A 57,671-nucleotide genomic window follows, 5' to 3' on the forward strand; every position below is an offset into this window, starting at 1 on the left:
AATATTCATTTTTAATATATTTTCCTGAGAAAGTTTCCGGAACATCATTTCCTTTGATAAATTTCCCTTGAAGGTCAACCAACGGAACTAAATTATCGTTTTCGTCTTTTACCAACATTGGCGGAATTCCGTTTTCTTTGGCAACTCTCGCATCATCCGCGCCAAAAGTAGGAGCAATATGTACGATACCAGTACCGTCTTCCGTTGTTACAAAATCTCCGATGATCACTCTGAACGCTTTTTTTTCCCTTTGGTCAAGATACGCTCCGCTTGATTCAGGAGTTTCATCCGGCGTAAACCAAGGAATTAACTGTTCGTATTGAGTTTCAGCCAATTTTTCTCCGGTAAATTCTTTTAAAACTTTATATGGAATCGTTTTACTGTCTGAAGTATAGTTTGCCAAATCTTCATCAGTTCCTTCAATGAATTTTTTGCCGAAATTCTTTTCTAATAAAACTCTCGCCAAAACAACCGTTACGGGCTCAAAAGTATATTGGTTGAAAGTTTTAACGACAACATATTCAATATCTCTTCCTACCGCCAAAGCTGTGTTTGAAGGTAAAGTCCAAGGAGTTGTCGTCCAAGCTAAAATGTTTACATCTCCATCGATATCATTAAATAAGTCTGAAGAATCTTTTTTAACTTTAAACTGAGCAACAATGGTTGTATCGGTAACATCACGGTAAGTTCCAGGCTGATTCAACTCGTGAGAAGAAAGCCCTGTTCCTGCTTTCGGAGAATACGGCTGAATGGTGTAACCTTTATACAACAATTCTTTGCTGTACAATTGCTTCAACAACCACCAAACCGTCTCCATATATTTTGACTTGTACGTGATGTAAGGATCTTCAAGATCTACCCAATATCCGATCTTTTCGGTCAGGTGATTCCAAACATCAGTATAACGCATTACTGCTTCACGACAAGCTTTGTTGTAATCTTCAATCGAAATTTTTTTGCCAATATCTTCTTTTGTAATTCCGAGTTCTTTTTCAACTCCTAATTCTACGGGAAGTCCGTGCGTGTCCCAACCTGCTTTACGGAAAACCTGTTTCCCGTTCTGAGTCTGGTAACGGCAGAAAATATCTTTCAGCGCTCTTGCCATAACGTGGTGAATTCCAGGCATTCCGTTTGCTGAAGGCGGACCTTCGTAAAACACAAACTCAGGATTTCCCTGACGTGTTTCCACACTTTTTGCAAAAGTGTCGTTTGCTTTCCAGAACTCCGAAACATTCTCGGCTACGTCTATAAGATTGAGGTTTTTATATTCTTTAAATTGGCTCATTGTAATTTCTCAATTTCGTTGATTAATCAAGTTGGCAAATTTAGTGATTTTTGTCGGTTTATAATATATGTTTTATTTTGATTCGGTTTATTGAAAATTTTGAGAAGATCAAAGTGTTTTCAAAAGTGAATTGTTAATGCTGGAATGTGAATTTAAAAGTTTCTCAATAACAGAATCTGTAGTTTCTATCAATAGGAGTGGGCTTTAGCCCACTTTCAAATTCGACGAATGATATTGGCTTTTGCCAAAACCTATTTTCTCTCGCAGATTTTGCAGATAACACAGATTTATACAATTTAATTTTAAAAATAATCTGTGAAAATCTGTGCGATCCGTGGGAGAAAAAATGCTTCAAATTTTAATTTTAATTTAAATAAATTTGTCATCTAAATTTAAACTATTGGAACTCTTCCCACTCATCGAGAAATCAAGCATTCAGGACATCAAAAAATTTCAGGAAGAAAAACTTCATGAGCTTTTGAAATATTTGGAGGCACATTCACTTTTTTATCAAAAATTATTTAAAAAAAATAATATTAAGATTTCGGAGATCCAGACTTTAGAAGATTTGAAGAAAATCCCGACGACATCGAAGAACGACATTCAGCAGAACAACGATGGTTTTTTCTGTATCTCAAATGATAAAATTGTGGATTATAGCACTACTTCGGGTACGTTGGGAGATCCTGTTACGTTCGGTTTGTCAGATTCTGATTTGGAGAGATTAGCTTATAACGAAGCGATTTCTTTTGCCTGTGCAGGAATTCAGAAAGGTGATGTTGTGCAGATGATCACGACTATTGACAAGAGATTTATGGCGGGTTTGGCTTATTTTTTAGGTTTAAGAAAAATGGGTGCAAGTGTCGTAAGAATGGGACCTGGAATTCCCGAGCTTCAATGGGATTCTATTTTCAGATATAAACCGAAATATCTGATTACTGTTCCTTCATTTCTTCTAAAAATGATTGATTATGCCGAAAAGCATGGAATTGATTATAAAAATTCAAGCATTTACGGAGCAGTATGCATCGGCGAAAGCATCAAAAATCAGGATTTTACAGATAATATTCTTTCACAGAAAATAAAAGAAAAATGGGATATTAAATTATTCTCAACCTATGCTTCCACAGAAATGAGCACCGCTTTCACGGAATGCGAATTTCAGGTTGGAGGACATCAACACCCTGAATTGATTATCACAGAAATTCTTGATGATAATGAAAATCCGGTGAAGGAAGGAGAAAGCGGAGAACTGACGATTACGACTTTAGATGTTGAAGCACTTCCACTATTAAGATTTAAAACGGGAGATTTAGTTAAAGCACATTACGAACCTTGTCAATGTGGTAGAAACACGATGCGATTGGGTCCTGTTGTCGGAAGAAAACAGCAGATGATCAAATATAAAGGGACCACTTTGTATCCTCCAGCGATGAATGATATTCTGAATGATTTTGACGGTATTTTATGTTACCAGATTGTAATCCAGTCAAATGAAATTGGTTTAGATGAAATTATTATTAAAGTAAGCACAGAGAGCGAATCAGAAAGTTTTGTCAATGAAGTGAGAGATCATTTCAGAGCAAAATTAAGGGTGAGTCCGAAAATTGAGATTGTAACTTTTGATGTTTTGTCAAAAACCGTTCACAATCCAAACAGCAGAAAACCTATTAATTTTTTAGATTTAAGATAGTTTATTCAAATAAACAGGAAATATTATCATTTAATTAAATTAGAATTTCTCAAGGAATATTATATTTGCTGACTTTTAATTATTATATTAAACTATGAAAAAATTATTTCTAATGCTGTTCTTTGCTATTGCATCCACGGCTTTTTCACAAAACAAAATTAATGTCATTCAGGGAAATTATGATTTTCTTAAAGACCAAACCGAAGTAAATGTTCAATTGAAATTTGACAATGCGGCTTATCAGGAGAAGAATTTATCAGAAGCGCAATATATTGAAAGCAGAAAAGCCGATATTACAGCACGAAAAGGGGATAAGGTTTGGGATAACTGGACTTATCAATGGGAAAAATTTAAAACTTCAGAATATTTGGAATATTTCTATAAAGGGATAAATGCAAAATCAAAAAAGATAAAATTTAAGAATGATGTTAAAGCAAAATATACTTTAATCATAGATGCGAAATGGATCTACGCAGGTTGGTATGGTGGTATGATCGGTTCTCAGGAAGCCAAACTTACAGCAGATTTGCTATTTGTGGAAACAGACAATCCTTCAAATGTAATCATGAAATTACAGGCAGATAAAATTCAAGGCAAGAAAATGAACGACCAATTTTCTTGGGAATATGGAAGAATTGCTGCGGCGTATGAGATTACAGGAAAAAAACTTGGTACAGAAATCAAAAAGGTTTTAAAATAACAAAAGCGGTCTGAAATTTTCAGACCGCTTTTTTATGGTTGCTGTTTTTCTGTTTTAATGAAATTGGCGAGATTTACGATTGCAGTATCGTGTATTCTTACAAACGTATTTTTTTTGTCCCAGACATAACCTGCCAAAACTGCGCAGATTTTCCTTTTCACATCAGGGTTTTCTGGTTGATGGAAAAATAATTCCTGAAGATTTCCGGTGTACCATTCTTTCACATAGGTTGTAAAAACGTTGACTCCGTATAAAATATAGTCAGCAAATTCTGTCTGCCAATCAACTTTTTCGCCGTTTAATTGTCTTATTGCCAATTTTGCTGCCGTCATTCCGCCTTCTGTTGCGAATGCCATTCCAGATGAAAAAACGGGATCGAGAAATTCTGAGGCATTTCCCGTTAAAGCAAATCCGTCTCCAAATAAGCTTTTTACCGAACAGGAATAATCTTTCAAATGTCTCGGCTCAAACAAAAATTCAACATCACCAAAACGTTTTACATAATAATCTGAAAGTGAAATTGCTTTTCGTAAAGCTTCTGAAGTATCTCCGTTTTCAGACAATTTATCAATATATTCAGTCGGACCCACAATTCCCACACTTGTATTTCCATTTGAAAAAGGAATTACCCAAAGCCAAACCTCGGTTTCAATAATATCAAATGAAATCAAAGTTCCTTCTACGCCTTCTTCTCTGTTGACATCTTCAACATGAGCAAAAATCGCAGAGTGCGGAGAAAGTTTTGAAGGTTTTTCTAAATCTAAAAGTCTTGGCAAAACTCTTCCGTAACCACTAGAATCGATGACAAATTTTGCGTGGATTTCTTTTGTTTCGCCTTCTTTATTTTTTACAGTCGTAATAGAATCAGTTCCGTTAAATTCAATTCCGATTACTTCAGTTTCAAATTCTAAATCTACACCTTTATTGATGACTTCATTAGCTAGAGCCTGATCAAAATCAGCTCTCGGAACCTGCCAAGTCCAGTCCCATCCTTCTCCGAATTTATTACTAAAATCAAAAAGGCAAACTTCATCACCTCTCAAAAAACGTGCCCCCAATTTTTTCTCGAAGCCCATTTTATCCAAAGCAGGAAAAAGTCCGGCCTCCTCAAAATGATCCATTACTCTCGGGATCAGACTTTCGCCAACGACAAGTCTCGGAAATTTTGTTTTTTCAACAACTTTTACGTTGATATTATTCTTCTTTAGGTACGAAGAAGAGACGCATCCGGAAGGTCCAGCTCCGATTACGAGAACATCAACAAATTCTTTGATCATCTTTGATTTTTTATTTTAATAATAACTTATATCTTTGCCGCAAAATTAATGACAATTAATTATATTTTACAAAATTATATATTATTACTTTTAATTGATGAAAATAAATAACTTTTTAGAACTGAGGGATTTTCAGAAGATCATTATAGAAAATGAAATAATAGAACTCGATGAGGTACTTCTCAACCGTGTGAATGCAAGTTTTCAGTTTCTGAAAGAATTTTCAAAAAACAAAGTAATTTATGGAGTCAACACGGGCTTCGGACCAATGGCTCAGTTCAAGATCAGCGACGAAGATACCCATCAGCTTCAGTATAATCTGATCAGAAGTCATTCTTCAGGTATCGGAAATCCTTTGCCGGCAGATGAAGTGAAAGCATGTATGTTGGCGAGATTAAACACTTTATCATTAGGAAATTCAGGAGTTCATGAATCTGTTGTGAATTTACTTAAAGAATTAATTAACAGAGATGTTACACCGTTGATTTTCGAGCATGGCGGAGTGGGAGCGAGTGGAGATTTGGTGCAATTGGCACATTTGGCTTTAGTATTAATCGGTGAAGGCGAAGTTTTTTATAAAGGTGAAAAAAAATCGACCAAAGAAGTTTTTGACATCGAAGGTTTGGAGCCCATTAAAGTTGAAATCCGTGAAGGTCTTGCTTTGATGAACGGAACTTCTGTTATGTCTGGAATTGGAATTGTTAATGCTTACAAAGCAAATCAGTTAACTGATATTTCGATTAAATTATCTTGTGCGATTAATGAAATCGTTCAGGCATATGACGATCATTTATCAGAAGCTTTAAACGGAACAAAACTTCACGCAGGTCAGCAAAAAATTGCAGCCAAAATGCGCGAGCATTTATCCGATAGTAAATTGATCAGAAAAAGAGCTGATCATTTATACACTCATTTCGAAGAACAGGAAAAGGTTTTTAAAGAAAAAGTTCAGGAATATTATTCTTTAAGATGTGTTCCGCAGATTTTGGGGCCAGTTTTAGATACTTTAGAATATACAGAAAAAGTTCTTGAAAATGAGATCAATTCAGCAAATGATAATCCAATTATAGACGTTGAAAATCAGCACGTTTACCACGGCGGAAATTTCCATGGAGATTATATTTCTTTGGAAATGGATAAGCTGAAAATTGTTGTTACTAAACTGACAATGTTGGCTGAAAGACAATTAAATTATCTTTTAAACTCAAAAATCAACGAAATTTTGCCTCCTTTTGTTAATTTAGGTAAATTAGGCTTCAATTTTGGAATGCAGGGAGTTCAGTTCACGGCAACTTCTACAACGGCCGAAAGCCAGATGTTGTCAAACTCAATGTATGTTCACAGTATCCCTAATAATAATGATAATCAGGATATTGTAAGCATGGGAACGAATGCTGCGGTAATTTGCAGAAAGGTAATCGAAAATGCTTTTGAAGTATTGGCAATTGAAGCAATCACGATCATTCAGGCAATTGAATATCTTGACTTTAAAGATAAAGTTTCATCATCAACAAGAGAATTGTATGATGAAATTAGAAAAATCATTCCGGCTTTTTCAAATGATATGGTAATGTATCCGTATTTAGAAGAAGTGAAGAAATATTTAAAGACAATGTAATTATTTAGTTTGATTAATTGTCAATAAAACTAATACGAAACAATATTAACATTAATACATGAAATGTGCTATCATAACAGGCGGTTCCAGAGGTATCGGAAGAGCGATCTGTATAAAACTTGCTGAAGATAAAAATTATCATATTCTGATCAACTACACTTCAAATGAAGCTGCTGCAAGGGAAACTTTGGCTAAAGTTGAAGAATTGGGCTCTACAGGTGAGATCCTTAAATTTGATGTAGGAAATGCAGAAGAAACTTTAAAAGTTTTAAATGAATGGCAGGAAAATAATTCAAAATCAATTGTTGAAGTGATTATAAACAATGCCGGAATTACAAGAGACGGATTATTCATGTGGATGCCAAGTGAAGACTGGAACTCTGTGATCAACACGAGTTTAAATGGTTTTTATAATGTTACTAATTTCTTCATTCAGAAATTATTACGCAATAAATACGGAAGAATTATTAACATGGTTTCGGTTTCCGGAGTAAAAGGTACTGCGGGACAAACCAATTATTCTGCGGCTAAAGGAGCTTTGGTTGGAGCTACAAAAGCTTTGGCTCAGGAAGTTGCAAAAAGAAATATTACTGTGAATGCAGTTGCACCGGGTTTCATCAAAACAGATATGACTCAGGATTTTAATGAAGATGAATTAAAAGCAATGATTCCTGTCAACAGATTTGGTGAAGCAGAAGAGGTGGCAGATTTGGTTGCGTTTTTAGCTTCGAAAAAATCTTCTTACATTACAGGTGAAGTAATCAATATTAACGGAGGAATTTATTCATAAAATCAGATGGCAGATAATAGGTAGCAGTAATTACTGGAAACCTAAAAAACTGCAACCTAAAACCTAGAATTTAAATGGAAAATAGGGTAGTCATTACCGGAATGGGAATTTATTCTTGCATCGGAACTTCTTTGGAAGAAGTGAAAGAATCCCTGTATCAAGGTAAATCCGGAATAGTTTTAATTGATGAGAGAAAAGAGTTTGGTTTCAGATCTGGTTTATCCGGAGTTGTCCCGAAACCGGATCTCAAAAATCTTCTCAGCAGAAGACAGCGTGTAAGTATGGGTGAAGAAAGCGAATATGCTTACCTGGCTACACTTGATGCGCTTAAAAATGCCAGTATAGACCAAGACTTTTTAGATCAGAATGAAGTCGGAATTTTATATGGAAATGACAGTGTTTCTAAAGCGGTTGTAGAATCAATCGACATTGCAAGAGAGAAAAAAGATACAGCTTTAATGGGTTCCGGAGCGATTTTTAAATCGATGAACTCTACTGTGACAATGAATCTTTCCACAATTTTTAAATTAAGAGGAATCAATTTAACCATCAGTGCAGCTTGTGCGAGCGGTTCTCATTCTTTGGGATTGGCTTACATGATGATCAAAAATGGTTTTCAGGACATGATCGTTTGTGGCGGAGCTCAGGAAACCAATAAATATTCAATGGCAAGTTTTGATGGTTTAGGCGTTTTTTCGGTAAGAGAAAACGAGCCTACTAAAGCTTCAAGACCTTTTGATTCAGAGAGAGACGGTTTAATTCCAAGCGGAGGAGCTGCATCTTTGATTGTTGAAAGTCTGGAATCTGCTCAAAAAAGAGGAGCCAATATTTTAGCAGAAATTATTGGTTATGGTTTTTCATCCAATGGCGGACATATTTCAACACCGAATGTTGACGGTCCGGCTTTGGCAATGAACAGAGCTTTAAAACAATCAGGTTTAAAAGCTGAAAATATAGATTATATCAACGCTCATGCAACCTCTACACCGATTGGTGATACAAATGAGGCAAAAGCAATTTACGAAATCTTTGGAAGTGAAGTTCCGGTGAGTTCCACAAAATCGATGACCGGTCACGAATGTTGGATGGCAGGAGCGAGTGAAGTGATTTATTCGATTCTGATGATGCAGAATGATTTTGTGGCACCAAATATCAATCTGGAAAATCCTGATGATGAGGCGAAAAAGATAAATCTTATCGCTGAGACAAAAAATCAAAAAATTGACGTATTTTTGTCGAATTCTTTTGGATTTGGGGGAACCAATTCCGCATTAATTGTAAAAAAGTTTGAGTAAAAACATGGAAAGGGAAAAAATTGTTGCGATCGTTAATGATTTTTTGATCAACGAGTTTGAAGTTGATGGCGATGAAATCAACAACGGGGCAAATTTTAAGAGCACTTTAGGCTTAGACAGCTTAGATTATATCGATATGGTGGTTGTGATCGAATCTAATTTCGGAGTGAAATTGGGTGAGGCAGACTTCAAAAAAATAGTCACTTTTGATGACTTTTATTCTACTATTGAAAATAAAATCGCTGAAAAAAACGCATAATTATTGATTAAACTTTATTTTCTTGTAAATTTTATTGTAAAATTAATTCAAAGCCTTTGTTGGATGAAAATCCTCTGCGAACTTAAAACATTATTTTGTTTTAAAAACTTTGCAGTCTTTGCGTTAAAAAATAAAGTCTGAAACGAGATATGAACAAGTGGAAAGGTAAATCTAAAGGGACGATATCAGGATATAGAATATTCGTCTGGTGTATTAGAAATATTGGGATCAGGAGTTCTTATTTTGTGCTTTATTTTGTTGCTGCTTACTACTTTTTGTTCGAAAAAAAGAGCAATCAATACATTTCATATTATTTCAAAAAGCGACTCAATTATAACTTCTGGAGAACGATAATTTCCAGATATAAAAGTTACTTTACATTCGGAACCGTTTTGATTGATAAAACTGCTATTTCTGCAGGATTGAGGGATAAATTTACCTATGAATTTGATGGAGTTGAAAATCTTAAAAATCTTTTAACCGAAAAAAAAGGCGGTGTTTTAATCAGTGCTCACATCGGAAACTTCGAAATTGCGGAACATTTTTTTGCTGATATTGATTTTGACTGTCAGATTAATTTAGTGACAACAGATCAAGAAGTTACAGTTATTAAAGAATATCTCGACAGCGTTACCGTTAAAAAAAGCAATATTAAATTCATTTATGTGAAAGATGATATGTCGCATATTTTTGACATCAATGAGGCATTGTCCAAAAACGAATTGATTTGTTTCACGGGTGACCGTTATTTTGAAGGTTCAAAATTTCTTGAGGCAGACCTACTCGGAAAAAGTGCGAAATTTCCTGCAGGTCCTTTTCTCATTGCATCCAGATTGGGAGTTCCGGTCGTTTATGTTTATGTAATGAAAGAGAAAAACCTTCATTATCATTTGTACGCAAGAGTCGCTCAACAAGTGAAAAAACGCGATGCACAAGGGCTTTTAAACTCTTACGTTCAAAATTTGGAGTCAATGATCAAAAAATATCCGCTCCAGTGGTTCAATTATTTTGATTTTTGGGATGATGTAGATTAAATTTTTCTACATTTACCCATTGAAAAACTAAGTAAAACTCAAATCATTAACATCAATTATCGTTAAGTATTCTTTGTTCCTAATTATTCACAAAGCTTGTCATTCCTAAGGAATCTAAGCGACGCTGAGATGCTTTCAGCATGACAAAAGAACTGCTTAACTTTAAAAGAATATCTTTCTCCTTTGAAAAAAGAATACGACATATTGGTCATCGGCAGCGGATTGGGAGGTCTTGTTTCAGCTCTTATTTTGGCGAAAGAAGGCTTAAAGGTCTGTGTTCTGGAGAAAAACAATCAATACGGCGGAAATTTACAGACATTTTCAAGAGATAAATTAATTTTTGACACCGGAGTTCATTATCTTGGTGGACTGTCACAAGGTCAGAACCTGCATCAGTTTTTCTCTTATCTTGAAATCATAGACGATCTGCAAATCCGGAAAATGGATGAAGACGGTTATGATAGAATTACTTTCGGAGATGATAAAATTGAATATCCTCATGCTCAAGGTTACGAAAATTTTGTTGAGCAATTATCTAAACAATTTCCTGAGGAAAGAGAAAATGTAGAAAATTACTGTGAAGAAATTCAGAGAGTTTGCAATCATTTTCCGAGATACAATATTGTTGGGAAAGATCATTACAACGAAGAAATTCTTCATTTAAACACAAAAAGATTTATCGAATCGATCACTTCAGATCAAAAATTACAGGCTGTTTTATTGGGTTCAAATTTTCTGTATGCGGGAGATTCTGAGAACATTCCTTTTTACGTTCATGCCTTAACGGTAAATTCTTACATTCAAAGTGCTTATAAATGTGTAAAAGGCGGAAGTCAGATTTCAAAACTTTTAATCAGAAAACTAAGAGAATACGGAGCAAATGTTTATAAACATTCCGAAGTTTCTGAAATGATTTTTAATGAAAATAATGTCTTAAGCTCAGTAAGAACAGCCGAAGGTAAAGAATATTCCGCAAAACAGTTTATTTCAAATATTGAAATCCGTTCAGCTTTAAAGCTGATTGGTGAAAAAAGACTGAAAAAATCTTTTCTGAACAGAATTCTGAGTTGGGAACCTGTTTCATCTTGTTTCAGTGTTTATTTGGTTTTAAAGCCCGATTCTATTGTTAATTTCAATCATAATATTTATCATTTTTCATCTGAAGAAATGGTGTGGAATGCTTTTAAATATAAAAAAGAAAACTGGCCTGAAACGTACATGCTGTCGTCAACTCCTGCAAAACAATATCCGGAATTTGCAGAAAGTCTGACTGCAATTTCCTATATGGACTTTGATGAGGTTAAAGAATGGCAAAATACATTTAACACTATTGCGGACGAGCATGAACGCGGAAAGCAATACGAAAAATTTAAGCTTGAAAAAGCAGAAAAAATGATTGATGCCTTGGAAAAGAAAATTCCTGACCTGAGAGAATCTATCAAAAGCATTTATACTTCTTCTCCGCTGTCTTACCGTGATTATATCGGAAGTTTCGGCGGAAATATGTATGGTTATGTCAAAACCTCGGAAAACCCTTTAAAAACAATGGTTTCTCCACGCACCAAAATTGATAATTTATTTCTGACCGGGCAATCTGTCAACATGCACGGGATTTTAGGCTGCACAATCGGTGCTTTTAATACCTGTGCGGAAATTTTGGGTAAAGAACTGATCGATGATCGATTGACACAAATGATTAATAAAAATAAAAGTGAAGAAAAATAGTATGTGGAATGCTGTCATTAAGAATGGAACAAAGTGGAGTGAAGAATCCAGATTGACAGGCATAGATTTCTCCTTTCGTCAAAATGACATTGGAAAAATCATTTTTTTTATTGTTTTAATACTCAATTTCACAGCTTGTGGTGTCAGAAAATCTATCAAACACGTTCCGGATGTACAGCAATATTCTTTAGAAATTCCGAAGGTCAATACTATCAATGACTCAACTTTTAGTTTTAATCAAAATTATTTAACCAAAAACAAACAACAGCTTTGGGAATTGTACGTCAAGGGAAATCCTTTACAATTAGGTTATAACAATGGAGCTTTAACGCAACCTTTAATGCAGAAACAGGAAGATATTTTCTTTTCTAAAGTGGAAGGCTTTGTGCCTTCAAAATTTAAGCAGAATCTTTTAAGAGGTTTCCTGAAATGGTACAATCGCAAAATGTATCTTAATATCAAAGAAGAAGACCAGGTAGAATTGTACGGATTATCTCAATATTCATCGAATAAGTTTGATTTTATTGCTCCGAAATTTCTAAGAAGTATGTATTTGCACGGTGCTCACGATATTGGTCACGCAATGCAGGATTTGGCGATGGTTGGTTGTACTTCTCTTGCAGTTTGGAATGAAAATACAGAAGACGGAGATTTACTGATCGGCAGAAACTTCGATTTCTATGTCGGTGATGATTTTGCTAAAAATAAATTGGTAGAATTCGTAGAACCGGAAAGCGGAATTCCATATCTATCGGTAAGCTGGCCAGGAATGATTGGTGTGGTTTCCGGAATGAATAAAGAAGGGATTACCGTAACGATCAATGCAGGTAAATCAAAAATTCCGTTGACGGCAAAGACTCCGATTTCTTTGGTGACGAGGGAGATTTTACAGTATGCAAAAAATATTGACGAAGCGATAGCGATTGCAAAAAAGAGAAAAGTTTTTGTTTCCGAATCTATTTTGGTGGGTAGCGCAAATGATAAAAATGCTGTAATCATCGAAGTTTCTCCGGACAATTTTGGAGTCTACAGAGTTGAGAATTCGGGTAAAGTTTTTTGCACCAATCATTTTCAGTCAGAAGCATATAAAGATGATAAACGAAATCAAAAACATATTATAGAAAGCCATTCCGAATATCGTTATGAAAAACTTCAGGAACTTTTGCAGGAAAATAAAAAGCTGAACCCTGAAAAAATGGCTTTGATCTTAAGAGATAAATCAGGATTGAAAGATAAAAAAATTGGTTATGGAAACGAAAAGGCGATCAATCAGCTTTTGGCTCATCACGCTGTTATTTTTTCGCCTCAGAAAAAATTAGTTTGGGTTTCTTCAAATCCTTATCAATTGGGCGAATTTGTATGTTATGATCTGAATGAAATTTTTTCGGATAAAAGATTGAAAAGTGGAGAGTTTGCAAAATCAGAATTGAATATTGCAAAAGATCCTTTTGTAGATTCTCAGGAATTTAAAAATTACGAAGAATACAAAAGGCTGAGTTCTCAGTTTGAAGAAGATAAAATCATTTCCGAAGAACTTATTGACCATTATAAATCATTGAATCCCGATTTGTGGCTGGTTTATTATCAGGCTGGAAAATATTATTTCAATCAAAAAGATTATCAGAAAGCGAAAATTGAATTTGAAAAAGCTTTGACCAAGGAGATTACCACGGTTCCGGATAAAGAAAATGTTGAGAAATATTTAAAGAAGACTTTAAAAAAGTTGAAGTAATTTAAAAAAATTAGTTATTCTCAGGACTTACTTTATTTAAAAAAAGAAAAGCTGCAATTCCCGAAATAAAAGACATTGTAGTTGCTAAAATCAAACTTCCGATCACATATTGCAGAAGATGATTTTTTACCAGATCAAAATTCAGTTCCTGACTCATAATATTACTGTCACCGCTCACAAAAGGTGCTCCCAAAAACAAAGAAGCAGCAATAATAAATGGAATAAATGGTGGTAAACTGACATTTGATGCTACAAAAGCCAGAACTTTATTGAGTTTAAAAAGTACAGACAGAGAAATGACCAGCAATGTATGAAATCCCCAAAAAGGAGAAAGACCGATGAAAACCCCAAGTGAAATTGAAAATGCTTTGATTCGGTTGCTTCCATCACTTTCCAGAACGTCTTCTTTGATGAATCTCTTAAAGCTTTTTTTTTTGAAATTATTGATAAAATTTCTCGGAATAATATAGACTAAAGTGATGAAAACCAGAATGGTATTCAGAATACTGATTCTCGTGAAATCTTTAAATGGTCTGAAATGTGAAACTCTTTCCGCCGGATCGTACAGAACTTTTATAGGAACGTTTTTCACAGGAATATGCCGCCACGCGGTTCTTACGATAATCTCGATTTCAAACTCAAATTTTGGCGTAAAATATTTCTTTGGGATTTTATGTAAAGGATATAATCTGTAGCCGGATTGCGTGTCTTCCAGCTTAATTCCGGTCTCAAACCAAAACCAGAAATTAGAAAAACGGTTTCCGAAGCTGCTTTTTTTAGGAATTCCGTCTTGTGACATATTTCGGTTTCCAATCAATAGAACGTCTTCGTTTTCATTCAATAAAGCCTCCACAAAAACAGGAATGTCGTCGGGATAATGTTGTCCGTCAGAATCAATCGTGATTGCGTGATGGTAATCCAACTCTTTTGCCTTTCTGAAACCGATTTTCAAACCATTTCCTTTTCCTTTGTTTTGAGGTAAATTGATGGTGGAAATCTGAGAATAGGTCTTCAAAATTTGTGAAGTAGAATCTGTAGATCCATCGTTGATGACAATGATGTTTTTGGTGTACTCCAAAACACCGTCAATCACTCTTCTCAGTGTTTTTTCGTTGTTGTACGTTGGGATGAGGATGCAGATTTTCCTTTCGGAAATTGCATTTTGTACTTCAGAAAGTGTCATTTATTTTAATGAATTTTTTTCTGTTGCGGTCATCGTTTTAGACTGCATTGCAAATTTCCTGATGTAGGTTTTCAGTGAGGCGTTTTGTTTGCTGTAATTGCTGAGTAGAAAGGTTTTGTCTTCTTTCAGATTCTTATTATACCCAACAATTTTCGGGATGTTTTCCTGAACGCTCATTCTTATCACACGCAGTTCTGCATTATTTGGATTGTTTTTGATAATGCTTTCCAGACTTGTAGCTCCGGATTTTACAAAAGATTTTCTCTTATTCTTTTCAGTGGTTACTTTGGCTTCAAGTATATTTGCAGCGGCTTTATATGCTGAAATTACAGGGTCTGAAGATGATTTTTTATCAGCAATTCCGATAAAGTTTTTTGCACCTTCAACAGATAGATTGGCTTTTGAATAAGAATTTCTCAAAGCTTCTAAATCACCACTTTGAAAAAATAAAAATAAACCGGCTAGTAAAGAAAATAGGAGTTTCATATTTTAGTATAATTGACTGACATTTTTAATGCAATAGTCTCGCCAAAAGAAGTTGTATTTTTTACTTTAATTTCAGTTTCACCTTCGTTAATATCCAATTGCATCGTTAAATCAGGCGTTTCAAAAGGATTGATGATCGCCATAAACTTCACGTTTGAAGCAGATTTCAGAAACAATTTTTTTCCAACAAACTCTTCTGTCAGCTCTTTTACGATCTGCATCATACAAACTCCCGGCGTCACAGGATTTCCCGGAAAATGACCTTTAAAAATATCGTGATCTTTATTCAAAGAAATTTTCGCAGTATAACTTCCGTTTTCTGCTTTTTCGTAGTTTTCTAAAGTATAAAAATCTGTAAGTATGGTTTGCATTTTTATTTGTTTTCAGTGATTTGAAATAGTTTGATATTGATTTTAAAATCTTTGTGCTGAAGATTGATAACCTCTGCAAAAGTAGTTTTTTTTGCCTCAAAAGTAAAATCGATTTTCTCTTTATTATTCTGTGTGTAAATGATTTGATTTAACAAACCATTTTCTTTATCGAAAAACAGATAATATTGTTTTTTATCAAATTTCGAAAGATAAATTTTGGAATCGTCATTCTCAAAACTTTCTTTTACAGGAAATTTTTGCCTTAATAATTCCTGAAAGTCATTTTTCAGGAAATTAATGACCATTTTTTTATCTAAATCTGCCAAAACATAATTAAGTTTAAAATCATTTTCAGATATTTCAAAATCGATCATTTTATTACCGAAATCCGAAGTCATCACAACCCGGTGCGTGGTTTCGGAGATTTTTTTAATGATTAAAATTCCGCTGATGTGATTTTTATAAACATCCATCTGGCATTTATAAACATAATCTTCTTTGGATGAAAAATAGAGATTTTCGACCGTTTTTTCTGTATTAGAAACTGGTTTTGCATCTTTTAACTGATACGATTTACAGGAAATCATCAGCAAAAGAATTGAACTATAAACTAAACTCAGAAGCAGGAATCGGCGCATTGATTTTTGTGTTTTTGAAAACAATATTCGTTGTATCGCCCGAAGCTTCGGTCATATTTACCTGTGAAACTGTTGACTGATTCTTAGGAAAATGAAGTTCGATCTGTTTAATATATTTCAAAAGCTGAGCAGACTTCGGGGTGAATTTCGCAATATTAGAACTTGAATTTTTCAAATAAACTACAGAAAATTCTGGATCGCTGAACATTTTTCCGTTTGAACTTCCAACGATTAATTTATTAATTTTCTCAAAAGTTTTGCTCTTTGCATCGACAGATGATTTTTTCCCCTGATCATTGATGAAAATTTTATTTTCCTTAAAAACGATGCTGTATTGATAAGGTTTTGTGTATTTCCAACTCAACATATTCGGAGATTTCAGAGACATTCTTCCGTAAGTAACGATGCTTTTATCCAAAAAATCCATCTTTTTGGTTTGAGCGAAATCGCTTTGCAGAGTTTTTATTTCTTTTGTTTCGGAAGAAATTTTTGTCACAAATGCTTTTGCTTCTGCTCCGGTCATTGCCGTATTCTGAGCAAAAACGAAACCTGAAATTAATAAAAATGCTCCGAAAGCTATATTTTTAATCATTTTCTAAATTTTTATAATGGAATCAACTGTACAAGTCGAATACTTTTTGTCCTTCAAAAATAACAATAATTCGACCAAAACATTGTACGTTTTCTCCGAAGTGTCGTGAAGAAGGATGATGCTTCCTTTTTTTAAATTTTTGGTTACTTTTTTTAGAATTTTCTTCTCGTCATCTGTGATCGTATCAAACGAACGAACATTCCATCCGATACTTTTTTTGTGAGTTTTTTTGATGGCCTTTGCAATATTTGGATTGGTAACCCCAAACGGAGGACGGTATAAATTGGTTTTTATATTTCCGACTTTAGAAATAATCTCATCACATTTTTCAATTTCTTCAACCATTTTTGAAGTGGACAAAAAACCTGTATTGTTTGAATGGGAAAGCGTATGATTTCCAATCGTATGACCTTCTGAGATAATTCTTTGAAAAATTTCAGGGTATTTTTCAATCTGTTTTCCGATACAGAAAAAAGTAGCTTTCACCTGATTTTCTTTTAAAATATCTAAAAATTTCGGAGTAAATTCAGTCGGACCATCATCAAAAGTCAAAGCAACTTCTTTGATTTTTGTCCTTTTATGAGTAATGCTGTTTACGAAATATCCTAACGTAATATCAAAAGACCCCCAAATTACAACTGCAGAAAACATCAAAAAACAAAACAAATAAACCCAAAAACTTCCCTGAAACATATAAATAAAAATGTTGCAGAAAATATAAAATATGATAAATGGATAGTGTTTCATTTTTTATTGTTTTTGTATTAAAACTTTAACAATCTATTTGTCATTCCGTAGGAATCTCGACAGTGTCTTAAATTTGCTTAGATTCCACGCTCCACTTCGTTTCGCTCTGAATGACAAAGACTCTGATTATTTTCATACAAAATAATCTAATAAATTAAGCTTTCTCCAACAAAACCAAACTATGGTCATTTCCACCAAGATTATTATACAAAAGGACATTTTTAATTCCTTCTTTTTTCACAGAATTAATCATCATCACTTCCGGAATCTCCTGGTTTTTAAGAATATGACAAGCCATAAATGTTGAAAAACCACTCGCTGTATTGAATTCTCCACTCAAATGTTTGCAATAAAGTAATGAAGAATTTGGAAATAATTCTGAAGCTTTTTGATAATAAATATCAGATTCTGAATCTCCGCTGAAACCTGAAATTACAGCATCAATATCATTATTCATCAAATTATTTTTCGCCAAAAAATCCTCAATAAACTGTTGAGTTTCGTCTAATTCTAATTTATTAATGATTTGAATAGCTGTAAGTTGAGCGTAAGAACTTTCCGTTTTCTCTTTTCCTAAAACAAAAAAACTTGAACCTTCACCCCAAATAACACCTTCGGTTTTTGAATTTAAATAATCAACCGGAAGATTTTCTTCTTTTTTGATGGAATTATTTAGCTTGTACAATTCCATTGTTCGTTCGGTTTGTTCGTCTGTTGAACCAACCAAAACGTTTTCAGCTTCACCATCGAGAATCTGGAGTTTAGCATCTAACAGCGAAAATTCTAGTGAAGAAGATGTGTTTACGTACGTAAAATTATAGCCGTGACACTGCAATCCCAAAGCAATTTGCCCCGAAACCGTATTATGGGTGGATTGAATGAAGTAAGTCGGAGTCAAAAACTCTTCATTATTATCAATCACATTTTTCAGAAATTTTTCGGAATCCTGTGAGCAGCCCATTCCGGTTCCTACGATGATGGCATCCGGTTTTTCAATTCCTGCTTCCTGTAATGCTTTTGTTGAAACTACGGAACTCATTTTTACGGTTTTAGACATTCTCCTGATCATTGCAGGTGGAATGAATTCTTTGTAAACAGGTTCAATAGCTTTTAAAACCTGAAATGAGTTTTCGGGTTTCAGATTTTGGAAAAAATTTTCATTTAAAGTGTCCTGAACCGAGATGCAGGCTGCACTGTTGATGTAAACTGCACTCATTATTTAGAAAAAATTAAAGTTGAACAGTTTCCTCCAAATCCAAAAGAATTGGAAAGTACGTGGTTGATATTTTTCTCTTTCAATTCTGTAACAGGTATCAAATCAAATTCTTCCATCTTGGTTTTGAAATTCAAATTTGGGAAAATAACGTTGTGTCGCATTGCCAAGATCGAATAAACAGCTTCAATTCCTGCCGCTGCAGCCAAAGTATGACCCGTAAATGCCTTCGTAGAACTGAATTCCGGAACTTTATTTTCACCAAAGATTCTGATCATCGCAATTCCTTCTGATAAATCATTATTCGGTGTTGCCGTTCCGTGAACGTTGATATAATCGATGTTTTCTTTGTCTAATCCGGAAACTTTCAAAGCTTTTTCCATTGCTAAATAAGCACCTTGTCCGTTTTCCGAAGAAGCGGTCTGATGATGTGCATCGTTTGCATTTCCGTAACCGGAAAGGTAAGCGAGGACTTTTTTATTTTCTTTTTTCACAACTTCATCAGATTCCAGAACAATAAAAGCAGCAGCTTCACCTAAGTTCAGACCTTTTCTGTCGTTGTCAAAAGGGGTGTTGTAGGAATCCGTGAGAATCATTAATGTATTAAATCCATTCAAAGTAAACTTCGAAAGTGAATCAGTTCCGCCAACAATTACGCGGTCGAGAACACCATTTTTAATGAGTTTTGCGCCCATCATAATGGCATTTGCAGCAGATGAACAGGCTGTACTGATGGTAGAAACCATACCTTTTAAATCCAAAAAATCTGCAATTGCCAAAGACGAATTTCCCGCATCGTGGGAGTCGATATATTTTTGCTTTTCAGGAAAATCTTCGTAAGTGTAGAAATATTTTTCGGTAATATCCATTCCGCCAACGCTTGTTGAGGAAATCAACCCGGTTTTATATTCGTTAATATCTGAAATTCCGGCACTTTTTACAGCTTCTTTTGCTGCAACCATTCCTAACAAAGTGGTTCTTGTTGCGTTGTTATCTTCATTCAACTGAAGTTTATGCACTAATTCTTCATTAGATAATTTTATTTCGCCGGTTTTAATATTTCCTTTGTGACGGGTTTCAAATAATTGAATGTCTGAAATTCCGTGTTTTCCGGTTGTCAACGAAATAAAATTTTCCTCAACATTGTTACCAATGGAGGAAATAATGCCCATTCCTGTAATGGCAATTTTTTGACCCATTTTTTAATAAATGTACAATGTATCAATTTAACCGTGTAACAATATTGGTAAACTGTTAGATTGATACATTGCTAGATTGAATTATTTCGTTCTGTTTTCTTCAATGAATTTCGCCATTGTATCAATCGACGCAAAAATTTCTTTTCCTTTTTTCGGGTCGGCTAATTTTATTCCGTATTCTTTATCAAGAAGAACGATTAATTCAAGAGCGTCGATAGAATCTAATCCAAGACCACCTCCAAATAAAGGATCTGTATCTTTGATTTCTTCTATTGCAACATCTTCAAGGTTAAGGACTTCAATGATTTTGTGCTTTAATTCTTCTCTTAAGTTTTCCATAAATAAATTTCATTTATAATGTAGCAATGTATCAGTTTAGCAATGTAACAATAGTTATTAGTATCATTTAAAAATTGGTAAACTGGTACATTTTTATATTGTTAGATTATGTAGTCAGCAAATATACAAAAGCATTATAACTTTCCTGATATAGTTCTACCCAGCCACATAATACCTTATCAGCCTTTCCTGACTGTAAAATCTGTTCTGAGTAATCATTTAAAAATTTTTCATCAAATTCATCTAAAACGAAAAAAGCATTCTCTGTCTGTATTTTGTGTTTGATACTTATTTCACCCACGCAAATGTTCGATAAGGTGTACACAAAAACCGCAGGACTCGGAAAATAATTTTCCTGAGAATTAATGCTTTCCTGATATTTAAAATCAGTGTCTAAACTTGATGATTTATTGGCGAAAACCAATGCTGTTTTACCGTGGTCTTCATCTTGTAAAATCATTTCAGAGGCTAGAAAAGCTAATTTACTTAAATTATCCATTTTATGAAATTTAGGATAATTCACTTCTAAACTTTTATAAGCTTCTTTTGCAAAATCTGAAAAGTTTTCAGTTGTAGTTTCAAAAATAATTTCGCTATTGAGAATGATTTTTGAGTTTTCTATGGTGCAAATGTTTATCTTCTTCATCGTTTTCATTTTAACATTTTTCTAAAACAATTGCAGCATTACACCCGCCAAAACCTGAAGCTGTTTTCAAAATATATTTGATTTCCGCAGGTTGGTTTTCTTTTATAATGTTCAAAAACTGGGAAGTTCCCATCTCTTTAAAGTTTTTAGATGGAATTAATATATTCTTCAATGCACTTTCCATTGAAATAATGCTTTCCAATAAACCTGATGCTCCTAAACAGTGTCCGTAATAACCTTTCATACTGTTCAAAGGAGCATTCTGTAATTCCATTCTGTTGAAAGCAATGGCTTCCATTTCGTCGTTGTATATTGTCGCCGTTCCGTGGGCAGAAATAAAATCGATTTCTTCTGCTGAAACATTGGCTTCTGTCATTGCGTTTTTTATGCTTGCAAATAATCCGTCACCAGTTCTCGATGGACCCGAAATGTGATTGGCATCGTTAATTGCAGAGTCGCCTAATATTTTAAAACTAAATCTTTCGTTTGAGATTGCTTCGTCACTTCTTCGTTCCTCACAATGACCTGTGATATAAACTGCTGCAGTTGCTTCCCCGATATTAATTCCGTTACGGGTTTTGTCGTAAGGTTTGCAAGGTTCTGAGCCGATTGCCTGGAAAGAATTAAATCCTGAAATTACAAATTCTGTAATTTCATCTCCGGCAATTACAAACGCATCTTTGTATTTTCCTGTCTGAATCATATTTTTGGCAACAGCAATCGCCATTACTCCTGAAACGCAGGCATTGGAAACGACAATCGGTTTTGTTTTAAATCCAAAAAAATCTGCAATTTTTTGAGCTAATTTTGAAAGGTAAATATCTTCCGGTAAAGTCGTTTGGTTTTTTAATAAGCTGATATTGCCTTTTGTTGTCGATAAAATAAAAGCGGTTTCTTCTGTGATGTTATGATTTTCAACCAAAGGTTTTAAGCTTAACAAAAACATTTTTTCGAGTCTTGTGAAATTTTTATTGTCACTCTGAGCGGAGTCGAAGAGTTTATTGAATTCATCTTCCAGTTTTTCAAAATCAATCATCGAAGCATAAAAAGCATCCTGATTTTCTATAATTTTATGTAAAGCTACACCTGATTTTCCTTCCAAAAGGGCATTCCAATTAGATTGTATATCAAATCCTAAAGGCGTTACACAATTATAATCTGTGATGTAAACTTCTTTTCTCATAATCCCATTTTGTCTTTCCAAGCCTGAAAAAAATCGGGATTGTATAAGCATAAATTGTTGTCAGAATCCAAAAAAACCTGAATGGTTTCCCCACTGCAGACCAACTTGTTTTCCTGATTGAAAATTTCATATTTATAAATCAGTTTTGCGGCAGTTGAATTCACAAAAGTGGTCACAATATTGAATGTTTCTCCATATTTTAAGGGAAGAAAATGCTCACACGTACTTTTTACGATCGGTGTTACAAATCCAGCCTTTTGAATATCAAGATAAGTCAAGCCGTGCAGCCTTCCGAAAGCTTCTCTTCCGTCCTCGAAATACACGATATAATGTCCGTGCCAGACAATCCCCAATGGGTCTGTCTCATTGAATCTTACGCGTACTTCCTCCGTACAGGTTAATATGTTTTCTTTAGACTGCATTTTGTTTTCTTTCGTAAAAAATGGAAATGGTTACCATCGCAATATAAAATAAAAATAAGAAAATCAATTCTTTTGCGATTCCGGTAAGTCCGCTGTTTCTTAAAATGATGTCGTAGTAAGCATTTAAACCCCAATTCATTGGTGAAAATTTAGCAACGGTCTGCATAAATTCAGGCATTAAGAAGACAGGAACCCAGATTCCTCCGACTGCTGCCAAAACAACAACCGAAGTCGCTCCAAAAGGAGCAGATTGTTCCTGAGTATCGGCTAAAGTTCCTAGCAAAACCCCGAAACCAATCGCTGCTAAACCTGCGAAAATCGTTACGACAATGAGATGAAACATTTTTCCTGTGACATCGAACTGCGGTAAATCCATATAAGGGAAAAGGTAAATTCCCACTGCAACCATCAGTAAAAACTGAATGATACAGATGATAAGATACGTAAATGTTTTTCCTAAAATATGGATGTAATAAGGCGTTGGACTTACACGAACTCTCACGCTCGTTCCCTGACTTTTTTCCTTAACTAAATTAATGGAAAGCGGTACGACGATAAAAAATATTGCAAACAATGCCCAAGCCGGAACGTTGTGCTGAACGGAATTTGGCATCACATCCATTTTTCCTTTTGTAGGCGTGATTTCTTTAAAGCTGATTAAATTTTTATTTTCATCAAGATTTTCCGTGGTTCCCAATTGATCCTGGAAAGCTTTGTAAATCTTTTTATTTTCGATCTCAAAGACCATTTTATTAACTGCATTCATCACATTGTTTTTGAAACCGATATTGGTTGCTGGATCAAAATAAAGATGAATGTCTTTGGCTTTTATCTCAGTGTTTTTCTTTGCAGAAGCAGAATCTGCTTCAATTCCGAATGAACTTACGATGGTCTGAACTTTAGAATCGATATTTGAATTTAAATCTTTCGTTAAATTTTCAGGAATGACAATCGCCATCTGATAATCTCCAGAAAAAACGGCATCTTGGGCAGATTTTTCATTGTAATTGGTCACTAACTCGAATGTTTTACCATTTTCGAGTTCGTGTTTTATATTTTTTGAAATTTCAGATTTGTCATTATCAATAAAAATAATTGGGATTTTTGATCCTTCCAGATTTTTGAAAGTAGAATCCTGAATCAATGTAATCGTTATGATCAGCAACAAAGGCATCACGAAAATGATCACAATTCCCCCGATATCTCTTTTCAACAAAAGAATTTCTTTAACGAAACTTCTCCACAATTTATACAACAACATCTCTTAATTCTTTTCCGGTTAATGAAATGAAAACATCTTCTAAATTTTCTGCACTCGCAACTCTGTTCACCAATTCTTCAGGTGTTCCGACAGCGTGGATTTTTCCGTGGTCGATAATAGCGATTTTTGTACAGAATTCTTCGGCTTCAGAAAGATGGTGCGACGTGTAAATAATACACGTTCCTTTTTTATTTAAATCCAAAAGATAATCAATGATTGCTTTCTTCGACTGAACGTCAACTCCGACAGTCGGCTCGTCCAGAAATAAAATCTTTGGATTGTGAAGCGTTCCTGCAATAAGGTTGCAGCGGCGTTTCATTCCGCCTGAAAATTGTTCGACTTTTTTATCTGCAAATTTTGACAAACCCATTAATTCTAAAGATTCATCAATGGCTTGTCTTAGTTTTTTATGACTTAAACCGTACAGGCTTCCGAAAAACATTAAGTTTTCTTTGGCTGTTAAAGTTGGGTAAAGCGCATATTCCTGTGGAACGATTCCAATGATCTGTCTTAATTTAAAACCATCTTTCTGAGGAGACAATCCGTTGATTTTAAATGTTCCCGAAGTTGGTTTTATCAATCCCGAAAGCATAGAAATTAATGTTGTTTTTCCTGCTCCATTTGGACCGAGAATTCCGTAGATTTCGTTTTTATCGATGTCTAAAGAAATATCATTAACCGAAAAGTCTTCCGAATTTTTGTATTTCTTGTAAAGGTTTTTTATTTCGATGATATTCTCCACGTTAAATCGCTTTTCTCAGTTTTTTATAAAAAGCCTCCTCCAAATCTGCAATATGCAACATCGATTTTGAAAGTTCGTTATAAATATTGCTTTTTGAATTTCGGTTTTTGTAAACTCTTGCAATATCTACGGCAAAATCTCTCCAAAGATCACCAATTGCGGTAATTTCTTTAGATAATTCTTTCAGTTCATCATTTTTAAGAATCACAGCAGCTTCCTGCAAAAATGCTCCGTAAATAAACCTGAATCCGCCACCGCCGGTTCCGATTTCCTCCTGCATTCTGATCAGTTGGCCTAAATAATGGTTGGTCACCTTTGTTCCTTTTTTCTCCGCCCATTTCGGAATATTTCTTGCCACCCATCTTATCGCTTTTACCCCAATAATCGGAACTGGAGCCAACATATTTTTGCAGGTATCTTTAATTCCTTTTTTGATCGCCTCTTCCAGATTTACATTTTCGGGAATGTAAGTCGGGTAGTACATATGACCTTTTGGAGGAAGTGCGCCTTTTGCATAACGTACTTTTTCTAATTCGGCTTCAGTAAGCGAAGTCGCGTAATCCATCACAGGATCACTGATCAGGAATTTGCCGTTTTCTTTTCCATACACAACCAAATTATGGGCGTTGAAATGGAATTTATATTCTTCAGGGAAATACGTAAGGTTAAATACTCCAACCTGTAAACCTGTAGGGATATTTTGTTCTAAATTTCTTTCTAAAGCTTTTTGAGCTTCTTGAGGATTAGAAAATTTTTCTCTTTTGATTTTAATTCCCAGCCTTTTTGCTGCTTTGCTGAAAATAGCTCCTGGCATTGGTCTGTAACTGAAACCTGGCGCAAAATTTACTTTTAAGAAAGGTAAATACACGAAAAACAATCCGGAACCGATTCCGAAAATCATAGGCTCACTGAGTTTTAGCCCTTTGTTGAGTAATAAATTGGATGCGACACCGTTTTCGCAATGTGCTGTCTGATGGTGTTCAAAATTAAGTTCCATTATTTTCCGTCGAAATTTTTTAATTCATCTACTGAAATTCCGAAGGTATCTGCGTATTTTTTCAAGGTAGAATCGCTTAGTTTTTTAAATATTTTTGGTTTTGCATGTCTTTTGACGGTCCATTGCCACATTCCGACATAGGCTGCGAGAACTTGCAAATCCATTTTATTGAGTTCCATAAAATAAATAACCGGACTTACGATATTATTGGCAACGTTTTGTTTTGCTTCTTCAATTCTTTCATTGATGAGTGCCATCGATTCGTCAAGGGCAGCTTTTTTGGCTTCCCAGCCGATGCTGTTTGCAGTGGTATAGTTATCGTTTTCGTCAGTTACATAGACCACTTCGGTCATATTCGCTGAGGTCAGACTGCTTTCGTCCTGTGGAATGTCTTGTTTTTTCACCCGAAAATATTGATATTTTGATAGATAGATGAAATTATTTGCATCCGTCTTCAGATTGTTTTTCAATCCGCTAAAGTAATAAAAATGCAGGACATAGGATAATGAAATGTATAGGAGATAAATGCTAAATTTAAAGCAAATTGTACCTTTAATCACATCATAAACAGATTAAATTTATGTCCGTCCGGATCTGAAAAAACAAAACCATAATATTCATCACCAAATTCTTCCGGATTAGAATTAAGCTTTCCACCTGCTGTTTTTACTTTTTCTGCCCAATTGTTAACTTCTTCTCTTGTTTCAGCGGATAATGTGAAGATGACTTCATTTGATTCCTGCTGGTTTGAAATGTTGACATTCGTGTTTTTGCTTAAAATATCTTTCAGGAAAAAATTGATCACAAAGCCATTGTCTCCAAAAGAAAAACTGGTCAGTCCCTGAGATCTTCCATTAGATTTGAATCCTAAATTTACATAAAACTCTGTAGTATGGTCAAGATCTTCCACGGCAAAATTTGCCCAAATCATATTTGATTTCATAATTGATTTTGTTAAAGGTTGATTGGTTACTGCTACAAAATTTGTTCCTTCAAAAGCGATCTGCGGATTTTATTTTTAAATGAAAGATGATGTAACAAACGCTTTCAGAATCCTACTTATTTAATATTAAATTAAAATTTCACTATGAAGAAAGTTTTTATTTCTCTTTCGCTCTTTTTCATGATCAATGCAATGGCGCAGAAATTTGATACGCAGACAATGACCGACGGTCAGGGTTATACGTACGAAACTGTAAAGAATGATCAGGCAGGAGTGAGAGTCTATACTTTAAAAAACGGATTGAAAGTCTATCTTGCCAAGAATGATGATGCTCCGAGAATTCAGACGTATGTACCTGTAAGAACGGGTTCAAACAACGATCCGAGTGATAACACCGGATTAGCGCACTATCTTGAGCATATGGTTTTCAAAGGCACTTCTCATTTGGGAACTCAGGACTGGGCAAAAGAAAAGGTTTTGTTGCAACAGATTTCTGATCTTTACGAACAGCATAAAGCAGAAAAAGATCCTGAAAAAAAGAAATCTTTGTACAAGAAGATCGATGAGGTTTCTCAGGAAGCTTCAAAATATGCAATTGCGAATGAATATGACAAAGCAATTTCATCTTTGGGTGCAACCGGAACTAATGCTCACACGTGGTTAGACGAAACGGTTTACAAAAACAATATTCCGTCGAATGAGCTTGAAAAATGGCTGAAAGTAGAAAAAGAACGTTTCTCAGAATTGGTTCTTCGTCTTTTCCATACAGAATTGGAGGCGGTATATGAAGAATACAACAGAGCTCAGGATAATGACAGCCGTTTAGTAAATTATGCTTTAATGGAAGCACTTTTTCCCAAACATCCAAACGGACAGCAGACTACAATCGGGACTTCAGAACATTTGAAAAGTCCTTCAATGGTAGCGATTCATAAGTATTTTGATACATATTATGTACCTAACAATATGGCAGTTGTATTGGTAGGAGATTTAGATTTCGACAAAACGATAAAGTTAGTTGATCAATATTTTGGAACGTTCAAATACAAAGAACTTCCAATGAAAAAAATGGTTTCTGAAGAACCGATGACGAAGGTGGTGACAAGAACTGTGAAAAGTCCGTCTGCGCCTAGAATGACGATAGCCTGGAGATCCGATTCTTATGGAACCAAAGATGCAAGATTGGCAAGCATGGTCGGTGAAATCTTAAGCAACAGTGGTGACGCAGGTTTAATTGATTTAAATATCAGCCAAAAGCAAAAAGTACTAAGCGCAGGAGCTTACGAATCTCCGTATAAAACTTATGGAGCATTCACATTATATGTCGTTCCAAAAGAAGGACAAAGCTTTGATGAAGCTAAAAAATTGTTGCTTGGACAGATTGATTTAGTTAAAAAAGGACAATTCCCGGACTGGATGCTGAAAGCGATCGTCAATGATATGAAAGTACAGCGTATGAAAGGTTGGGAAACTGCCGATGGTTTGGCAACAACGCTTTACAATGCTTATATTAACGAAAGAACTTGGCAACAGGAGCTTGACGAGATCAACGATTATGAAAAAATCACCAAAACAGATATTGTAAAATTCGCAAATGAGTTTTTCAAAGACAACTATGTGGTTATTTATAAAGAAAAAGGCGTGAATGATAAGTTGGTTCGTGTACAGAATCCTGCAATCACACCAATCAAATTAAACAGAGAAGCTCAATCTCCTTTCCTTAAAGATATTTTGGGAACAAAAGCAGGAGAAATCAAGCCTCAGTTTATTGATTACAAAACGGCTATCGCAACCTCTGAAATCAAAGACAAAAAAGTAAGCTTTGTACAGAATAAGTACAACAAAGTAGCTCAGGTAAATTATATTTTCCCTTTTGGAACAGATAACGATAAAGAATTGAGCCTCGGAGTAAGCGTTTTACAATATTTAGGAACCGATAAATATACACCAGAACAACTGAAAGAAGAATTCTATAAATTAGGAATTTCAAACAGCTTCAGAACTTCAAATGACCAGACAATCATCTCGTTGAGTGGGCTGGAAAGCAATATGAAGAAAGGTGTAGAGCTTTTAAACCATTGGATGACCAACGTAAAAGCTGATAAAGCAATCTACGACCAAACGGTAAAAACGATCCTGGAATCGAGAGAAGTTGCAAAAAAGGATAAAACAAGAATCATGGCAGCACTTTCCAACTATGCGAAATACGGGAAAGATTCAAGAATGACAGATATTATTCCTAAGCAGCGTCTGGAAAATATCAATGTAGATGAATTGATGTCTAAAATCAAAACCCTGAATCAATATCCTTACGAGATTTTCTTATACGGAGAAGATCAGAAAGGTCTTGAGAAAGCGGTGAAACCTTTCGTTGCCAACACAAAAATGCAGCCTGCAAAAGCTAAAGAATATGCAGAACCGGTTACCGAGGGTAAAGTATATTTCACACCTTACGATATGGTACAGATGGAAATGGCAAAAGTGGCAAAGGCTAAAAATGTAGATTTGACCAACTTTGGAAAAGTAAATGTCTTCAACGAATATTTCGGACGCGGATTGTCTTCTATCGTCTTCCAGGAGATCAGAGAAAGTAAGTCTTTAGCATATTCTGCTTATGTTTCTTATGCTCCGGCTTCTGAAAAGAACCACCCGAACTACGTAACCAATTACATCGGAACTCAAGCGAACAAACTGCCTCTTGCGGTAAATGCAATGAACGATCTGATGGCAGATTTCCCGCAGATTCCTGCACAGTTTGAGAACTCTAAAGGTTCGGCATTGAAGCAGATTGCCTCAAACAGAATCAACAGAACGAGCGTTTTCTACAATCAACTTGCGTTGAAAAAACTGGGCATTGACTATGATTTCAGAAAAGATGTTTACGCAGAAATTCAGAGCCTGACATTACCTCAGCTGACCGGTTTCTACAATTCTGATATTAAACCATTAAAATACAACACTGCCATCATCGGGAAAAAAGAAAACCTGAATATGGAGTCTATCAATAAAATGGGAGAATTCAAAGAAGTGACTTTAGAAGAAATCTTCGGATATTAATTTTTCATTAATATAAATTGTTTGAAGTGAAGCAGAAATGCTTCACTTTTTTGTTTCTGTATGTAAACTGGTAAGACTGAAAAGTATGTATATTTGAGAGTTAGCCAATAATCATTAGAAGGAAATTGAAAACGAAATAAATATAATAATAAACTGAAAAAATAATAGCAGACTAAAATGAAAGAAATCTACTCAAACAAAATTTTCAATTGGATTTTGATAGTAATTTCAATAATTACCCTAATTGATACTTCTTATCTTTTAACAACAGATTTTGAATATTGTAATGTTTTAACTTTAAGAATAATTCTTTTTATCATTCCGGCTTTATCATTATTGTCATTCTTCGTCATTAAGCTAAATAAAGAATTTTACTCACGATTATTTATTTTAGCCAATTTAATTGCTCCAATCATTTCAATATATTATCGGTTTTTGGTAGATCTACTTTTTTACTCGGTCACGAGAACTGATGTTATCTCAAATCCTGCAATTCATGTAAAATTATTAATTGGCATTATACTTTTTCATTTTTCAATTAAATTTTCTAAAAATTCAGAGAAGCAAAGAGAAAATGAATATGGAATTATGACTATGATTTACGGCATCTTTTTGATCATTCTTTCCTGTAGTAAATTATTTCATACCGATTCATTCAATTTTTCAGTAATTGAATTTATAATAAAGGTTTTGCTGTGTTTTGGTGTTGTTTTAATTGGAAATAAATTGAGATTAGAGAAAATAACGTTTAAGAAATACCTAATTCTGACATTGATTTTAACTGTGGTTATCACATTTTTTTAAGACTAATATGAGATAAATAATAAATTTTACCCAATCTGTATACTTCTTGCTTGTAGCTATATTTTCCTGCAAAAAGAAAGGTAATATCAAGTTTATTTTTGAATATAAGAGCTTGACAGATAGTTATTCTTCACAAAACGAGATATTTACCACATAGCAATCATAAAGGTTTAATGGATGTTGAGTTTATTAATTCAAATTCAACTTCTTGATATTCAAGTTTAGGACTATCAATTTTTTTAAATTTAAGTCTTTCTAAAAGTTTTATGGCCGGATGATTGTCACGATTGGTTACAGCCCAAATACGTTTGAGCTTCATTTCCTTTAATCCGAAATCACTCGCCAATGATAAAGCCTGTGTCATATACCCTTTCCCCTGCGATTCTGGCAGCAAAACGCAACCCAATTCTCCGTCGTCATTTTCAAATCCTCTATAATAACCACAAGTTCCCAGGATCTTATTGGTAGCTTTATCTGCAATTCCCCAATGAACAGAATTTCCCTCAAAGTAATCTTTGTTGATTTTATTCTGCATTTCTGCGGCGATCTCTACCGTTGTTGCCTGTACAGTATCGTAAAAAGAAATTTCCATCAGATCAGGCATATCTGCAGCGGTAATGTTTCTCAATGAAATATTTCCGTTGGTAAGTGTTGGAAAAATAGAATAGGGAGGTCTTTTCATGGGGTTGATTTTAACACATATTGCAAGAATTAAACGTGAAATTTACTTTCTCTTCTTGTACTTCAGATGGATCAAAAGATATATTTCATTCTTTTCAAGATCATTGCACCAGGTACGCTCAGTCACTAATGCATTTTCATAGAGATAAAGATCTTCCATATTGTTGACGTATTCTAATCTTTCAGAAGTTTTATATTTAAAAAATGAAATAAGATTCACCTCATCACCAACTTCTGGTGCCATGGGAAATTCTACAGAGTTTTCAAACTCAAATTCTATATCGTAGGAATAAAACCTTACTTTAACGCTCATATTTTTATTTTCATCAAATATAAACTTAAATTGTCTAGTCGCTGCGTCAATTCGAGTGTTTTTCGAAGAAAAATGTATCGAGAATCAAGATTGTAAACCATTCTATTGAAAAACTTCTCGATACAGATTCTTTTAGAATTTTATTTGAAGTGACGATGTGAAAAACGTAATTAAATTTAGAAAAACAAAAAAAGCCAACTCAAAAAGTCAGCTTATATTATATTTAAAACAAAGTTGTTTACGATTTCAGTTCCTGAATAAACAGACTAATCTCTGTACGAATCAACAATTCTTCATGCAAAAAGGTTTCGCAGAAAATATTGCAGATGTTTTCGTATTGAGAAATCAATGAAGCTTTAGAAATGATTTTATCACCAACTTTCGGTAAGGCAAAAATTTCAATCTTCTTAATATTGGTAATGAAACCAATCACTTTTGTATTTGACTCAGGGTTTGCAAAAAAACTTTGTCCGAGAATCGAGGATGAGGTTTGTGCCGAATGTTCTATAAGACCAGCTTCTAAAAATTCGTTGTTGTGGACGAAGATATTATCTGAAGTAATTTTAAAAGAAGTCACCACCTTTTCAGGAGTTAGCTCAAGAATATAATCAGCCATCAGCATCGGTTTGCGATGAGGTAAGAAATGGTGGATGTTGATGAGGTTATCTTCTTTTGACTCCATTTAAATTGTTTTTTTGAAACTTTTAAATTATATCATTTCGCCACTTCGAATAGATTTTGAAGAACTCATATCGAGAGGTTTATGTACTAAAGTTTTCGATATAAATTCGTGCAGAATTTTAGTCGAACTGACGAATTGTTTTAAATCTATTTTACAACCGTTTTCATCTGCGATTTTGCAATTACGGTTTCATTTATTTTAGTGATGATTTCTACTAAAGTTACACCCAGCATTTCATTCAGAATAGTAGCTTCGGTAATCAGTTGATCTCCAACTTTTGGCAAGGTATCTGTTTCAAAAGATTTTATCGCACCAATATAACCTGTTGGAGCGTCTTTTCCTAGAAGAAAATATTTATATCCTGTGTGCAGAGCCACACTTTGAGCCTGATGTTCTATCAGTCCTGAAGCCTGAAAAATCCCGTCATGCACAAAAATATTGTCTTCTTTGATCGTAAAGCCGGAGATCACATGGTTTTCAGAATATTCTGAAACTTTGCCTACCATTACAAAAGGAAACTTTTGCGGAATAAGGCTTTCGACAAAACTCTGGTCAGAATTGGGTAAAGTAATTTCCATTATACAACAGTTAGTAACGAACAAGAATAGGCAAATCTTCCGCTTTCAGGTACACATAAAAGAATTTTTTCTCCTTTTTTCAGTCTCCCTGAATTCATCAGCTGTTCAACAGCAACGAAAATAGATCCTGCGCCAATATTTCCAATTTCTGAAAGATTATAGAACCATTTTTCCCAAGGGAAATCTAATCCTACGTTTGCAAATTCTTCTTTTAAACCTTCTTTGAAATAACCTGAAGAAATATGCGCCAAAACGTGGTCAACAGATTCTGGATCAAGCTGATGTTTGTCAAAAGATGCTCTTAAGCTTTCAGCACCTTTTACCAGAATATATTTATCTAAAATTTTAGTGTCTTGTTTTAAAGCAAAAATAGATTGTTTCAACCATTCGTCCGATGGGTAATCTGCCCAGGATTTCAGGCTTCCGTCTTCCTGCTTTTCACAACCTGAATACATACAAGCTTCAATTTCGTGAGCGTAAGAATAGAAATCAATCCAATCGATTTTTAAAGAAATTTGGTTTTCTCTAGGCTTATTTTCTAATAAAAATGCACCTGCGCCATCAGAAAGCATCCACCTAAGGAATTCTCTTTTGAAAGCAATGATTGGTCTTTCTTCCAAGAGTTTCAGGTTTTCTGCTTCATGATCAAATTTGTCGGCAGTCATCCAGGAAGACATTTTTTCAGAACCTGCACATACGGCAGCTTCCTGTACTCCTGCTTTTATGGAAAGAAAACCGTAGTTTAAAGCATTCATCCCAGAGTTACAAAGTCCTGTTGCGGTATTAATTTCGATAGACTTACCAATATTAAGCTCACCGTGTACCATAGATGCATGTGAAGGCTGGATCTGATCAGGAGAAGTAGTTCCTACAGATAATAGTTTCAGGTCTTCTTTTTTGAAATTCTCATCAAAAAGTCCTTCAACTGCCTTTGCAGTAATCTGAGCATTAGAATGGGTAGATTCTCCGTTTTTATCTAAAGCGTAATATCTCGTCTTAATTTTGTTGTTCCTTAGAATTAAAGCTCTCGCTTTAGAAGGTGTATTATTTACTAAGCCAAGATAGCTTTCCATTTCGTCATTCGAAACCGGCTCATTCGGCAAGTATGTTGAAGCTTTTGTTATAAATACGTCGTGCATTTCTATTTTAAATTAATTCCTTGTAAATATTCTTTTTGTTTTTGTCTTTTAGACCACAAAACGGGTGCTAATAATATATGGAAAATCAACACAATGGGTGAAATGATCCAAATTGCTGCCATCAAATATACCTTAAAGAATTTTATCAGCAATGGGCGTTTTTCTTTTTTCTTCATAATCAGATTACTCCATATGGTAAAGATTTTGTTGCCTACTTTCTCAACTCTTACTAAGAATGGTCTGATCTCGACCGCTCCGTTTTTTACCAAATCAGGTTGAAGATTCGCAAAGTCATTATTTTCAAAGTGATTTTCGATGATTTTTCCATATTTTCCGGCACCGTTTATTTCTTCGTCTGAAACTCCCGCCGCTGGAAGCATTCCTGACTTTTCTTTTTGTCCGGTTGTCAGCCAACGGAGAATCGTCAAAACACTGGTGTAATTATCATGTCTGTCTACCAAAGCAATGTTTCCCACTAATTTGGCGTTCATATTTTTTAAATAAACTTTCAGTTTTTCCTGAGAAAGCATCCACATATTTCGGGTTCCGGAAACGGTAACGACAGGAGTATTTTTTAATAAACCTTCTGCATAACCGCTTTTCAGAAAAGAAATGATAGGAATTGATGGGGTAAGATACCAAACCTGATATCCGAAAAGGATGAGGTCATACTTTTTGTTCAGTACGTTTTCCGGCGGAGGAACGATCTCGCTGGGAATCTGTAAATAAGATTCCGGGAAAGTATTGAAAAATACATCACTCTGCCATGGAAAAGGGAAATTTTCCTTTAGCTGAATGTTGTAATAAGTTACAATATATTCGTCTTTTTTATCCTCAAACGGCTGAGCAATATTTTTCATAATATCCTCCAGCTGACCCGTCTGTGTATAATAGAGAACAAGTACGTTTTTCTGCATTAATATTCTTTATGGATTACAAAAATATGCTTTTAAAATTTATTATTCGTGTCCGAATACTCTTATTGATTCAGAAGTGAACACTAAGTTAAATGCCGGATTTTCAAAAACGATATTTTCTGCATTCACAAAAATAATAGTTTTTGGAAGTTGAGTGATTTCATTTACATTAAATCTGGCATCCGAAACCAAAAGAACATCAATGTCTTTGGTGATTTCGGAAATATTTTTGATGTAATTAATTTTTCTTGTTTTAACGACATAATTGTTTTCTGCAATCTGTCTTTTTTCTTCATCTTTAATTAAACTGAAAACTCTTCTTCCGGCTTGCTGAAGCGTTAGCAAAATATCTTTTTGACCAAAATCATCGGCGATATGCAAAATGTTTGCATCTTTTGGGATGTGTTTGTTCAGTTCAAAATAAACGGATTTATTTTTCTCAAAATCCTGTTTGACTTCTTTTACGACTTCGGTTTCTTTGTAGAGATAGGTTAAGAATAATTTCTTTTTAAAATAATTTTCGTCCTCAATTTCATTTCTCAGTTTGGCAAATTCATTTCTGAAATAAGCATTGATGTTCTTGGCTCTTTCTTTGTAAACCATTCCGAATGAGAGATCATCTTTTTTGATTCTTTCTCCTACTTTTACGATAATATCACCGTCGTAGATGATGAAATCACCTTTTGGTAAAACTTCAGAATTTCCGTGAATGTAGAGCGGTAAAATATCCAAGCCAAATTCTTCAGCAAGATAAAAAGCACCTTTGTGAAAACGTTTCACATCATTCGTATAAGATCTTTCCGCTTCGGGGAAAACAACCAAAGAATAACCCTCATTGATTTTTTCCTTCAATTTTTCCTTCCCGTTTTCGATGCCTTGAGAAACAGGATAAAATCCTAAAGCTTTCACCAGTTTTCCAAATACAGGAGAATCATAAACCCAGTCATTGACAAGATAAACGATTTTATGAGTTGCCATTGCAATCGCCAAAGTGTCTAAAAACGAAGTGTGATTGGCAATGATGATCGCTGGGTTGCTGAAATCTTCATTCGGGTTTGTGATGACTTTTTTCTTCACAAAAGGCGTAAGATGTAAAACAGATTTTAAGAATAAAGCAATTGCTTTTTTAATAGTATTTAAGGTTTTTCCTTTGGCTTTTCTTATAAAGAAATGTCCGAAAAAGGAGAAGAAAATTCCACCCAGACCATAATAAATAAATGACAGAACGGAACGCGCAAACAATCTCAAAGTTATTGGTGAAAGTCCTTTTTTTGTTCTATTGATGATTAAAAACCTAAACCAGAACGGGTACAAAGTCGAAGTGATAATGATAACAGAAAGCATTCCGATCAAAGCAACCAAAGCTAATGAATGTAAAGCCGGATGTTTTGCAAAGATTAAAGAACCGATGGAAAGAATCGTGGTGAAAACTGCTAAAATTATTGAAATTCTATACGTTGGAAGTTCATTTTTCCCTGTTGTGTGTTCTTTCTGCATCGCTTTCGTCAGGAAAATACTGAAATCATCTCCAACCCCGAAAACCAAAGTGCAGACAACGGTGCTGAAAATATTTAATTCTAAACCTAAAAAGTAAAGAATTCCTGCTGTTACAACTCCCGTTAATACAATCGGAAACATTGTGAGAAGGGTGAGCTCAAAATTTCTGAAGAAAATAATGATCGTGAGAAGAATTGCCAATAACGAATAATTGATCAACGTATTAAAATCTCTTTTCAGCAAACCTAAAAAGTTCTCGTTCAGCTGCTGACGGTCGATAGCAATCGCATCGTGCTTCTTTTCTACATCTTTTATGAAGACATCTCTTTTCTTTTCGTCTACTTTCACAACATTCGAAACGGTATAAAAACCATTTTCCTGACTGAGAAATTCCGAGATCTGAAGAGCTTTTATTTTTTCGTAATCTTTTAAACTTAAAGTAGAGTAATTTTTATTTAAATTTTCACTGAACTGATCAAAAGCTGAAGAATTAAAGCCAAATTTATTTCCATTACTGACCAGTTCAGATATCGCTTGATTCTTTTTATTTTGATTCCAGAAATTTTTCCAGATTTCTACTTTTTTCTGCTGATCGTTTTTAGATAAAACTACATTTCCAAGTGAATTATAACTTAAAATTTTACCTTCTTTTTTTTCTTTCTCCAAAAATCGGCTCAGATTTGAATTTCTCGCCAAAGCTTCTTCCTCAGAATTCCCATAAGAAATAGTATAAATTGATTTTGAAGTAATGTCTGACAGCTTTTCCAGCTTAGCCTCGCTTATTTTTAAATCTTTCGGAATATAATTCAAATCGCCGATATCTTCATTGAAGCCAACGTGCCTGAAACCAAATAAGCACGCAATAATCACAATTGAACAACCGATAATCAAAGGTTTATTTTTCTCATAAGGATAATGGCCGATTTTATCAATGAAATTGGTGTTTACTTTACCCGATTTTTCTTTCGGATGATACAATTGCGGAACAATAATCAATGCTAAAACTGAGGAAAAAAGAACTGTAATAGAAGCAAAAAGTCCCAGATCTTTCAAAGCTTCAGAACGTACAAAAACCAAACATAAAAATGAAACAGCTGTTGTCGCACTGCTCAAAATAATTGGTTGGGTAATTTCCTTGTAAAGCTCTTCAATGTTGTTGTTATGCTTGTAATGCGTGAGAATGTGGAGCGCATAATCAATCGTGATTCCGATCAAAATGGCACCAACGCTTAGTGAAATGGCTGAAATTTTATCTTTAATAAAATACAAAACCAGCAACGCTAACAAAACTGAAAACACAGTCGGAAGAAAAACAATGATTGGCGTGAAAAAGTTTTTAAAATAATACATCAACAAGATCAAAAGAACTGTCATTGAAATAATAACCGTATTCTGAATATCTTTCTTGATTTGTTGTGCGTTGGCAACGGCAATTACAGGCGAGCCAAAATAGCTGAGTTCCGTTTTTCCTTTAAATTCTTTGTTGAGGTTGTCTTTGATTTCGTTCAATTGATTGACAAAAACCTCATTGTTTTTAGTGTCGTTGCTTTTATTTTTTGGTTCAATGAAAAGCAGAAGGTTTTTCCCGTCTTTGGTAACGATGTAATTGTCTTCGAGTTTAAAATCTTTGCTGATGTTTAAAGCGTTCAGTTTTTTGATGCCTAAAAAAGTGATTCCAAGAGGATCTTTTTTAATGAATTCTTTCGTTACCAAACTCGTTGGCGAAACCAAAGAAACATAATTATTCTCAACCTGTTTTGCAATGCTGTCTTTGGCGAGTTTTCTTTCAATTTCCTTATAATCGTTTTCATCTAAAAACAAAGGTAAATTCTGATTGACGAAATCAAACGTTTCGGAAATTTCATTATCATTCACTTTCCCCTGAATTGAACCGATGTATTTTTGTAAAGGTTTTGTTTTCTCTAAAAATTGGTCAGCGGTTTCTGATAACTGAAAATTGTCATCTTTTGATTTCTTTTCGATAATGATAATAATTTTATCTGAAAAGTTAAGTTGTTTCAGAACTTTCGCTGTAAGATCGGATTTTTCGTTTTTTGGAATGATCTGATTGATATCTTCTTCAAAATTAATTTTAGAAGCGAAGAATAGGCACAGCAGGGCAACTCCCAAAGCAGTTGCAATAGAAATGATTTTGTTTTTGGTGATCAGATAATATAAAAAGATGAAAAGACGATGCATGAGTTTCTCAAATCAGGTTTGCAAATTTAAATTTTTAAGCATTAGTTTTAAAACATTTCTGATAAGTTTTCGCTGAAAATCAATAAAATATTCCATTTAAAATGAAAAATTCTTTTACTTTTGCAAAAGTTTCCCTTAGCTGACCAATATATTTTTAAACACAAAATTATTCTTAATCGGGAAATAGCTTGGTATGTTGAGAACATTTGATGAAAAATTAAACGGATTCCTGTTTGTAGTAATATTTCCATTTCTGCTTTTCTTCATGTCTTATTATGGCTTCGAATCTTCGTATGTAGAATTGAAATCGATGGAGAAGGCTCCGGATTTTATGTTTTCTTCGGTTTATGCCTATCGGGTAATTCCTAATTTTCTGATGATTCATACTACTGAAGCTCTCGATTACTTTATTAATCATAATTTTTCATCGCTCAGGAAAATCCTTCTAAAAAACGGAACCTCTTTTTATCACAGTATTTTTCTTATCAACAGTTTCTTTTTTGTTCTTTCATCGGTAGTTTTAAATGCAATTTTAAAAATGAATCCGATTAAAATACTTCTAAATTCAAATGTCAAAAAGATTGTGCATCTTTTAGCGATATTTTTTATTGTAATTGTTCAGTATGTACCGACCAATTGTGATTTGATCGCAGTTTTCTTTTATTTGTTGGGGATTTGGTTTTCGTTACGATATTATCATCAAAGCAAAATTTCTGATTTTGTTTTTTTGTGTCTCACGGTTTTTGTGTCTACATTTGTTAGAGAAACAGCATGTCTCAATATTGCTTTTTTTGCAGCGATTTTCATAGATTTTGAAAGATTCAAAGCGGGAGTTTTTAAATCAGCAAAAGAAATTATTTTGCTGGTTTTGTCTTTTATTTTGCCATATATTGGTCTAAAGATGATTATTCCGCAAGATGCTTCGTTTTTTGAGGGTATTTATCTTGCCAAAAATTTCACCAGTCCATTTAATCTTGCGGGATTGCTTTTTGGTGTCGTTGGTTTTTATTTTATTTTTGGTCTTTGTGGTGATGCAGGAAAATTAATTCTTAAAAAATATCTTTTCTTCTCCATACCTTATCTTGGAATGATTACTTTAGTTGGTCTTTTTTGGGAGACCAGACTTTTTTTACCACTGCTTCTTTCGGGATTGATTGTGGCTTTTCATCGGTTTAAAAATATTCATACTGCTTAAATGAGTTTATTACATCCATATTATATAATTGCAATTATTTTCATGCTGCTCTTTAGCTTCCAAGAAGTATTTGGCAGAAAAGTTGATAAAAAATGGCTTTGGTTCTTGGGTGGTTATCTTGTTGTATTAGCAGGGTTGAGAGATCATGTAGGGCCAGATTACGGCAGTTATGTAGGGATTTATATTTACTCTGATACCAAAGATTATGTAAGTATAATTCTCAAAGCATTTTTTTTGGAAGGACCCCGACCCGTAGAGCTGGAGTGGCTTTTTGTTTTGATTAACAAAATTTTGATTAATGTATTTGAGGCGCCGTTCTATGTTTTGACATTGGTGATTGCTATTATTACGATTTTCCTTAAAATAGAGTATGTTGATGATAATACATTTTACCCTTTCACTTTTATTCTTTTTATGTTTATTCCGGGGTTTTTTATTGGTGAAAGCGGGCAGATTCGGCAATGTTTAGGTTCTTTTATTGTTTACTATGGCATCAGATTCATCAAACAAGAGAAATTGATTTTATATTTACTATGTGTTTATTTAGGTGCCGGTATTCATAACGTTTGTTATATTTTCTTACCCATGTACTGGGTAGCGCGTGTTCCGTTAAATAAAGTATGGATGCTTATCTTGATTATTGCATCTATATTTGCCTCACCGTTTGAGGTGTACAGGTTTTTTGGTGGTTTCTTAGATAATATTGCCGGAGATAATGTTCTGGTTGAGGGTTTTAACGGTTATATTGATGAAACTACACAGCGTCTGAACGGCGGTATTGGGATACCTGAAGGGATGATGGCTGTTCTTACGTTCTTTCTTTTCACTTTTGACACCCAGATGAAAAAAAAGTTTCCTTATTATGAGTATCATCGGAATTTTGCTGTGATTGGAATTTGTTTCTATTTCATATTCAGAAACAATCCTATCTTTTCTTCAAGATTGGCGGGCGCATTTATTGGTTTTTCTTATATTATCATTCCAAATACTATGTATGTTGTTTCGGACAATACAAAGAAATTGATCTATACAATTATCATTTCGCTTGTACTTTTTAACTTTATAGTTTTTGCGAGTTTTAAAAACATTATTGGTGGTAGATTTACAATTGATCTATATAAAAATCATATTTTACCTTAATATTTCCATCATTTTCTAACTTATTTTTACATACCACATTGTGGTGATTTGTTTTGCGCTAAATTTTCTTGATATTAAGAAAAATTCACTTAATATTATGTTAAATTCATTAATATTATTGTACTTTTATCGAGGATTGATAAAATGAATTTATTATCAATATGTTAATACATTTAATTATTTGATAATATAATTATTTTATATTTTGATAATATTTAAAACAAATTGATTATTGTTTGTTTTGGTTCAAAATTGGGACAATGTTTGATTAAGTACAATTTTAAGTATGAAAAGTAAAATGATTAAGAATCTAATAGCAATGTTTTGCTTAGTTTCTTTAAATGTGTATTCTAACAGTAAGTTAGAAAGAGAGAGAGATTTTATTACTGCTGAAAATGTAGTACGAGACTTCATAAAAAAGGATACTTTAGTCAGGATCTCCGGAGATGCAAATGATTCCAAACTCGACCAATCACGAGTTGCGCTTGCTCCCGACTGGACAAAAGCACCCAATAGTTATATTTTTGATCCTACGCAAAATGTTGAAGGATTATATATTCCTGTGAAGAAGGCATATGAAATGTGGCGAAGCTATAAATATTTGGCAAGTGCAGGAGCAATTAAAGGTAAAGTAACCGCAGATGTTCTTTGGGAAGATGTTCCCGGTCTTATCAAATCCGGCACCAATTACAGCCTGGAAGTTATTGATTCCGGCGAAAACGGAAAAATAAAAGTCATGATCAACAAAGCCAAAAAAGGCAATGCTGTTGTGGCTTTCAGGCTAAATGGTGAGATTTTCTGGTCATGGCATATTTGGGTGACAGATGATCCTACCAACGGATCGACGTATAAAAGTTTTACCGGTGTTAAAAGAGAAAGAAAAAACGGAATAATAGAAAATATTCCCGATGCAGATTGGAAATGGATGGATAGAAATTTAGGCGCCATTACCAATACCAATACAAGCGGAGAATGGAACAGAAGCGGCGGATTGCTTTATCAATGGGGAAGAAAAGATCCTATTCCGCCATTGGTTTTGAAGGGTAATGATTTTTATGAGGTTTCCGGCTCGATCGGAAGAGTGAGACACCGAGGTGCAAAAAATTTCACCAATGCAATCAATTTTGATGTACTCAGAAAATTTGTATTGCTTTCTAATGCGACTTTAGATAATAATCTTCAGCTTTCTGTAAAAAATCCTCTGAGTTTAATTTATGTGAATAAGGATGATAATTCAGGTCCGGCTTATTATAATAATAACACAAATCTTATGGTCAACTGGTTTGGAAGATCTGCAAGCTTAGTTGACAGTAAGTTACCAGAGCTGAATTTATGGTCAGATAATTCCAGAGGAAAGGTTATCAATGGATATAATAATGATGTAAATGCTGCACCGTATCGTGATAAATCTCCTTTTGATCCATGCCCGAACGGATGGAGAGTTCCATCAATGCTTGTTGCAAATCTGGCATCGGGTGCTTATGTAGATGATATAAGAATTGATTATTCGCCATTTGGTGTGAGAACTAATTTGGGTAAAAGTGCTTTTGAATCAAATGGCTATCACATTATAAAGCCTAATGATACTAATGTTCCTGCTTTTATGGCTGGTTTTAAACTGTATCCAAATGTTGGCTTTGATATGTCAAATGTTGGTGGAAATAATATGGGAGTTTTTCCGGGTACAGGACAATTAGCGATAAATGCTCAGGGAGGACAATATACTGATCAGCATCACGTAGGCTTATGGACGGCAACATTAACCCGTTTTTTTGATACAACTCCTGCAGTTAGCGCGAGAGCATTGTTTATGGTACCGGATAAATACCAAAACGACACTCCGGATGCTGCAAACCCTGCTGTAAAAGGGAGATATTGGTATATGCCTACATCAGGTGCTAAAACGTCGGATGCAAACGGATGCAGATGCATTAAAGATCCTTTGTATCTTGTTAACGGATATGATTTTCCGACACAATATTTAAATGCAAATAAAGAATATGTTGAAGGTTTAAATAATCCTAATACCTATCAAGTTGTAAAAGCTGCATCAGCATCTACTTTAGAGATTCCTGTGGCGAAAGCTTTCTCTGTTCAAAGTCAGCTTTTAAATAATCCGGAAATTCTAAACCCTGCAAATTTCAGTAATCTTAAAGCAAATGTTCTATGGACGACAAATACGGGCTTAATTAATACAGTTACAGTTACAAACCCTTCTCCGGGATCGGTTTCAGGTCTTATTAATTCTAAAATTGTAATTTCATTAAATCCAAATCAAAGCGGAAATGCAGTTGTGACTTTACATAATGGGAGTATTTCAAATCCTGTATATTGGTCATGGCATATCTGGGTTACGGATACAGCAGTTGGCTCTTATAATTATACAACAGAAACACCAAATGCAACTGCTGCAAATTATGTCAATTACGTACCACGGGGAGATGTTTTAAAAACAGAGTTTATGGACAGAAATCTAGGTGCTACCGATGCGTTTCCTGTGATTACAAATCCTCTTACGCCAACTGTTGCTGAGTACGAGAAAATCAGAGCTTCTACAGGTTTGCAATATCAGTGGGGAAGAAAAGATCCTATACCATCATTTCAGTTTGCTGATAATCGTTCGCCGTACAATGTATTTTTAGGAAATGCAAATGCAAATGGAGCGGTCGCATACACAACACTTACTCCTGCAGTGTATAATAATTTATCAGGATCTTACATTGTTCCTTATGATACCTATACGAATAGTTCTAATGCGAATATATTACCAACAGATAAAACTTCGGATAAAGTAGCTAAAGTATTGTCTTATTCAGTTAAAAATCCTTTAGTTTATATGATTCCGAGTACACTTGCTCCTTTCAACAGTGTGGTTCCTAATTATACGAACGGTACAGACTGGTTATTGAATGAACCGAACGTTGCCGCAGACAGGTGGGGAAGAGGTGGAGAAAAATCTCCGTTTGACCCTTGTCCGGAAGGTTGGAGGATTCCGGATCTTACGGGAGTGGCTATTATTGCCAATCTTGATTACGGAATTTCACCTTGGTATAAAAAAGATAAAAAAGCAGCAACAAGTTATAACGTTATTAATGATTATTTGGGAGTAAGGGTTCAAAATACCACAGCTTCTACAATAGGTTATACTTTTAATGATGCAGGCTATTTGGTAGGTAATTATCCTAATTCCGGTTCGCGTGGCTTTAGAAGTGTGATGGGCAATCAAACTGCACAGGGAACTTTTGATGTAAATAATTTTCAATATCCGGGTATTTGGACGGCTGCTTTAAATTCAAACTATATAGGCAGACCGATCAATCTACTTTTCAATGCGTCTTCAAACGGTATGATTGCCTTCCATGATAACAATGACCCGTATTTTGGAATGAATTGCCGTTGTGTGAAAGTTAAATATGACCAAAACGGAAACGAAGTCGGTCCTATTCCTGCAATTTCGGTAACGGCGGGCGCATCTGTAAAAGCCTCAAATATTTTCACAGAAAAAGAGATTTCGCAGATTGCAAAAGAAAACAAAATCACACTTTTCCCAAATCCGGTGAAAGATGTATTGTATATTAAAGCAACAGATGTGAAAGATTATTACTATCAAATCTATAATGCTTCCGGTCAGCTTGTGAAATCAGGGAAGTTTGAAAACACCCAGACAGATGTTTCTTCACTTGCTCAGGGAATTTATTTGGTAAGAATCAATAATTCTAATACGGTGGTAAAGATTTTGAAAAAATAAAACTACAAAAGAATTTTCTCGAATTCTTACATTAAAAAGAAACAAAATAGTGCTTAGCTCTTTGTAAATTCATATTTTTGATTCCTTAAAAACAATAGATTTGCAAAGTATTTTAAGAGCTGTTTTGCTTCTTTTTTTATGGAAAGTAAATCCGAAAACATATGATGAAACGAGAGAAAATTTTATCCTTTTTTAATATTAAAATTTTTATTTATGTCATAATTGTCGCAACAGCCCTGTTTGCGCTGGTTTTTACTTATCTGCATAATGCAAAATCAGACGGATATATCTTGGGTGACTGGCTCATCAATTATCAGGACGGAGGTTTCAAAAGAAGAGGGCTTTCCGGAAGTTTTTTCTTCTTTTTACAGGATGTTTCAGGTATCAGACTGAATTTATTAGTCTATTTTTTTCAGGTCATTATTATTTCAGGTTTTTTTTATTTCTATTTCAAATTGATACAGTATAAAGAGGCAACTTTTCTTTATCTCTCACTTTTATTATCTTCCATAGGTTTTGTAGGGATTTTCAATTGTGTAGATTATGTAGGTAAGAAAGAGTTTATAGTTTTTTTTCTGTTCGCTTATTTTGCATATCATTTAAATAAAAATTCCCTTTCAAAATCGAAAGAATATCTTGTTTGTACAGGGCTTTTTATTGCCATGTTCTTTCATGAGATTACTTTGTTTTTCATTCCTTATTTTCTGATTGCATTATATTTAAAAGCCGGAAAATTTGAATTAAAAACGTATTTAAAATACCTCATAGCTGTTTTTGTCCCTGCTGCTTTCATTACACTTTTAGGTAATAATATCAATGAAGGGCAATCTTTACAAATTCTTCAGAACAGGGGAGTGGTTTTGACTAAAGGTATTTTCTTTTGGGATATCAATGAAAGGCAATACATGATAGAACATTTTAAAGAATACAGATTGTATTTCATAAGTTTTACACTATCAGTCATTCATCTAAGGTTTTATTTAAAATATCAAACTGACCGAAAGATGATATCTATTTTATTAATAAGTGCTTTTATCTTCTCTTTGCCATTGTTTTATCTGGCAATTGATTGGGGAAGATGGATGTATATTCACATGATATTCATTATAGTGCTTTTCGCAATGCATCTGAAGGATAGCGTTAATTCAACCAAATCAGAAATATTAAAAATAAATCGAAAATTCTACATTACATTATTTATCATTATTTTGTCCTTGATATATCGCGTTGAAATGTCAGGAAGAGGCTTTACTTTTGAAGGTTTTTTCTACAGAATCTTCATTGCACCCCTCGAATTATTGCATAAAATGATCTGATGAAAAATCTATATAATAAAAAAGCTTTACTTTTGCAAAAATTTAGAGAATGTCGAAAAATTTAGTAATCGTCGAGTCTCCGGCAAAAGCAAAAACTATTCAGAAATATTTAGGGAAGGATTTCGAAGTCAAATCAAGCTTCGGACACATCCGTGATCTTCCGAAAAAAGGAATGGGAATTGACCTTGCCACCTTCAGTCCGGATTACGAAGTTTCTGCCGACAAGAAGAAACTGGTAACAGAATTAAAATCTGCAGTAAAAAAAGCCGAAATGGTTTGGTTGGCTTCCGATGAAGACCGCGAAGGTGAAGCTATCGCTTGGCATTTGGCAGATGAATTAAAGCTGAAACCCGAAAACAGAAAAAGAATTGTTTTCCACGAGATTACCAAAAATGCTATTTTAAAGGCAATTGAAAATCCACGAGATATTGATCAGAACTTAGTCAACGCTCAACAGGCGAGAAGAGTTTTAGACAGAATCGTAGGTTTTGAAATGTCTCCTGTACTATGGAAGAAAGTAAAGCCAGGATTGTCTGCAGGAAGAGTGCAGTCGGTTGCAGTACGATTGGTTGTTGAAAGAGAAAAAGAAATACGACAGTTTACCCCAAAAGCAAGTTTTAAGCTTGACGGAATTTTCTTAAATAAATCTGAGCAGGAAATTGCTGCAAAACTTAAAAAAGATTTCGAAAAGGAAGAAGACGCAGAAAAATTCTTGGAATTAGCAAGAACGACAGAATTTAAAGTTCTGAATGTTGAGACCAAACCGGGAACACGTTCTGCTTCTGCACCTTTTACCACCTCTACACTTCAACAGGAAGCTTCATCAAGATTGGGCTACAACGTAACTAATACGATGCGTCTGGCTCAGAGATTATACGAAGAAGGTTTTATTACTTATATGAGAACTGACTCCGTAAATCTATCCCAGGAAGCCATTGACGGGGCTAAAAATCAAATTATATCAGAATATGGAGCGGAATATTCTGCACCAAGAAAATATACTACCAAATCATCTTCTGCACAGGAAGCTCACGAGGCGATACGTCCGACAGATTTTTCCGTAAAATCAATTGGTGATGTTCAGCTAAGTAAATTATATCAGTTGATTTACAGAAGAACGCTGGCTTCTCAGATGGCAAATGCTAAAATTGAGAAAACGGTTATTGAAATTGGGAATGCAACACTTCCGCAGCATTTTGAAGCGCAGGGTGAGGTCATCATCTTTGATGGTTTCCTAAAAGCATACGGAATTGTAAAAACCGAGGATGAAGACGAAGAAAGCAACGAAAAATTATTGCCGAAAGTTACAGTAGGTGAAGTTTTAGACTATAAAAAAATCACTGCTACAGAAAAATTCACAAGACCAAGCGCAAGATATACAGAAGCAGGTTTGGTAAGAAAGCTGGAAGAATTGGGTATTGGTCGTCCGTCAACGTATGCTCCGACTATTCAGACCATTCAGAATCGTGAATATGTAGACAAAAGAGAGCTCGAACCGCAGATTCGTGAAGTGGTGAAAATCTCTTTAGCAAAAGATAAAATCAAAAAAGAAGTTCTTGAAGATAAATTTGGGGGTGACAAAAATAAATTTGTTCCTACCGATATTGGTGAAGTGGTGAATGATTTCTTAACCAATAATTTCTCGGAAATTCTGGATTACGGTTTTACGGCAAGAGTCGAAGAAAGTTTTGACGAAATTGCCAATGGAGATCAAAAGTGGAAAGAAATGATGACCGATTTCTACTCAAAATTTCATCCAAGAATTGAAGATGTAGAAGAAAATGCAGACCGTGCCAACGGAGAACGTCTTTTAGGCGTAGATCCGAAAACCGGAAAAAATGTTTACGCAAGAATCGGAAGATTTGGCGCAATGATTCAGATTGGTGAACAGGACGACGAAGAAAAGCCAATTTTTGCATCGTTAATGGCGGGGCAGAACATTGCAACAATAGGTTTAGATGATGCTTTAGAATTGTTTAAACTACCATTTGAATTAAATGATTTTGAAGGTCAAAGTGTGACTATCGGAGTCGGAAGATTCGGACCTTATGTGAAATGGGGTGAAACATATATCAGCATTCCGAAAGGTGAAGATCCACTTTCTGTAGATCAAAAACGTGCAGAGGAAATCATTGCTGAAAAGAAGTTGGCAGATGCACCCATCGCAACTTTTAAAGGCGAACCTATTACCAAAGGAACCGGTAGATTCGGACCTTTCATCAAATATCAGAGCATCTTTATCAATGTTCCTAAGAGATATGATTTTGATAATCTTTCTCAAAGCGACATTAATGAATTGGTTGAAGCTAAATTAGAAAAAGAAGCCAACCGATACATCCAACAATGGGAGAAAGAGAAAATCTCCCTTGAAAACGGAAGATGGGGACCATTCATCAAATTTGGAAAAGCAATGTTCAAAATTCCAAAGAAAAAAGATGACACCAAGTATGAAGCCGACGACTTGAAAGAAGTTTCTCTTGATGAGGTTAAAAAATGGATTACCGCGCAGGATCCTAAGGCTTTCGCTGAGAAGAAAAAACCTGCAGCAAAAAAGCCGGCCGCAAAGAAAACGACAACATCTAAGAAAGCTCCGGCTAAGAAGCCAGCTGCTAAGAAATAATAGTTTTAAGCTTAAATATAAACCCCTTTTGATGATTTCAAAAGGGGTTTGTTACGTCTATGATTTTAATCACCGGTAACTAAATCGGGCTATTAATTCTTTTACCCGATCCATTATGAAATCACTTTTTTTATTAAAAAAATTAAAATCATTTTTCTTGTGGATTATGCAGGTTTGTTTTTTATAAAATCTGCATAATCTTCCAAATTTGCGAGATTAAAAAAACTATAAAATATCCCAAGAAAATTCTGAGATTAAATATTTGTCTCAAATTCTTTAAAATCTCACCCGAAAGCGCAGGATGCTCAACATTAACATTAGTATTAAATTAGCTTTAAATCAATATTATGAGTGCATCCAAGAATTTTACCCGCAAAGAATTTCTGCAAATTTCAGCTTTGGGAATCGCAACGGTATTCGTTGGTTCATCATTTACCCATGCATTTGATTTTTCAGATAAACCTTATTTCAATTTAAAACCCATCGGAAGATCACTGGAATTGGATGGGTATTACATTTGGTGCAGTTCGCCGATCTGGGGTGAGGATGGAAAAGTACATCTCTTTTATTCAAGATGGAAAAAAGAAAAAGGAATGGGAGGCTGGCTCAACGGTTCGGAAATCTGCCGTGCAGAAGCAAATTCTCCTTTTGACGAATTTCAGCACAAACAAGTTATTCTCACTCCGAGAGGGGGTGAATTTTGGGATGCAACAACCTGTCACAATCCTTTGATCAAGAAAGTGGAAGATCAGTATTATCTGTTCTTCATGGGAAATTCTAACGGAAAGACGAATACCAAAAGAATCGGACTGGCTACTTCTAAAAGCCTTGACGGAGATTGGGCAAGACCCGAAAAACCACTGCTTCTTCCGGGAGAAAAAGGCGATTGGGACGACCATTGTACCACAAATCCCGCTTTTGTAAAAGGAAACGATGGTAAATACTGGCTTTTTTATAAATCCTGGAATACCGAAGAGTATGAAACCCAGAAAGGAGCTGTCCGAGGAAACCGAAAATATGGCTTGGCAAAAGCAGATTCACCAATGGGACCTTATAAAAAGGTTTCTGAAAATCCGGTGATTGATTTTTCTTCTTTGCCCAACAATGCTCAGCTTGAAGATGCTTTCGTCTGGAAGCAAAACGGAAAATTCCATATGGTTGCTCGTGACATGGGATTTTATAATCACGAATACGGTCTGCATTTAACAACAAAAGACGGGTTGCATTGGACAAAACCTGAAATCGCTTATCTTGAAATGAAACATTACATTCAGGAACCTGAACCGCCAAAACATTTAAAAAGATTCGGAAGACTGGAACGCCCGATGATCCTGATGAGCAAAGACGGAAAAAGACCACAGTTCTTATTTGGAGCAACGCAGGGCGGAGCGTTTGAAACGTCTACGGCTTTTGTGTTTGAGATTTTAAAAGGTAAAGTTTAATTGTTAGAAATAATAGGATATTTTAAAATTAAATTAACTTTGAAAGAAATCCTATGAAAAAAAGCAATGAGAATCTTGATGAAGAAACAGAAAGATTATTAAAAGAGGTTGAACAATCACAGAAGGAATTAAATAATATTCTTGACGACTGCGATAAACAAATAATATCACTTGAGAAAAAAGCATATGATGGAGTAAGAGATGTTTTTAAATATTTTGATCGGATTAATGATAAACTGTTTAATTTCAATAACATTCTGATAGCTGGCTTCTTTGCATTAGGTAAGCTTAAAGATGATGTTCCTATGTGGATGATTATTTTTCCGATTATCAATCTTTGTATCTTTATTTTTATTGAATATATGATAATGGAAAAAAGCAGAATGGAAGCATATTTATTAGAAAATTTTAATGAAGATAGATATAGAAAAAATATTAGTAAAACTAATTTATACTCACTAGTTACAATTATTTCTACTCTACTTGTTACAATATTTTTCTTGTTTAACCTTCTGAAATAATATACTATAATATTTTGATTCCAATAAATATCTTAGAAACCTTGTCAAAGTTTTAAACTTTGACAAGGTTGACAGCAGAAAATTACTTTCAATTCTAAAATCTGATTTCTAAACTCTGCTTAATCATTTAATTTTAATATTTTTGGACATTATTAAGCATATTTGAGAACATGGATTTTGAAGATTTTATCATTTCCCCAAGAAATTTCAGGACAGAAAACTGGCAGATCGGCAATCAGATTACCAAAGAAATAAAAGAAGACAGCATTGTTTTGCTTTTCGTTTCAGATTACAGAGGCGCAAACGGCGATGCGGAAGTACAGGATTTTACAGCAATAAGAAGAGAATTTTACAAACTCTCAAAACTTGATTTTGAAATTCCGGTGGTTGATCTGGGAGATTTGGTTTCAGGAAAATCGGTGGAAGATTCTCATTATATTTTGCAGGAAGTCCTTTCAGCCTGTCATTATAAAAGAGCTATTCCGGTGATCATTGGTGGTTCTAATGATTTTGCTTTTTCTTTGTTTTCGGGATTAAATTTTCATCAGAAGAATATCAATTATACACAAATCAGTAATGTTATTTCACTCAAACAGGGGGAAGGAATTGATGAGCATACTTTTTTAAGCAAAATTTTAGGCTCAAAAAATTTCTCTATCAAAAATTATCATCACTTAGGTTATCAAAAGCATTTGAACGAATCTGATTCTGTGAAACTGATCAAGGAAGTTGAATTTGATATCGTCCGTTTGGCTGAGATGATGAATTCTACTGAACGTACCGAACCTTTTTTCAGAAAAGCCGATCTGGTAACTGTGAATTGTGATGCTATTGAAAGTTTCAGCGATGCATTCTCAATGAATCCACAAGTAAACGGTTTGAACCGAAGAGAAATTTGTGCCTATATGAAAGAGATCGGTTTGAGTGAAAATCTGAAATCTGTAGGAATTTTTAATTATAATATTTACTCTGAAAATCAGCTCAATCATCAGCTTTTGGCACAAATGATCTGGTATCTGATTGAAGGAATCAACATTCAGCATTCGCATCCGAAAGAAAGGCAATATGAAATGTTTTATGTTTTGATTGAAGATAGACAGTATGCCTTTAAACGGGATACATTCAGCAATCTTTGGTATTTCGGAGATGATGAAAATATAGAAAACTGTATTCCGTGCTCAAGAAAAGATTTTGATGAAGCTAAGAAAGGCTGGCTGAGTTCGAGATTTACCAAAAGCTAAATGATGAAAAACGTTCCCTCAAAAATTTCCATCATCGTTCCGGTTTATAATGTCGAAAATTATCTGGCAAAATGTCTTGATTCTTTGGTGAATCAAACTTATCAGAATATTGAAATTTTAGTAGTCAATGACGGGAGCAAAGATGATTCTGAAAACATCATTCAGGATTTTGCGAATAGATTTCCTGGCAAGATCAAAGCTTTTTTTAAAGAAAACGGCGGATTAAGCGATGCAAGAAATTTTGGAATTGATCATGCAACCGGAGATTATTTAGGTTTTGTAGATAGTGATGATTATGTTTCTCAAACAATGTTTGAAGAAATGATTGACCTTGCAGAAAAACATCATGCCGAAATGGTGATCTGCAACATACAGAAAGTGGATGAGAACGGTAATGTAACTCAAAAGCTGACGCAAATTCCCAATATGCCGGAGAAAATTGACCTTAATGAGAATTTTTCCGTATTTTCTGATTTAAGTTATTTTGCGTGTAATAAATTGTTTAAAAAAGAAATTTTTGCTGGAAAAAGATTTAAAAAAGGAGTGCATTTTGAAGATATTCAGCTGATTCCGCAGCTTTTACTGGAATGTAAAACCCTGGCGCAGACCCAGAATTATCATTATCAATATTTGGAACGTACAGATTCAATTTCAAAAAGTCATACAGAAAAAGGTCTGGATATTTTGAAAGCAGTGGAAGATGTTGAACTTTATTTTAAAACTTCACAGTATTCGATAAAGTTGAAAGAATTGAAAAATTTCCAGATTTTAGAGGGAGTTTATACGTTTTTGGCTTATCTGGCGTTCGTTAAAGATGAATCTGTTTTTTATAAAATGTCACACAGTCTGAAGGTTTTTATGAAGGAACGGAATATTAATTTTAAAGATATATTGATTTACAGTCGTTTTGATAAGAATTATCTTTTATCTTTGCCCCTGAAAAAAAAAGTCTTTTATTTGCTGTTCTTTACCGGGCAAAAAAAACTGATAAGAAAATTAATATAAACACAAATGGAAAGCAATTTGTCAGCTCACATTTAACTGATTGACAATGATTTCATTAAGACTTTAAAGGCAATAAAGCCCGAAAAGTACTTAAATAGAAAAAAAATGAAGAATTTTGAATTGTTCTTGGATCACTCTGGAATTTCTATTTTTTACGTAAAAATAGGTCTGGGTTTTCTGTTCTCCTTTTTTATTACCTTTTTTTCGATCCCAACGATTACTAAGATTTCCAGAAGAAAAAATCTGATGGATGAGCCTGGAGTGAGGAGCTCGCACATACGGAAAATTCCTAATCTTGGTGGTATTGCTATTTTTTATTCCATCGGAATCTGTGCATCAGTTTTTGCATACGAGCTTTTTGATTTATATAAATTTCTTTTTGCATCGTTAGTTATTCTGCTTTATGTTGGGGTAATGGATGATATTGTGGTAATGCGTGCTTATAAAAAATTGGTGGCCCAGATTATAGTGTCAGCTTTTATTGTTATTGGTTCGGATGTCAGGATCAGAAATCTGTTTGGCATCTGCGGAGTTTATCAGATCAATTATCTTGTAAGCGTGATTTTCACCATCATAACATTTATTATTCTCATCAATGCTTTTAATCTTATTGACGGAATTGACGGTTTGGCTGGTGGATATTCTTTGATCTGCAGTGCACTATTTGGAATCAGCTACTATCGTTTAGGCCCGTATAATTTTCCTCTTGTTATTCTATCGGTAATTATAATTGGATCTGTACTTGGATTTCTCTATTATAATCTCACCAACTACAGAGCCGCAAAAATTTTTATGGGAGATACAGGTTCTATGCTTTTAGGCTTCTTGTTAGCCTTTACCTGTATTTGTTTTATAGATATTTTTATAGACAGAAAGTTGCCATACGTTCCTAGATACCATTTGCAATCTGCTCCGGTGATTGCTGTTGCTATCTTGATTCTGCCTATTGTGGATACATTAAATGTGATTATTATAAGATTGTACAACAAGAAATCTCCTTTTTTGGCAGATAAAAATCATATTCACCATAAATTATTAAGACTTGATCTTACTCATAGAAGAGCAAGTTTCTATATTATATCTTATTATCTTTTTATTGTTACTATAGCTTATCTTTTTAGGCATACTGATGTAAATCTACTTTTGGTGATGATTTTATTGCTTGGTTTTCTCGGAGCATATCTTCCCGATTTTATATTTATGTTTAGAAATAATAAATTAAAATATAATAATTAAATTTCTATTTTTGCAAACTACATTAATTTATGATGAAATTTTATAAGTATCTACTAATTTTAATATTACCGTTCCTTTTGACGTCTTGCATTACAAGCAAAGATGTTAAATATATGCAGCCAAGTGAAAGTCTTGTCATTAACGAAGAAGGTTTAATTCCGTACAATATTCCAATCTACAGGATTACTAAAAATGATATGTTAACGCTGAATATTGTTACGACTCCAAAAGGAGATGCAGCACAGTTTTATTCTTCATTAAATTCTTCCGGAACAAATGGTGGCGGAAATATCACTATGTCAGGAGGAGGAACTTCCGGTGCAGGAACCGGGGGTAATGCGACCATCTATTTTAATGGACTAAAAGTTGATTCGAAAGGTGATATTAATGTTTTTGGAATAGGCTACGTGAAGGCTGAAGGAAGAACAATAGAAGAAATCAGTTCAGAGCTTCAGGAGAAAGTAAATGAAAATTTTCAGGAAGGCAAATCTGAAGTGAGACTTAATATCGACGGGATTACTTATTATATTTTGGGAGATATTGAGACCGTGGGAATTACAGGAGAGAAAAAAGCACACAAAAATACGCTGACACTCACAGAAGCAATCTCAATCAATGGAGGTTTAAACAGAACAATCGACAGGAAAAATATTGTTATCCACAGAAAACTTCCGGAAGGAATTAAAGTGGCTAAAATAGATCTTACCCGAGAAGATGTAATGAATTCTCCTTATTACTATGTACAGAATGGCGATGAGATTTTACTGACCACTCAGAGAAGAAGCTTAAACGGATTCGGAAAAGATCCTATTCAGACCCTTATAAGCGGAGTTACTGTGATTACTACTGCATTATCAATTTATCTGCTTCTTAAAAACCTTTAATTATGATTCCAGGAAAAGAAGCAACTGTAGATAAAAATGCAGCTCAGAAAGAAAAGTTCGGAACTTTTGCTTTATTTGATATTGAACATTTTTTAAGAAGACTCTTAAAAAATTGGTATTGGTTTGTCTTTATGTTCTTTATTGGCTATGGAACTTCTTGGTTTTATGGTAAATACTATGCTCAGAATGTATATTCATCAAATCTTTCGTTAAGTATTTCAAATAGTACTGCAAGTTATTTTACACCCAATCAATCTATTAATTTTATCTGGGGACAAGGTGGTAATCAGGATGGAGTGTATTTAAAAAAGATGCTTTTGTCAAGATCTCATAACGAGTTTTTGGTTAAAGAACTCAATCTATTTGTAAATTATCAGACAAAAGGTTTCATCAAATCAACTTATCTCGATAAGGATGATTCTCCGGTTTTCTTAGATATTGACAGAAAGCATTTGCAACAAGTCAATTATCCGATTACATTAATTCCAAAAGGAGGAGGTTCTTATGAAGTCGTTTTACCGGAAGAAGGTGAGTCTACAAATCTTTACTCTTACGAATTTGAAGGTTTTCAGGCTGTTGACGGTTTTGCTAGACCAGCGAATAAAATTATTAGAGTTAATGAATGGTATACCTCTCCAAATTTAAGATTCAGATTGGTTCCAAACCCTGCAGCAACTAAAATCAAACTCGAAAATATTATTGTAAATCTTACAACAGTAAATGATGCTGTAAACGGGATTATTGGTAGTGTTGGAGTAGATTTTGATAAAGAAATCAATACAATTATGATTATTTCCAAGACAGGATATAATCTAAACAGTACAGTAAATTTTCTCAATAAATCTGTTACTGAGCTTCAGAAAAAAAGGTTTATAGACAAAAATACTGTTGACAAAAACACGGCAGATTATCTGAAAGAAAACCTTGCAAGTATCAGAAAAAAATTAGACTCTAGTGGTTCTGTTCTTAATTTTCTGAAAATTTCAGAGAAACTATATGATATTGATAATCGTGATGAAAAATCATTAAAGGAAATAAAGGACTTAGAAGCTAAAAAAGCTGAAATTCTAAGTAAGATGTCTTCCCTTAATAATATAAGAAACAGCGTAGAAACGCAAAATTTTGATAAAATGATCAGCAGTTCTGCTGCAGGTTTTGAAGATGGTCTATTTTCTGCCTCTGTTTCAGAATTGAAAGCACTATATCTTAAAAGAAGAGAGCTTGCATCTATTTACACTCCGAATTCTGAACCAATGAAGGAGATCAACAGACTGATCAATGATGCCAAGCAAAATTCTACAGGATCATTACGAAATATTTATACGGTTTACACGGATCAGCTTAACAAGATAGATCAGCAAGTTATCTTAGCTAATTCAGAATTGTCTACCTATCCTGAAAAACAAAGAAAGTATCTTGATGCAGAGAGAGGGTATAATATGATTGAAGCTACTTACAACAGTCTCCTCAGCAGACAGAATGAAAGTAAAATGAGATTGGCAACCAATCAACCGGATATTACGGTAATCGACCCTGCTAAAAATTTAGGACAAGGACCGATCGGACCCAATGTGAAAGGAACGAAGATGGCTATCATCGCAGGTCTGCTTGCGTTGCCGTTTGCTTTTATTTTAATTGGCGGACTTTTAGACAGTAAAATCAGAAACATAAAAGAACTTTTAACGGTTACTAAAATACCATTACTCGGAGTTATTGGGAACAATACAAACGAAAACATGCTTACGGTTTTAGAACATCCTAAATCTTCGGTGTCAGAAGCTTTCCGTGGGATAAGAGCCAATATGAGATTTTTGGCAAGCGAAGACGGTAAAAGTAAAGTAATTTTGGTTACTTCTTCTGTCGGTGGTGAAGGTAAAACATATGTTTCCATCAACTTGGCATCTGTTTTAGGTTTAAGTGACAAAAAAACCATCTTACTTGGGATGGATCTTAGAAAGCCTAAAATTTTTGGAGATTTTAATATTGATAATAAGAATGGTATCTCTAATTATTTAACAGGTGAAGTAGGTATTGACCAGATTATTAATAAAACGAAGATTCCAAATCTTGATGTTGCCACATCGGGGCCTATTCCTCCAAATCCATCAGAGCTTTTGATGAGCGATAAAAATCTCAAGCTAATTGAGGAGCTGAAAACCTTATACGACTTTATTATTATTGACTCACCTCCTGTAGGATTAGTCGCAGATTCTTATGACTTGATGAAATATTCGGATGCTAATCTATATATTGTTCGTCATGAATATACAGAGAAGTACATGCTTAAAATGATTTCTGAAAAGTATCATAATGACGAGATCAAACATTTAGGAATTGTTTATAATGATTACGTCGTGAAACAGGGTTATGGCTACGGTTACGGATATGGTTACGGATACGGTTATGGCTATGGTTATTTTGATGAAGATAAAAACTATAAAGAACCTTTTCTGATAAAATTAAGAAATTTTATAAAAGCTTATTTAGACAAAAAAAGTTAATGATAAAAAACCCTCAGATGATGAGGGTTTGCTCTTATCAGATCCATGCATTCTGTTAAAAAAAGAATAATTTTGCCAGTTTGTCGTTTACTTTATAATAAATTATGTTTTTTTGTTTATTTTTAACGAAACATTAAGGTTATCATTAATACAAAAATGTTTTATATTTGCAAAAATTAATTTTTAAAATAACCATAAATCCATATTCTTCTATGAATAAAAAATTATTGTTTAGCTTTCTTACCCTCTTAGGTACAATGGTAAGTGTAAATGCACAAAGAAATGAATTGGGAATTCGTCTGGGCATGAGTAATTTGGTAGGCGATATAGGAAATACCAATTACATTTTGCAGCAGCCATTGGATTTAAACAGGGCTTCAGATTGGGGAGTTCCTTTTTATGGTGGTTTGTTATATAGATTTAATTTTAACCCTCATCAGACTGTAAGAGTAGATTTAGGGTATAATCAGGTTCAGTTCAGTGATAAAGCTGCAAAGGAAGAATATAGAAGAAACAGGAACTCATACGGGAAAAACAATGTATATGAAGCAAGTGTTGTTTTCGAGTACAATTTGTTTCCGGTGA

The 57,671-nt window shown here is 34.3% G+C and carries 49 protein-coding genes (2 of these 49 cut by a window edge); 23 read left to right on the forward strand and 26 right to left on the reverse strand.

Features of this window, described 5'->3' with window-relative positions; all coding sequences use genetic code 11:
- On the reverse strand, positions 1–1,285 hold the beginning of the coding sequence (gene ileS, locus K0R77_RS14960) for an isoleucine--tRNA ligase (RefSeq protein ID WP_300354045.1). Its footprint begins 2,153 nt before the window's first position; the window shows 1,285 of its 3,438 coding nt (coding positions 1–1,285); it begins with the start codon at positions 1,283–1,285; its stop codon lies beyond the left edge, outside the window.
- A 400-nt stretch (positions 1,286–1,685) separates the two neighbouring features.
- Between ileS and K0R77_RS14965 the strand changes: the two genes are divergently transcribed.
- Both K0R77_RS14965 and K0R77_RS14970 read left to right on the forward strand, forming a co-directional pair.
- Positions 1,686–2,978: a phenylacetate--CoA ligase family protein gene (locus K0R77_RS14965; protein WP_300354048.1), complete on the forward strand. Its 1,293-nt coding sequence runs from the start codon at positions 1,686–1,688 to the stop codon at positions 2,976–2,978.
- A 94-nt stretch (positions 2,979–3,072) separates the two neighbouring features.
- Positions 3,073–3,678, forward strand: a complete 606-nt coding sequence (locus K0R77_RS14970) for a hypothetical protein (RefSeq protein WP_300354051.1) — start codon at positions 3,073–3,075, stop codon at positions 3,676–3,678.
- Between the two features lie 32 nt (positions 3,679–3,710).
- Here the strand turns inward: K0R77_RS14970 and K0R77_RS14975 are convergent, their stop codons facing one another.
- Positions 3,711–4,955, reverse strand: coding sequence for an NAD(P)/FAD-dependent oxidoreductase (locus tag K0R77_RS14975; protein WP_300354054.1), 1,245 nt, complete (start codon positions 4,953–4,955; stop codon positions 3,711–3,713).
- Positions 4,956–5,052: 97 nt separating this feature from the next.
- On the opposite strand from K0R77_RS14975, the gene hutH reads away from it, so the two are divergent.
- The 7 genes from hutH (at position 5,053) to K0R77_RS15010 (ending at position 13,408) form a co-directional block, all read left to right on the forward strand.
- Complete coding sequence (gene hutH / locus K0R77_RS14980) at positions 5,053–6,573, forward strand: histidine ammonia-lyase (RefSeq protein WP_300354057.1); 1,521 nt, start codon at positions 5,053–5,055, stop codon at positions 6,571–6,573.
- Between the two features lie 58 nt (positions 6,574–6,631).
- Entirely contained in the window at positions 6,632–7,363 is a 732-nt protein-coding gene (gene fabG, locus K0R77_RS14985) for a 3-oxoacyl-ACP reductase FabG (protein ID WP_300354060.1), read from the forward strand.
- 74 nt (positions 7,364–7,437) lie between these two features.
- Positions 7,438–8,658, forward strand: a complete 1,221-nt coding sequence (locus tag K0R77_RS14990; RefSeq protein ID WP_300354063.1) for a beta-ketoacyl synthase — start codon at positions 7,438–7,440, stop codon at positions 8,656–8,658.
- A gap of 4 nt (positions 8,659–8,662) precedes the next feature.
- Entirely contained in the window at positions 8,663–8,917 is a 255-nt protein-coding gene (locus K0R77_RS14995; RefSeq protein ID WP_300354066.1) for an acyl carrier protein, read from the forward strand.
- Positions 8,918–9,066: 149 nt separating this feature from the next.
- Positions 9,067–9,951, forward strand: a complete 885-nt coding sequence (locus K0R77_RS15000; RefSeq protein ID WP_300354068.1) for a lipid A biosynthesis acyltransferase — start codon at positions 9,067–9,069, stop codon at positions 9,949–9,951.
- A gap of 183 nt (positions 9,952–10,134) precedes the next feature.
- A complete protein-coding gene (locus tag K0R77_RS15005) occupies positions 10,135–11,676 on the forward strand; it encodes an NAD(P)/FAD-dependent oxidoreductase (RefSeq protein ID WP_300354071.1) in 1,542 nt (513 codons plus the stop codon).
- Positions 11,663–13,408 carry a C45 family autoproteolytic acyltransferase/hydolase gene (locus tag K0R77_RS15010; protein ID WP_300354074.1) on the forward strand — a complete coding sequence of 582 codons (1,746 nt, stop codon included), beginning with the start codon at positions 11,663–11,665 and terminating at the stop codon, positions 13,406–13,408. The genes K0R77_RS15005 and K0R77_RS15010 overlap by 14 nt, the downstream gene beginning before the upstream one ends.
- Positions 13,409–13,418: 10 nt before the next feature.
- Here the strand turns inward: K0R77_RS15010 and K0R77_RS15015 are convergent, their stop codons facing one another.
- The 17 genes from K0R77_RS15015 to K0R77_RS15095 form a co-directional block, all read right to left on the reverse strand.
- Positions 13,419–14,591, reverse strand: a complete 1,173-nt coding sequence (locus tag K0R77_RS15015) for a DUF2062 domain-containing protein (protein WP_300354076.1) — start codon at positions 14,589–14,591, stop codon at positions 13,419–13,421.
- A complete protein-coding gene (locus K0R77_RS15020; protein WP_300354078.1) occupies positions 14,592–15,077 on the reverse strand; it encodes a hypothetical protein in 486 nt (161 codons plus the stop codon).
- Entirely contained in the window at positions 15,074–15,448 is a 375-nt protein-coding gene (locus K0R77_RS15025; protein ID WP_300354081.1) for a 3-hydroxyacyl-ACP dehydratase, read from the reverse strand. The genes K0R77_RS15020 and K0R77_RS15025 overlap by 4 nt, the downstream gene beginning before the upstream one ends.
- Before the next feature lie 2 nt (positions 15,449–15,450).
- A complete protein-coding gene (locus tag K0R77_RS15030) occupies positions 15,451–16,035 on the reverse strand; it encodes a hypothetical protein (protein ID WP_300354084.1) in 585 nt (194 codons plus the stop codon).
- 16 nt (positions 16,036–16,051) lie between these two features.
- Positions 16,052–16,678, reverse strand: a complete 627-nt coding sequence (locus K0R77_RS15035) for an outer membrane lipoprotein carrier protein LolA (RefSeq protein WP_300354087.1) — start codon at positions 16,676–16,678, stop codon at positions 16,052–16,054.
- A gap of 3 nt (positions 16,679–16,681) precedes the next feature.
- Positions 16,682–17,425, reverse strand: a complete 744-nt coding sequence (locus tag K0R77_RS15040; RefSeq protein ID WP_300354090.1) for a polysaccharide deacetylase family protein — start codon at positions 17,423–17,425, stop codon at positions 16,682–16,684.
- A 154-nt stretch (positions 17,426–17,579) separates the two neighbouring features.
- Entirely contained in the window at positions 17,580–18,641 is a 1,062-nt protein-coding gene (locus K0R77_RS15045; protein WP_300354093.1) for a beta-ketoacyl synthase N-terminal-like domain-containing protein, read from the reverse strand.
- Complete coding sequence (locus K0R77_RS15050; protein ID WP_300354095.1) at positions 18,641–19,837, reverse strand: beta-ketoacyl synthase; 1,197 nt, start codon at positions 19,835–19,837, stop codon at positions 18,641–18,643. The genes K0R77_RS15045 and K0R77_RS15050 overlap by 1 nt, the downstream gene beginning before the upstream one ends.
- Positions 19,838–19,918: 81 nt before the next feature.
- On the reverse strand, positions 19,919–20,176 hold the full coding sequence (locus tag K0R77_RS15055; protein ID WP_062163352.1) for a phosphopantetheine-binding protein: 258 nt from the start codon (positions 20,174–20,176) through the stop codon (positions 19,919–19,921).
- A 106-nt stretch (positions 20,177–20,282) separates the two neighbouring features.
- On the reverse strand, positions 20,283–20,822 hold the full coding sequence (locus K0R77_RS15060; RefSeq protein WP_300354102.1) for a 3-oxoacyl-ACP synthase: 540 nt from the start codon (positions 20,820–20,822) through the stop codon (positions 20,283–20,285).
- A gap of 10 nt (positions 20,823–20,832) precedes the next feature.
- On the reverse strand, positions 20,833–22,005 hold the full coding sequence (locus K0R77_RS15065) for a beta-ketoacyl synthase N-terminal-like domain-containing protein (protein ID WP_300354104.1): 1,173 nt from the start codon (positions 22,003–22,005) through the stop codon (positions 20,833–20,835).
- Positions 22,002–22,427, reverse strand: coding sequence for a thioesterase family protein (locus K0R77_RS15070; RefSeq protein WP_300354107.1), 426 nt, complete (start codon positions 22,425–22,427; stop codon positions 22,002–22,004). Before K0R77_RS15070 ends, K0R77_RS15065 begins: the two co-directional genes overlap by 4 nt.
- Entirely contained in the window at positions 22,417–23,688 is a 1,272-nt protein-coding gene (locus K0R77_RS15075) for an ABC transporter permease (protein ID WP_300354110.1), read from the reverse strand. Before K0R77_RS15075 ends, K0R77_RS15070 begins: the two co-directional genes overlap by 11 nt.
- Positions 23,675–24,430, reverse strand: coding sequence for an ABC transporter ATP-binding protein (locus tag K0R77_RS15080; protein ID WP_300354113.1), 756 nt, complete (start codon positions 24,428–24,430; stop codon positions 23,675–23,677). Before K0R77_RS15080 ends, K0R77_RS15075 begins: the two co-directional genes overlap by 14 nt.
- Before the next feature lies 1 nt (position 24,431).
- Entirely contained in the window at positions 24,432–25,427 is a 996-nt protein-coding gene (locus tag K0R77_RS15085; RefSeq protein WP_300354115.1) for a BtrH N-terminal domain-containing protein, read from the reverse strand.
- Complete coding sequence (locus K0R77_RS15090) at positions 25,427–25,831, reverse strand: hypothetical protein (protein WP_300354118.1); 405 nt, start codon at positions 25,829–25,831, stop codon at positions 25,427–25,429. The genes K0R77_RS15085 and K0R77_RS15090 overlap by 1 nt, the downstream gene beginning before the upstream one ends.
- Positions 25,832–25,983: 152 nt before the next feature.
- Positions 25,984–26,370 carry a VOC family protein gene (locus K0R77_RS15095; protein WP_300354121.1) on the reverse strand — a complete coding sequence of 129 codons (387 nt, stop codon included), beginning with the start codon at positions 26,368–26,370 and terminating at the stop codon, positions 25,984–25,986.
- 144 nt (positions 26,371–26,514) lie between these two features.
- Between K0R77_RS15095 and K0R77_RS15100 the strand changes: the two genes are divergently transcribed.
- A complete protein-coding gene (locus tag K0R77_RS15100) occupies positions 26,515–29,427 on the forward strand; it encodes a pitrilysin family protein (RefSeq protein WP_300354124.1) in 2,913 nt (970 codons plus the stop codon).
- Between the two features lie 964 nt (positions 29,428–30,391).
- Here K0R77_RS15100 and K0R77_RS15105 read toward each other — a convergent pair.
- From K0R77_RS15105 to K0R77_RS15135, 7 genes are all read right to left on the reverse strand, one after another.
- The gene (locus K0R77_RS15105; protein WP_300354126.1) at positions 30,392–30,913 is read right to left on the reverse strand and encodes a GNAT family N-acetyltransferase; all 522 of its coding nucleotides are present in this window, start codon (positions 30,911–30,913) and stop codon (positions 30,392–30,394) included.
- Between the two features lie 42 nt (positions 30,914–30,955).
- Positions 30,956–31,225 carry a hypothetical protein gene (locus K0R77_RS15110; RefSeq protein ID WP_300354129.1) on the reverse strand — a complete coding sequence of 90 codons (270 nt, stop codon included), beginning with the start codon at positions 31,223–31,225 and terminating at the stop codon, positions 30,956–30,958.
- A gap of 238 nt (positions 31,226–31,463) precedes the next feature.
- Positions 31,464–31,907: an ABC transporter permease gene (locus tag K0R77_RS15115; RefSeq protein WP_300354132.1), complete on the reverse strand. Its 444-nt coding sequence runs from the start codon at positions 31,905–31,907 to the stop codon at positions 31,464–31,466.
- A gap of 146 nt (positions 31,908–32,053) precedes the next feature.
- Positions 32,054–32,485, reverse strand: a complete 432-nt coding sequence (locus K0R77_RS15120) for a hypothetical protein (protein ID WP_300354136.1) — start codon at positions 32,483–32,485, stop codon at positions 32,054–32,056.
- Positions 32,485–33,624: a beta-ketoacyl-ACP synthase III gene (locus tag K0R77_RS15125; RefSeq protein ID WP_300354139.1), complete on the reverse strand. Its 1,140-nt coding sequence runs from the start codon at positions 33,622–33,624 to the stop codon at positions 32,485–32,487. Before K0R77_RS15125 ends, K0R77_RS15120 begins: the two co-directional genes overlap by 1 nt.
- 2 nt (positions 33,625–33,626) lie before the next feature.
- Entirely contained in the window at positions 33,627–34,541 is a 915-nt protein-coding gene (locus K0R77_RS15130; RefSeq protein ID WP_300354142.1) for a dialkylrecorsinol condensing enzyme DarA, read from the reverse strand.
- 42 nt (positions 34,542–34,583) lie between these two features.
- The gene (locus tag K0R77_RS15135) at positions 34,584–38,237 is read right to left on the reverse strand and encodes an MMPL family transporter (protein ID WP_300354145.1); all 3,654 of its coding nucleotides are present in this window, start codon (positions 38,235–38,237) and stop codon (positions 34,584–34,586) included.
- Positions 38,238–38,430: 193 nt separating this feature from the next.
- On the opposite strand from K0R77_RS15135, the gene K0R77_RS15140 reads away from it, so the two are divergent.
- The 13 genes from K0R77_RS15140 to K0R77_RS15200 all read left to right on the forward strand — a co-directional run.
- Positions 38,431–39,432, forward strand: coding sequence for a hypothetical protein (locus K0R77_RS15140; RefSeq protein WP_300354148.1), 1,002 nt, complete (start codon positions 38,431–38,433; stop codon positions 39,430–39,432).
- Positions 39,433–40,572, forward strand: a complete 1,140-nt coding sequence (locus K0R77_RS15145; RefSeq protein ID WP_300354150.1) for an EpsG family protein — start codon at positions 39,433–39,435, stop codon at positions 40,570–40,572.
- A gap of 298 nt (positions 40,573–40,870) precedes the next feature.
- A complete protein-coding gene (locus tag K0R77_RS15150; protein ID WP_300354153.1) occupies positions 40,871–44,320 on the forward strand; it encodes a T9SS type A sorting domain-containing protein in 3,450 nt (1,149 codons plus the stop codon).
- Positions 44,321–44,481: 161 nt separating this feature from the next.
- Positions 44,482–45,636 carry a hypothetical protein gene (locus K0R77_RS15155; RefSeq protein WP_300354156.1) on the forward strand — a complete coding sequence of 385 codons (1,155 nt, stop codon included), beginning with the start codon at positions 44,482–44,484 and terminating at the stop codon, positions 45,634–45,636.
- Between the two features lie 49 nt (positions 45,637–45,685).
- Positions 45,686–48,256 (forward strand): type I DNA topoisomerase, encoded by a 2,571-nt coding sequence (gene topA / locus K0R77_RS15160; RefSeq protein ID WP_300354159.1) that lies wholly within the window; start codon positions 45,686–45,688, stop codon positions 48,254–48,256.
- A 347-nt stretch (positions 48,257–48,603) separates the two neighbouring features.
- On the forward strand, positions 48,604–49,698 hold the full coding sequence (locus K0R77_RS15165; RefSeq protein ID WP_300354161.1) for a glycoside hydrolase family protein: 1,095 nt from the start codon (positions 48,604–48,606) through the stop codon (positions 49,696–49,698).
- Between the two features lie 53 nt (positions 49,699–49,751).
- The gene (locus tag K0R77_RS15170; protein ID WP_300354163.1) at positions 49,752–50,219 is read left to right on the forward strand and encodes a hypothetical protein; all 468 of its coding nucleotides are present in this window, start codon (positions 49,752–49,754) and stop codon (positions 50,217–50,219) included.
- Between the two features lie 170 nt (positions 50,220–50,389).
- Positions 50,390–51,460: a formimidoylglutamase gene (locus tag K0R77_RS15175; protein WP_300354165.1), complete on the forward strand. Its 1,071-nt coding sequence runs from the start codon at positions 50,390–50,392 to the stop codon at positions 51,458–51,460.
- Between the two features lie 3 nt (positions 51,461–51,463).
- Positions 51,464–52,465: a glycosyltransferase family 2 protein gene (locus tag K0R77_RS15180; protein WP_300354167.1), complete on the forward strand. Its 1,002-nt coding sequence runs from the start codon at positions 51,464–51,466 to the stop codon at positions 52,463–52,465.
- A gap of 105 nt (positions 52,466–52,570) precedes the next feature.
- Positions 52,571–53,701, forward strand: coding sequence for a glycosyltransferase family 4 protein (locus K0R77_RS15185; protein ID WP_300354170.1), 1,131 nt, complete (start codon positions 52,571–52,573; stop codon positions 53,699–53,701).
- Positions 53,702–53,733: 32 nt separating this feature from the next.
- Complete coding sequence (locus tag K0R77_RS15190; protein ID WP_300354197.1) at positions 53,734–54,585, forward strand: polysaccharide biosynthesis/export family protein; 852 nt, start codon at positions 53,734–53,736, stop codon at positions 54,583–54,585.
- 2 nt (positions 54,586–54,587) lie between these two features.
- Positions 54,588–57,086 carry an exopolysaccharide transport family protein gene (locus K0R77_RS15195; protein ID WP_300354173.1) on the forward strand — a complete coding sequence of 833 codons (2,499 nt, stop codon included), beginning with the start codon at positions 54,588–54,590 and terminating at the stop codon, positions 57,084–57,086.
- A 212-nt stretch (positions 57,087–57,298) separates the two neighbouring features.
- On the forward strand, positions 57,299–57,671 hold the start of the coding sequence (locus tag K0R77_RS15200) for a DUF6089 family protein (protein ID WP_300354175.1). It continues 521 nt past the right edge of the window; 373 of the gene's 894 nt are visible here — the first part of the coding sequence; the start codon lies at positions 57,299–57,301; its stop codon lies off the right edge, out of view.

Source organism: Chryseobacterium sp., assembly GCF_029240215.1.
Taxonomy (GTDB): Bacteria; Bacteroidota; Bacteroidia; order Flavobacteriales; family Weeksellaceae; genus Chryseobacterium.

Excerpts from the sequence above, each read along its gene's own strand:
- K0R77_RS15100 (WP_300354124.1), top strand. The coding sequence starts at position 26,515 with ATGAAGAAAGTTTTTATTTCTCTTTCGCTCTTTTTCATGATCAATGCA.
- K0R77_RS15040 (WP_300354090.1), bottom strand. The coding sequence starts at position 17,425 with ATGAAACACTATCCATTTATCATATTTTATATTTTCTGCAACATTTTT.
- K0R77_RS15190 (WP_300354197.1), top strand. The coding sequence starts at position 53,734 with ATGAAATTTTATAAGTATCTACTAATTTTAATATTACCGTTCCTTTTG.
- K0R77_RS15065 (WP_300354104.1), bottom strand. The coding sequence starts at position 22,005 with ATGAGAAAAGAAGTTTACATCACAGATTATAATTGTGTAACGCCTTTA.
- K0R77_RS15015 (WP_300354076.1), bottom strand. The coding sequence starts at position 14,591 with ATGACACTTTCTGAAGTACAAAATGCAATTTCCGAAAGGAAAATCTGC.
- K0R77_RS15075 (WP_300354110.1), bottom strand. The coding sequence starts at position 23,688 with ATGTTGTTGTATAAATTGTGGAGAAGTTTCGTTAAAGAAATTCTTTTG.
- K0R77_RS15145 (WP_300354150.1), top strand. The coding sequence starts at position 39,433 with ATGAGTTTATTACATCCATATTATATAATTGCAATTATTTTCATGCTG.
- K0R77_RS15130 (WP_300354142.1), bottom strand. The coding sequence starts at position 34,541 with ATGCAGAAAAACGTACTTGTTCTCTATTATACACAGACGGGTCAGCTG.
- K0R77_RS15140 (WP_300354148.1), top strand. The coding sequence starts at position 38,431 with ATGTTGAGAACATTTGATGAAAAATTAAACGGATTCCTGTTTGTAGTA.
- K0R77_RS15155 (WP_300354156.1), top strand. The coding sequence starts at position 44,482 with ATGATGAAACGAGAGAAAATTTTATCCTTTTTTAATATTAAAATTTTT.
- K0R77_RS15170 (WP_300354163.1), top strand. The coding sequence starts at position 49,752 with ATGAAAAAAAGCAATGAGAATCTTGATGAAGAAACAGAAAGATTATTA.
- K0R77_RS15025 (WP_300354081.1), bottom strand. The coding sequence starts at position 15,448 with ATGCAAACCATACTTACAGATTTTTATACTTTAGAAAACTACGAAAAA.
- topA (WP_300354159.1), top strand. The coding sequence starts at position 45,686 with ATGTCGAAAAATTTAGTAATCGTCGAGTCTCCGGCAAAAGCAAAAACT.
- K0R77_RS14970 (WP_300354051.1), top strand. The coding sequence starts at position 3,073 with ATGAAAAAATTATTTCTAATGCTGTTCTTTGCTATTGCATCCACGGCT.
- K0R77_RS15030 (WP_300354084.1), bottom strand. The coding sequence starts at position 16,035 with ATGATTTCCTGTAAATCGTATCAGTTAAAAGATGCAAAACCAGTTTCT.
- K0R77_RS15180 (WP_300354167.1), top strand. The coding sequence starts at position 51,464 with ATGAAAAACGTTCCCTCAAAAATTTCCATCATCGTTCCGGTTTATAAT.
- K0R77_RS15105 (WP_300354126.1), bottom strand. The coding sequence starts at position 30,913 with ATGAAAAGACCTCCCTATTCTATTTTTCCAACACTTACCAACGGAAAT.
- K0R77_RS15050 (WP_300354095.1), bottom strand. The coding sequence starts at position 19,837 with ATGGGTCAAAAAATTGCCATTACAGGAATGGGCATTATTTCCTCCATT.
- K0R77_RS15045 (WP_300354093.1), bottom strand. The coding sequence starts at position 18,641 with ATGAGTGCAGTTTACATCAACAGTGCAGCCTGCATCTCGGTTCAGGAC.
- K0R77_RS15035 (WP_300354087.1), bottom strand. The coding sequence starts at position 16,678 with ATGATTAAAAATATAGCTTTCGGAGCATTTTTATTAATTTCAGGTTTC.
- K0R77_RS15195 (WP_300354173.1), top strand. The coding sequence starts at position 54,588 with ATGATTCCAGGAAAAGAAGCAACTGTAGATAAAAATGCAGCTCAGAAA.
- K0R77_RS15095 (WP_300354121.1), bottom strand. The coding sequence starts at position 26,370 with ATGAAATCAAATATGATTTGGGCAAATTTTGCCGTGGAAGATCTTGAC.
- K0R77_RS15120 (WP_300354136.1), bottom strand. The coding sequence starts at position 32,485 with ATGGAAATTACTTTACCCAATTCTGACCAGAGTTTTGTCGAAAGCCTT.
- K0R77_RS15020 (WP_300354078.1), bottom strand. The coding sequence starts at position 15,077 with ATGAAACTCCTATTTTCTTTACTAGCCGGTTTATTTTTATTTTTTCAA.
- K0R77_RS15165 (WP_300354161.1), top strand. The coding sequence starts at position 48,604 with ATGAGTGCATCCAAGAATTTTACCCGCAAAGAATTTCTGCAAATTTCA.
- K0R77_RS15055 (WP_062163352.1), bottom strand. The coding sequence starts at position 20,176 with ATGGAAAACTTAAGAGAAGAATTAAAGCACAAAATCATTGAAGTCCTT.
- K0R77_RS15175 (WP_300354165.1), top strand. The coding sequence starts at position 50,390 with ATGGATTTTGAAGATTTTATCATTTCCCCAAGAAATTTCAGGACAGAA.
- K0R77_RS14995 (WP_300354066.1), top strand. The coding sequence starts at position 8,663 with ATGGAAAGGGAAAAAATTGTTGCGATCGTTAATGATTTTTTGATCAAC.
- K0R77_RS15185 (WP_300354170.1), top strand. The coding sequence starts at position 52,571 with ATGAAGAATTTTGAATTGTTCTTGGATCACTCTGGAATTTCTATTTTT.
- K0R77_RS15115 (WP_300354132.1), bottom strand. The coding sequence starts at position 31,907 with ATGGAGTCAAAAGAAGATAACCTCATCAACATCCACCATTTCTTACCT.
- K0R77_RS15070 (WP_300354107.1), bottom strand. The coding sequence starts at position 22,427 with ATGCAGTCTAAAGAAAACATATTAACCTGTACGGAGGAAGTACGCGTA.
- K0R77_RS15110 (WP_300354129.1), bottom strand. The coding sequence starts at position 31,225 with ATGAGCGTTAAAGTAAGGTTTTATTCCTACGATATAGAATTTGAGTTT.
- K0R77_RS14975 (WP_300354054.1), bottom strand. The coding sequence starts at position 4,955 with ATGATCAAAGAATTTGTTGATGTTCTCGTAATCGGAGCTGGACCTTCC.
- K0R77_RS15125 (WP_300354139.1), bottom strand. The coding sequence starts at position 33,624 with ATGCACGACGTATTTATAACAAAAGCTTCAACATACTTGCCGAATGAG.
- K0R77_RS15085 (WP_300354115.1), bottom strand. The coding sequence starts at position 25,427 with ATGGAACTTAATTTTGAACACCATCAGACAGCACATTGCGAAAACGGT.
- K0R77_RS14990 (WP_300354063.1), top strand. The coding sequence starts at position 7,438 with ATGGAAAATAGGGTAGTCATTACCGGAATGGGAATTTATTCTTGCATC.
- K0R77_RS15150 (WP_300354153.1), top strand. The coding sequence starts at position 40,871 with ATGATTAAGAATCTAATAGCAATGTTTTGCTTAGTTTCTTTAAATGTG.
- hutH (WP_300354057.1), top strand. The coding sequence starts at position 5,053 with ATGAAAATAAATAACTTTTTAGAACTGAGGGATTTTCAGAAGATCATT.
- K0R77_RS15060 (WP_300354102.1), bottom strand. The coding sequence starts at position 20,822 with ATGAAGAAGATAAACATTTGCACCATAGAAAACTCAAAAATCATTCTC.
- K0R77_RS15135 (WP_300354145.1), bottom strand. The coding sequence starts at position 38,237 with ATGCATCGTCTTTTCATCTTTTTATATTATCTGATCACCAAAAACAAA.
- K0R77_RS15000 (WP_300354068.1), top strand. The coding sequence starts at position 9,067 with ATGAACAAGTGGAAAGGTAAATCTAAAGGGACGATATCAGGATATAGA.
- fabG (WP_300354060.1), top strand. The coding sequence starts at position 6,632 with ATGAAATGTGCTATCATAACAGGCGGTTCCAGAGGTATCGGAAGAGCG.